Genomic DNA, 57,671 nt, shown 5'->3' with positions numbered 1-57,671 from the left:
TCAATTTGTTGCGCAGAATAAATGCCGGGCATCCGTGCATAACCCAATCCATTCGGTGAGGGCGACACCCCTTCTGAAATGATGAGGCCCGCAGAAGCGCGTTGCGCATAATAGGTGGCCATAAGCTGACTGGGAATATTATCGACTGCCCGCAGACGCGTCATGGGTGCCATCACGATTTTATTGGTGAGAAGGTGTTGACCGAGTGTATAGGATTGAAGGGCTGTGGAAGTATTCATGTGCATGTATGATTATATTAAAGAATGATATATTTAAATGTTTCGATGTATTTATTCAAAAAAATACCGTCAGTTTCTTATGCTATAAGCCGTCTCGTTCCCGAAAAGTTCATCGATACATTTAAATTTTTCGATGTATTTTCTCAAAAAAAAGGACTAGTTGGATTTCAGCAAGTTAACGGCCATTGTATAGTCTTTTACGAGCTGTTCGTTGAGGCTGTATTTATGGTTCCGTCCTTCTTTTTCGGCTTCTATCAAGCCGGCTTCCACTAAAATCTTGATGTGGTGGCTGATGGAGGGCTGTGTAAGGTCGATGACGTCCTGGATCTCAGAACATTGCCCACACCCTCCTCTTTTTGAGATATGCTGCAGGATCTTGAGGCGGTTTGAGTCGCCCAAAGCCTTCGAAATCTTCTCTACTTGTTTCCAGTTCAGTGCCATGATCGTGTATAGATCAATGTAAATATATTAATCTGAGCTAACTACGCAAAGGCTCTCGAAAAAGTTTCCCACAACCGTGTCGGCCCGGATCGCTCAGCGATTGCGGGATTTATCGCATTCGAAACAATGATTGCCGGCTCGTACAAAACGAAAGTGAAAATTTCGTCGTGGCTATTCTTACATGCGATTCGCGATGACCCAGCCGCTTTTGAAGCAGACCCGCAGAACGACATAAATCATTTGCTGACGCTGCATTTCAAGGTTAGGCCGGAACAGAAGCCAACTTCACAGCCTCAACGTGTGCGCTGCCCACTCTGCAATGTCTTGCGCGTCGTGGGTGATGAGAATTAGGGTGGTGTCGGCATGAAGCTGCGATTGCAAAAAGGATGTGATGCGCCCGCGTTGTTCCAGGTCGAGAAATTGGAAGGGCTCGTCCAACAGTATAAGTTCTTTCTCTGTGAGGAAGCAACTCATCATGAGCAGCATTTGCAGTTGGCCGGACGAAAACACGTTCACAGGTTTGTCAATGTAGTGACCGGCATCAAAATAGTCGACCAGCGTTTGCAGCTTTTCGCCGGGGGCATTCCTGTTCTGGTTGGTGATGTACCACCGGCCCGATTGCGGAATGGACTTTGGCGACAGGTAGTTGATCAGTTCAGGCCCCAGGTAGTTGATGCGCCGCTTAATGTCCCAGATAGATTCGCCACTGCCACGACGGCGACCAAACAGCGAGATGTTTTGCGTGTAGGCCATGGGGTGGTCGGCGAAGATCATGCTGAACAGCGTGGTCTTGCCCGCACCGTTCCGGCCAACAAGCGCCCAACGTTCTCCCCGATTGACATGCCAGTTAAAATGTTCGAGAATTACTTTCTCGCCATATTGAATTTTGAGATCACGAATGGCAATGACAGGCTCCCCATTGCTTTCTTCTATGATTGAAGTCGTTGTTGTCGCCAACGGCAATTCCATTTCGCTTTGTGCCGACACGATTTCCGTTTTCTTAACACCAAATTTCTCCAGCACAAGTCTCCGGTTGATCACCGTGGGCAGTTGGTGATAGTGATCCACCATGATGATTTGTATGCCGTAGGTGGTGGCGATGAAATCGAGGAACGCACAGAGATCGTTCCGGCTTTGCGGGTCCAGCCCTTCAAAGGGATAGTCGAGCAACAACACCTTTGGAATTTCGCTGAGTATGCTTTTGCAAAACAACACCTTCTTCAGTTGTCCGTTCGACAGTCGTGTCACCTCCACGTCGAGCAGGTGCGCGATGGAAAGGCTGGGGGGAATGTTGAGCGCTTCAAGTTGGTCTGCTTCCTTTCCCAATATGCTTCGCACCGTGGGCGTGGTCTCCGACTCGTTGAGGGTGTAGTAACGTTGTTGATAAAACAGATTGGGTGTGTTGGCGAGGAAGGCCTGCAGCGCGTGTGTGGGGATGTAGTGAATTTTGCGTTTGCGTTCGGCATGGCGTTCATCCCAGGTGTTGCCCGCGATAAAATCCATGTGCAGTTCGCCTTTTGGCAAGTGCACTTTCCCGGCCAGCAATTCCAGCAGAAGCGTCTTGCCACTTCCATTTGCACCGGTGATGACCCAGTGTTCTCCCGCGTTTATCGTCCAACTAAAATTATCAAACAGGCGTTCGCCCGATTTAATGATGTCTGCGTGCTTTATCTCTATCATCCTACCCTATCAAAAATTAAATCGGGCGTTGTGCAGCCAAGTGGATCTCACTTACCCGAATTGCTCACGAACGCAATATACTTACTATCGGGAGACCAGGAAGGAACATTTATGCTGCCTTGTCCACCATACAAGTAGGCGATCACGCGTGGTGCCCCACCGTTGACGCCCATCAGCCGAAGCATCACGCGCTTGTAGGACGGGTGGTCGTTCACGTTGATGTCGGGTGGAAAAGAAATGAAGACAATCCATTTTCCATCGGGCGAAATGTGCGGGAACCAATTGTTGTACTCGTCGAAGGTGAGTTGTTCTTTTGCTGTGCCGTCGGGCTTCATACGCCAGAGTTGCATAGTGCCCGATTGGTTTCCGTTGTAGTAGATGTATTTGCCATCGGGAGAATATTCGGGACCGTCAACGTGCGTGTCTTTGTTTTGCGTGAGTTGAATTTCTTCGCCACCGCCGATGGACTTTTTATAGATGTCATACACCTTGCCATCGCGTTGCCCCACGTACACCACGTCTTTTCCATTGGGTGACCAGCCGTGCCAGTAAGAAGGCGTTTTGTCGGTGATCTGTTTTGGTGTGCCTCCTTCCAGCGGCAACACATACACGGTGGAACCACCGCCGGGCAGGCCATCGCGATGATGACTGATGGCAAGCATTTTCCCATCGAATGAAATGCCGTGGTCGTTGTTGTTCCGGTTGGCAAAGTCGGTGTTGAGTTTCTCGGGTGTTCCGCCGTTCACGGGTATTTTATAAAGCGATCCGCCTTCGTTGAATAAAAGCTTCTGCCCTACGGGCATCCAGTTGGGAGCTTCGAAACGACCGGTCGACTCGCGAATCACTTTGCGTTTTCCATCCCACACGTTCATCACTTCCAGGCGACAACCGATGAAGCCTTCTTTGTAGGGGTTATAATTTTCGGCCACGGGCTGATCGATGCGAACATTCCACACGCGGGCTTCCTCCACCACATCGGGGTTGTGTGAGCAAATGAACAGTCCGGCCAGTAGTTCGTCTTTCAAATGATCGAGCGTTACGGAGCCGATCACTTGCAACGGCTCGCCACGGTGGGCAGCGCGCATGATGATCTTCTTTCCCACGCGTTCCACCTGAATGATCTGGTAATTTTTTTTCGTGGGAAAGATCTCGTCTTCGGGGTCGCGCATGAAGGCGCCTTTCAGCATGCGCCATTGCAACACCGTGAGGCCGTCGCCATGCGCCGTGGCGGTCACGTGTGCAGCGTTGTCGTCTTTCGATTCGCGGATCATCCAACCGATCTTTCTGTGGGGATCGGTGCCGGCGCCAACAAATTCAAAATCGGCTGTGAGAATAAAATCGCCTTTCAGTTTTTTGTAGGCATACTGAAACTCATCGCGTGCAAACCAGATGTTGTAGCCGGCACCTTTGAGTGTATAGGTCTGCGTGTCGTCGTTGAACTGGGTTGCGCCGGCAAACTTGGGCGAGCCCACGTCTGCATAGTCTTGAAAGATGCCGATGGGGCGTTCCTGCGCCAGCATTGCGTTCGCCAGCAGCGAGCAAAGGAGGAAGAAAAATGATTTCATGGGTTGGGGTGGTAGTTTGGGTTGTTCGAAAAGGTCTTGGAATCAATTTATCGAAAAACCGGTTTTGTATGCGTTGCCGATGTGTCAGACGGTTGGGATTGATGCTGAAACGACCCGGAAAGGTTCCGGATGGATGGGTTGGGATGGAGTGACGGTACTCTCGCTAAAGTTTTGTACCTTTGCACATCACTCCTCCAAAATCACGTAAAAAAGGCGTTTTCACGCCACGATTATTCAAGAGGCGTCATTTAAACAGCTAACAAAGTCCTCTTGTAGCACAAAACAAAAAACATGTCATTCGAAAAATTAAATCTCATTGAGCCCATTTTACGGGCCCTGAACTCAGAAGGCTATACGAAACCCACTCCTGTACAGGAGCAATCTATACCCATCTTGCTGGAGCGCAAAGACCTTTTGGCCTGCGCTCAAACCGGCACCGGAAAAACCGCTGCCTTTGCCTTGCCCATTTTGCACCTGCTTCACCAGGATGAACTTTTTGTGAAAGGTCCTGCGGGCATCAAAGCCCTGATCTTAACACCCACCCGAGAGCTAGCCATCCAAATCGGTGAAAGCTTCGCCGCCTATGGCAAACACCTTCGTCTTCGCCACACAGTGATTTTCGGTGGTGTGCCACAGCGTTCACAAACGGATGCGCTGCGCGCCGGTATAGACATTCTCATTGCCACACCCGGTCGTTTGCTCGACCTGATGGATCAGCGCTTTGTGAAACTTCAAAACCTGAAGATGCTGGTGTTGGATGAAGCCGACCGCATGCTGGACATGGGCTTTATTCACGATGTGAAAAAAGTGATCGCCCGCGTTCCCGAAAAACGGCAGACCATATTCTTCTCGGCAACCATGCCGCCCGAAATCGCCAAACTGGCCGACACCATTCTCACCCGCCCCGAGCGCGTGGAAGTGACGCCGGTTTCGTCTACGGCCAACACCATTCAACAATCGGTGTTTTTTGTGGAGAAGAAGGACAAGAAAAAACTGTTGTTGCATTTGTTGAAAGACCGCAGCATCGCTACGGCGCTGGTGTTTGCCCGTACGAAGCACGGTGCCGATCGCGTTGCCAAAGACCTCAACCAGGCGGGCGTGCGCGCAGAAGCCATTCACGGAAACAAATCGCAGGGTGCACGTCAGCGTGCCCTCAGCAACTTCAAGTCGCAACAAACGCGTGTGCTGGTAGCCACCGACATCGCCGCCCGCGGCATTGATGTGGAAGACCTTTCGCACGTGATCAACTACGAACTGCCCAACGTTCCCGAGACCTATGTTCACCGCATCGGCCGCACAGGTCGCGCGGGTGCAAACGGCATCTCGTTCTCGTTCTGCGACGAAGAAGAAAAAGAATACCTGAGCGACATTCACAAGCTCATCAAGAAAAACATTCCCGTGGTGGAGGATCATCCTTATCCGATGTTACACGTGGGTATGCCCAAAGCCAATGCGGCGCCGCGTCAACAACAGCAAGGCAATCGCGGTGGCAACCGGAGCAACGGCGGAAACCGTAATGGTGGCAACCGCAGTGGTGGCAACGGTGGCGGAAACCGAAACAGCAACGGCAATCGCCACGGCGGCAATCGTCGTAGCAGCAACGGAGCAACTACAGCATCGTCGCAGCCTTCGTCGGCACAGCCCAAGCGTTCGGAAGGTGGCAACACTTCGCGCCCACGTGAAAACAACAACGGCGACAAAAGCTGGGGTGGCGGCATTCATCGCTCAAGCCTCGACTAAGACGCGACCACGCCGACTGCCGACGCAGAACGCGTAGCCACGAATATTTTATCGCAGCATCATCCCAAACCTGCATTAACATCTATCTTTGATCGTTAATGCAGGTTTTATGTTTTTACGCGGTTCGCTGATTTTTATCTTCTTCTTTCTCTCCCTCGCCCTCCACGCACAAAAGACCCACGACATCATGGTGGGTGGCGCACTGGACATTGCGCGCACCGACTACGACAGCTTCCTGAAGAAAGCACAATTCGCCGCCGAAGGGCATTACTTTTTCACACCTCAATTCACAGGCTCTGCCGGCGTGGACTACTGGACTGATGGCGGTGCAAGTCTTGTGTTGGGCGGACGATGGTATCCATCCGAAACCTTCTTTACTCGCGTGCGCGGCCTGATCGGCCAAAATGATTTTGCTGTCGGCGCAGGCTGGCACGTTCAGATGGACGAAGCATGGCGCTTTGAAGCGATGGGCGATTTTTATTTCAAGGGCGAGTTCGCCATACGGATCGGTGTGATGCACGCCTTGAATTTCTAGAGAGGTAAGCACAATGCGCTTTACATCCGCGCATACCATCTGCAGCCTGATCTTTCCAACAAACTACATTGAGCCTTTTAACAAAACTGCCGCGCGATAGCACGCCTACCTTTGTCATTATAAAAAAACAGAATCATGACAAAAGTTTGGTTTATCACAGGCAGCTCCCGCGGATTGGGACGCAGCCTTGCAGAAGCAGTGTTGGCACATGGCGACAGGGTTGCCGCGACAGCACGAAACACGGAACCGTTGAACAACCTTCTCGACAAATATCCCGGACAGGTGCTTCCGCTGAAACTGGATGTGACGGTGCGCAACCAGGTTCACAAAGCCGTGGCCGATGCCATCGCACATTTCGGTCGCATCGATGTGCTGGTGAACAACGCCGGGGTGGGCATCACGGGAGCCGCGGAGGCATTCACCGACGAGCAGGTGCGCAGTCAGCTCGACACAAATCTTTATGGTCCCATTGAAGTGACACGCGCCGTGGTGCCCCACATGCGCCGACAGCAGTCGGGAAGAATTTTACAGATCAGTTCCATTGGCGGCCGTGTGGCCGGTGCGGGGTTGTCGATGTATCAGTCGGCCAAGTTTGGTTTGAGTGGTTTCAGCGAAGCGCTTTCGAAAGAGGTGGCACCGCTGGGCATCCGTGTGACGTGTGTGGAGCCGGGCGGATTCCGGACAGACTGGGCCGGTGCATCGATGACGTTTGCACCGAGCGTGGAAGGCTATGAAACAACCGTGGACTGGATGCGTGGATTTTTCTCCGGCGACTTTGTGCCCATGGGCGATCCTGCCAAAGCGGCAAAAGCCATGATCGGCCTGGTCGACCATCCTGAACCTCCCGTGCACCTGGTGCTGGGCAGCGAGGCCGCCGGTATTTTGAAACTCGCCGACGAAGCACGCAAAGCCGAATTCGAAAAATGGATGTCCGTAACGCTGTCTACCGACCACGATGATGCCGTGAATTTCCTGGATACAGCCGCCGGAAAAGCCCTGATGAACTTAAAGGCCATTGACAAGCGTTAATAGTCCAACCACGGTCAGCGGCTGTTTCTTCACGGGGCAGCCGGCCAACGGCCTGGCTTTTTTGAAAACACTTTAGGAAAATAACGTCAACAGGGTTGCGCGTTTTTGGCGGGCGATCCTGTTGATCTTTTTAAGTACAAAACGTATTGACGGCTATGGCCTCGAAAGAGAAAGACAACCGGCTGCCGCACATTCTCTACTCTTGCTATTCGCACAAGAGCAGTGAGGGCGAGCAATTTGTGCCGGACCATGTATTCGGATTCACCATAGAAGGAAGTTCCGACCTTCACATGAGTGGAAAAACGTATACGTTCAATCCCGGAGACTTCCGGTTTTTGCGAAAGAATCAACTCGCCAAGTTCACCAAGCGACCTCCTGCCGGTGGGGAGTATCGATCGGTGTCGGTCATGATTGATGAACAGACGTTGCGCAGCATCAGTGCGGAACACAATCTGAAAATGACGGCACCGTATACGGGCGAAAACGTGTTGACCTTAAAATCGAATCCGTTGTTTACCAACTTTATGGATTCACTCACGCCCTACCTCAACACCACCACGCCGTTGAACAACGCCGTCACCAACCTCAAGGTGAAGGAGGCGGTGATGCTGTTGCTCCAAACGCATCCCGAACTTCAAAACGTGTTGTTCGACTTCAGCGAGCCTGGCAAGGTGGATCTTGAAGCCTACATGAACGAGCACTACAAATTCAATGTGGACCTGACGCGTTTTGCGTATCTGACCGGCCGCAGCCTGGCCACATTCAAACGCGACTTCGAACGCATTTTTCATACGTCGCCCAACCGCTGGATTCAGCAACAGCGACTCAAGGATGCTTACTATCGCATTAAGGAAAAAGGCGACCGGGTTTCTGACGTTTATCTGGATGTGGGCTTCAAAGACTTGTCGCATTTCTCGTTTGCGTTCAAGAAAGCCTATGGCATCACGCCGTCGAAGGTGGCGGGATAAGTTTCGGTTGGCTGCGTGTTCTGAAATCTTCTTACCTCGCGTATTGCAGAACGCTTACGCCGCAGGAAAAACCCTGGCTGCTCAATAAGCGCAGGGGACGGCGTTCGGCGAAGATCGGAAGGCCTTTGCCCAGGGCGATAGGGTTCACAAAAAGATAATATTCGTCTACCAGGTTTGCTTTGATGAGCGACGACACAAAAGACGCGCCGCCATAGGCAATGAGATCTTTGCCCGGTTGTTGTTTCAGTTTGTTCACTTCCTGCGCCAAGTCTCCTTTGGCCAGCACAGCGTTGGGCCACGGCGCTTTCTTCAGTGTTTTTGTGAACACCACCTTGCTTGCATCAGTAATGTTTTTCGCGAAGCCATATTGCGGATCATCGGCGCGTTCGGCCACGGCGCCCCAGTGATTGATAAATCCTTCTTCGGCCATGTTCTTGCTGAGCAACACCGTGTCGATGGTGGCATGCAGTTGTTTGAAATAGGTTTGCAGTGCTTCATCCCAGGTCCACTCCGGACCCCAGTTCCAGATCATCCAGTTTCCGTTGCCGTCGACTGACGCAATGTAGCCGTCGATGGAGGTTTGTATTTGGAGTTTCAGTTTGCGCATGATGTGTGGCCTAAGGTTCTATCTGATCGTTTGTGAAAGGAAGTTACTGATTTATAGGCAGCGATTTCAGTTCCGTTTCAATTCCCGCGAGCGACCACGGTCTATTGTTGTTGCAGGTGTGTTGCTCCGTTGAGTACCCGATGCAGGTTTTGAAGTTGCCGCGTGTGTCGTTTGGCGTGACACACCACAAAAGTTGCCCACTCAATGCCGGTGAGTTCGCCGAACGTTGGAAAGGGGAAGTCGGGAAAGGTGAGCGTGAGATCGATCGTTTCGGCCAAGTGCCGGATGGCGAAGCGGTTTGTGCGGAGTTGGTTAATCAGTGTATCCTTGTCTTTGGGTGTGTTGGAAGGAAGAATGAATTCGGGCGATTCCATTTTGATGGTGTAGTCGAGGAAGATGGACTTGAGGGTGTCCGCTTTTTCGTCGGGCTTGCGCAGGGTTGGGATGACGCGTCCGGACCATAACTTGGGGATGCCGGCTTCCGATTTGTATACATGTTCGGCTACCTGCCCGGGTGTCCAGCTTCCTTCGAAGGGAACCGTGTTGAACTGTTGGGGCGTGAAGGACGCGAGCACGTGCAACAAGTCGTGCGTGGTGGTGTCGAGTAGAATCAGCAATTCGCGTTTCATAATGACATGAGGTGTTTCGTGTGCTGTGAACATATCACAAAGATAGAACCGACACCGGCCATGGTGTGTGTTGTGAACCTGACAAACTGAGGGGGTGATTCTGACAAAAAAAATTCACCAAATAGGTTAGCGCCTTCCCCCTTCCTGCGTTTGACCATCTGAGATTTTAAACCGAAATTTCACCAATAAATTTTTATTCATGAATGAACCCCGCATCGAAACGTTGCCACCCAAAAAACTTATTGGCCAGCGTGTCCGCATGAGTTTGACGAACAACAAAACAGCGATGCTCTTTCAGGGCTTTATGCCGCGACGCAAGGAGATTGCCAACACGGTGTCGAGCGACATTTTCTGTGTGCAGGTGTATGACACCGGTTTTAGCATTCATGGCTTCGGACCCGATACCGAACACACGAAATGGGCCGCGGTTGAAGTGACGCACTTTGATGACATCCCTCACGCGATGGAAACATTGACACTTTCGGGGGGACTATACGCTGTCTTTCTACACCAGGGCGCTGCCAGTGATTTTGAAAAGACATTTCATTTTATCTATGCGGACTGGTTTCCGCGGTCAGGGTATGCGCTGGATGCGAGAGCACATTTTGAAATTTTAGGTATTAAGTACAAGAATAATCAGCCGGATTCGGAAGAGGAAGTCTGGGTGCCGGTGCGGTTGAACCCTGCATAGCTATAGACGAACCACCTCAGCTTTGCCAGATTAATTTATATCTGAAAACTTTCCATTGCTCGTCCCTGAATTCAACAAACGCGAATAATCCCACACCGTTCTTTCCGCTGACGACACGTTCGCAATACAAAATGGCTTTGTCACCAGATGCATTAAAGACGGGCTTTGACAGACAGAGGGTTCCGCCATCTCCAAACCAATGTGTCGTTCGCTTATCCTCAACAACGTTCATGAAATGAACATTGAATTCGGACGCCTTCTTTCCACACGGGACAAACAATGAATCAAGCATGTGAAGAGTCGCTTTCGAAAAATCTCTTTGAAACAGAGTGTCCTTGGCAAGAATTGCCTTAGTTTCTTCTTTATCATCCCTCTTCATATTGCCGCGTTCATAAACACCGATCTTGTCATAGAAACTTATCGTGGCCTTGGGTAATAAATTCATTCTCAATTCGCGGTAATATTGCAAGCTCCGTTCAAATTCCTCCTCCGTAATTTCTCCTCTCCTGAATTTGCTGTAGGAACTATCAAGAGTCGCTTTAAACACTGACAAATTTTGGTCATAAAATTTGTCGTAGATTATTTGTCCCAGTACAACATCATAAAAATCGGCAACTTCCTTTTCTGGTATTAGTCTGAACTTATCGATAGGAAAGAAACATAGGATGCCCAGTAGTAGCATAAGCACCGCATAGACAGGCAAACCAAGACTTGTGACTCGTTTCAGTCTGGGCGACTTCATTATCTGCTTCGTCATAGTTCTTTAATTCGAAGGAATGAAAAAAGTCACAACACTCAAGCGCGTTGTCAACAAGACAAAAAAAACCGCCGCAGATCCTGCGGCGGTTTTGAGTTTTGGAGAAGCCTGTTGCCTCCTCCGTATTCATCCACTATCAACCAGTCAAATCAGTAATCACTTTCCAGTCCAAACACCGGCTTCCGGTTTTTCCAGGCGCCTTTGGTGAAGTCGGGGATGTCTTGCACTTGTCCTTTTTCGGCGATTGATTTTTCGCTGAGGGGGGTGATGGCATACCAGGTGGCGAGGTCATAGACATCGAGGGGGAAAGGGATGTCGCGCTTGATGCATTCGATGAAGGCATTGTCGACAAAGAAGTCCATGCCGCCGTGGCCGGAGTCGGCGGCGTTGGAGGCATATTTTTTCCAGAGGGGATGGTCGTATTCGTCCATGTATTTTGTGGGGCTCTCCCATTCGTGGTGCGGGCTTTTGTCTTCGAAGTGGATGAAGCCTGCTTCGGGTTGGCCGGCGCTATAGTCTTGCCAGATGCCGTTGGTGCCTTGCACGCGGAAGCCCAGGTTGTAGGGGCGCGGGCCGGAGGTGTCGTGGGTGAGCACGATGGTTTCTTCGTTGGCCGTTTGGATTTGGGTGGTCACGATGTCGCCAAGCTTGAACTCCGCCTTGGCATTGGGATGGTTGGGTCCGCCCTTGGGATGGTTCACGATGTAGCGATGCAGTCCGCGCGACTTGGTAGCGATAGACGACAGGCGTGTGAGCCGGTTGCCACGGTTGATGTCGATCATGTTGGCCACAGGGCCGAGACCGTGTGTGGGATACAGCTCGCCGTTTCGGCTCTGGTGTTGCAGGCTGCGCCACTTGGCTTCGCTAAAACCCTTCTCGCCAAACTCCACGCCTTCGGTGTGGGGTGCGCCTCCGTTGAAGAGCACTTCGCGGAGGTCATGTTCATAGCCGCCCTGCACGTGCAGGATCTCGCCGAACATTCCCTTCTTCACCATGTTGAACACGGCCATGATGTCGCGGCGGTAGCATACGTTCTCGAGGGCCATGAGGGGCACTTTTGTTTTTTCGTAGGCATTCACAAAGTCCCACGAGTCTTGCAGCTTCATGCCGCCGCACACTTCCATGGCCACGATCTTGCCGGCTTGCATGGCCTCCACGCCGTGTGGCAAGTGCCAGTCCCAGGGCGAGGCCACAAACACGGCGTCGATGTCGTCGCGCTTGAGCAGGTTTCGGTAGTCGTATGGGCCGGAGGTGTATTCCTTGGGGGCTTTTTTATTGTGTTTGGCGATGAGGGCCTGGGCCATGGCCATCATTTGTTTGTCGGGGTCGGCCAAGGCCACGATCTCCACATCGCTGCGTTTCAGCATTTCGCTGAGGTGTGTTTGGCCGCGCAAGCCCACGGCAATGAAGCCGAGACGCACTTTGGTCTTCTTTTCTTCGGCATAAGCTCTGAGGTCGGCTGCACTCAGTGTGAGGGCGGCGCCGGCCATGAGCGTTTGTTTAATGAATTTTCTGCGGTCTACGGTTAGCATAGTGGTAGTGAAAGGTGAATTTCTTTTCGATTTTCTGGCATTTTGGGTCCGATTCAAAATCGTGCAAACGTTTCGCTGGATTTTTGTTGATAAAATAATGGAATGGCGCCGTAACATTGTGTGGCTGTGGCGTCTTTTATTTTGAACATGCGCGCTTGGGTAGGCAGATGGGCAACGGAACTTGTGCGTGAAAAAATCATAATCGAGACCACGCGCTTCCGTTTTCCGAATTCTGCGTGAGGCGTTTTCACGATCGTTGACCACCACCGTTTTTTAACAGTATTGTCTGATCCGAATAACGTGGGTCTGTGTGTTAGATAGAAATTCGTCTGCGTACAAAACGTGATGACGGATTCGAACGCAAGGCTTGTCGTTTTCCGATGGGGTTTTCAAATTTATCGAGATGTGTTTTGTATTCTTCTGTCGTGGTTCGCTTCGGCGTGGCATGGCGACCGATGTGCCTCGGCGAGGTTTGGGTTGGTGCCGAACACCGGCTACCCCCCGAAGCCCGGCCAGGGATTGCAGTGGAAAGGCCGCAGGGTTGGGTTGAGCATTGGCGCGGCGTTGGAACGGAAAGCCCGGCCCCGACGCGTCGGGGGGACGCCAAAAAATCTGATTACGACTTCCGCCTATCGCGACCGACACGGTTCTTTGCTTTTGTGTTTGAACAAGGGTTGAACGGTGGGTGGCTGATGAGAATAGGATTGGGTCGGGCTCTTATGGGAAGGATTGGGCCGGACCTTCGGACATGCTGACCTGGGTTGGGTTGGCAGGAGAACACCGGCCCTGTTTCGACACCGTTGACACACACCCACACACTTCCTTTTTTTGCCAATAGTATTCACGATTCTTTATAGATTACACGCTTCAACCTCGTCTCATTATCGACCCCATCGCTTTATGAAGAAGGCCCCGACTATAAAAGAAATTGCACGGATGCTGAACCTGTCAATTTCCACGGTGTCGCGCGCGCTGCACAACAGCGAAGGGATCAGCGAAGGCACTACGCGTCGCGTGAAAGAGGTGGCCCATGAGTTGGGCTATGAACCCAATCAGACGGCGTTGTTTTTGAAGTCGGGCAAAACGCTTACCCTTGGCGTGATTTTGCCCCACTTGTCGGAGGCTTTTTTTTCGGAGGCCATCAGCGGCATCGAAGATTTTGCCAGCGAACATAACTACAACGTGTTGATGGGCCAATCGCACGACGACACCGAACGCGAAAAGAAAATTGTGGAAGCCATGAAGAACCATCGCGTGGATGGCATTCTGGTGTCGATCGCCAAAAACACAAAAGACTTTTCGCACTTCGACGCGCTGCAGAAATACGACATCCCTGTGGTGTTCTTCGACCGCGTGCCAGACCGCTATGAAGCCAACACGGTAACGTGCAAGATGGAAGCGGGCATGCTGGAGGCTATCGAATTTTTGGTGAAACGCGGGCACACACGCATCGCGTTCATTAACGGTCCCAAAGAACTGCTGGCCACCAGAGAACGGCTGGCGGGCTATGACTCAGCGCTTCGCTCGCTGCACGTGGAGGTGAAGCCGGAGTTTGTGGTGCATTCGGATCTGTCGCCCGAAGCCACGTGCCGTGCCATGCAAACGTTGCTCACGTTAAAGACCGGCCCCTCGGCCGTGATTGCATTCAACGACTATGTGGCGCTCGATGCCATGCAGTATGCGCGCAAGATGAACATCAGGATCAACCAGGACATCAGCTTTGTGAGCTTTGCCAACCTGCCGGTGTGGAGCTATATGGAAAATCCGCCGCTGGCTTCGGTTGAGCAGTTTCCCTATCGCCAGGGGCAGCGCGCCACGGAGATGATTCTCGAGATTTTGAACACGCCCAAACACAAGGTGACAGACAAGTTCAAGAAAATAATATTAGAGCCCAGATTGTTTATACACACCTGAGCACGTTAACCTTTTAGCAACCTTATCAATGATCGCATCCATTCTCCAATCCTACGGCCTCGACAGCAGCGCTTGTGTGGTCGACCCTTTGGTGAGCGGCCTCATCAACAAAACCTGGAAAGTGTCGTGTGGCCCGAAGCATTACATACTGCAACGCATCAATCACTTTGTGTTCAAGAATCCGTTTGAAGTAGCCAACAACATCAGCATGGTGGACCAATATCTGCACGAGCATCATCCTGACTATTTGTTTGTGGCACCCGTGAAGACGTTGAAGAACGAAGACATGGTGCACGACAAAGAAGAAGGTTATTTCCGCATGTTTCCGTTCATCAACGGCTCGCACACCATCGACGTGGTGTCGTCGCCGGACCAGGCGTTTGAGGCGTCGTTTCAGTTTGGCAAGTTCGCACGGCTGCTGTCGGACTTCGATGCCGAGAAACTGCACGACACCATTCCCGACTTTCACAACCTCACGCTGCGCTACTATCAATTTGACGACGCAGCCCGCTATGGCAACCCCGAGCGCATCAAGCGTGCGGCCGCCATCATTGCCGACTCGCGCAAACACCTGCACATTGTGGAGAAGTTTGAAGCCCTTCGCCTCAACGGCACCGTGAAGCGCCGCGTGATGCACCACGACACCAAGATCAGCAACGTGCTGTTCGACGCCCAGGGCAAAGGCCTCTGCATCATAGACCTCGACACGGTGATGCCCGGCTTCTTCATCAGCGACATGGGCGACATGATGCGCACCTACTTGTCGCCGGCCAGCGAAGAAGAAAAAGATTTTGACAAGATTGAAGTGCGCGACGAGTTTTTCCGCGCCATTGTTCACGGCTATGTGAGCAGCATGGGCGACGCGCTGACCGACGAAGAACAGAATCTCATTCTCTATTCCGGCTTGTTCCTCATCTACATGCAGGCCATCCGCTTCCTGGCCGACTATTGTAACAACGACGCCTACTATGGCGCGCGCTATGAAGACCACAATTTTGTGCGCGCCAGCAACCAGCTCATTCTGCTGAACCGGCTCGAAGAAAAAAGCGATGTGTTTCAAAAAATTATTGCCGACGAATTAAAAAACAAAAATCATTTTTTCCTTTCATGAATGCTTCCCCAGCGCAGCCTGCCGCTGCACAACACACGCTTGAAAAAACGTATTGGGGCCATGTGGGCGGCAAAGCCATCTGGCTCTATAAACTCTCACTCGCTGGCGGCCTTCAACTGCATGTAACCAACTATGGCGCCATCATCCAGTCGCTCTATGTGCCCCGCCCCGACGGCACTTCGGTTGACGTGGTGCTGGGCTACGACACGCTGCACGAGTATATCGACGATCCATTCTATATGGGCTGTGTGGTGGGCCGCGTGGCAAACCGCATCGACACCGGCAAAGTGAACATACAAGGCCGAACCTATCAGCTTGCCGTGACGCCCGGCGGGTTTCATCACCACGGGGGGCATATTGGTTTTGGAAAAAAAGTGTGGGATGCCGAAACGTTTGGCACGGCCAACACCGTGGGCATCACATTGCAATATGTGAGTGCTCACCTGGAAGAAGGATTCCCCGGAAACCTGACCACGCAAGTAACCTACACCTTGCATCGCGACAACCGCCTTACGGTGGAGTTTATGGCCACCACTGACCAACCTACACTCGTGAACCTGACACAGCACAGTTATTTCAATCTTGGCGGTCATGCGCATGGCAATATTGGTGGACACTTGTTGCAGACCCATGCGCCATGGTATTTGCCGGCCACAGCGCGGCTCATGCCCACAGGCGAGATTGCGTCGGTGAGGGGCACGCCATTTGATTTTCGGGAAGAGCGTTTTATTGATGAGCAGATTGATTCAGACTACAGTCAGCTGCGGGCAGCGGGTGGCTATGATCATTTTTTTGTGCTGGAGCGTGAGCATAGTAAAAAACTGAAGGCGGCGGCGAGTGTGATTGAGCCGCGGTCGCGGCTGCGAATGGACGTGAAGACAACCGAGCCGGGGTTTCATTTTTATGCAGGGAATTTTTTGGATGCCGATTTCAGGGGCAAGCACGGTGCGCGGTATCACTTCCGTGGCGGGCTTTGTTTGGAGACGCATCATTTTCCGGATGCCGTGAATCATGGGAATTTTCCGAGTACGGTTTTGATGCCTGGGGTGGAGTTTGGGAGTTTGAGTGAGTTTTTGTTTAGAGAGGGGTAGGCGTTGACTTGTGATTGTTTGTCTGAACGTTTTGTGAGATAGATTCTTTCTGTGCGTCATTTTCTTGTCGCATTTCATAGCTCCGCTCATGGCCGCGGGGGCCTCGCATGTTCCCATCTGGGCTATGCCCTACCCGCGCATGCCATGACCAGGCCAAAGGTAGGCCAAGGCCCAGATGGGAACATGCTGGGGGGATGGTGTGGGAGTGAGAGTGAATGAACGTGATTTGTTCTTCATCCCCGTGAAATCATTCTACGATTGCTGGATCCTGTCATTTCGCTAATCCAGTTTAATGAAGTCGCATTACCTTTTGAATCCTTGTGTTGATAATTTCAAGGTGACGATTTTATTGATTCTATGAACAATATCATAGAGAAAAGCCCACCCCGCTTGCCACGCACACCAACTCCCATCTCTCCCACTTTTTCACACCCACACTCCCGACACACACCTCCCGCACTACACACCCACCTTCCAGCATGTTGCCATCTGGGCCTTATCCTATCTTTGGCCTGGTAATGGCATGTGCGGATCGGATAAAGCCCAGATGGGAACATGCGAGGCCCCCGCGGCCATGAGCGGAGCTATGAAATGCGCGAAAAAAAATGACGCATAGAAAGAACCTATCTCTCAAAACGCTCAGACAAGTCTGTCGAATAAAAACACCCGACAAAAAAAATCCATCGCTCGATTGGAGCGACGGATTTCCCATTTATTGTTTCTTCGTTTTAAAAGAAGCTCTCTTCTACTTCGCGGCAGCAAAACGCTTCGCCACTTCAGCCCAATTCACAACATTCCAAAACGCAGTGATATAATCGGGGCGGCGGTTTTGGTAGTTGAGGTAGTAGGCGTGTTCCCACACATCAAGGCCGAGGATAGGGGTGCCTTTCACTTCGGCTACGTCCATGAGGGGGTTGTCCTGGTTGGGCGTGGAAGTGATCTGGAGTTTGCCTGCAGCGTCAACGATGAGCCAGGCCCAGCCTGAGCCAAAGCGGGTTGTTCCTGCTGCGGCGAATTTGGTTTTAAATTCGTCGAATGTTCCGAAGGCTGCTGTGATCGCCTCTGCCACGGCACCGGTAGGCGCACCGCCGGCGTTAGGGCCAAGCACGGTCCAGAACAGGCTGTGGTTGTAGTGTCCGCCGCCGTTGTTGCGAACGGCTGCAGGATACTTCGAAATATTTTTGCAGATCTCTTCGATGCTGAGGTTCTCTTCGGGTTTGCCGGCTACGGCTGCGTTGAGGTTGGTCACGTAAGCATTGTGGTGCTTGCCGTGGTGGATTTCCATGGTGCGTGCATCAATATGTGGTTCCAATGCATTGAAAGCATACGGGAGGGCCGGGAGTGTAAATGCCATGATGAATAATTTTTTTAGGGTTTAACAATTTATTTTGTTCCGATATCAAATATACAACCCAAACCCGCCGAAGAAAATTTCAATCGTCGAGGATTATATATACGGTTATTGCTTTGTGCTGTACCCCTTTACGGGGACGGCACTGTGATTCTGAGAATGCGTCCTAGAACGGCAGATCGTCGGTGGCCGAGTTAGGTGCCATGAAAGGTTCTTCGTCCGATGGCGGCGGGGTGTTGCCTCCGCTGGTCTTTTCGATCTTCCAGGCGCGGGCTTCGGTGTACCAGCGGCCGTTGTATTCGCGGCTCTCAAGGTCAACGGTAACACTGATCAGTTCGCCTACGGCCAGGTTGAATTGGTCCACCTTGTCGCCCCAGATAGACATACAAATCTTCTTGGGATACTGGCCCGGGGTTTCCATGATGAACTCCTGTTTTTTCCAAGGGCCTTTTTTGCCCATGCCGGTTTGCATTTGCAGCAATTGAACTACTCTTCCTTTTACTTCCATGTTTTGTCGTTTTTCTGTTTTTATAAATTCTTCTGTCCTCCCCGGTCCTACTTGCGTATGCGGGCAAAGAACGTGTCGATCAATTTTTTACACTCGTCGGCTTTGATGCCTTTCACCGTTGTGGTGCGCGGATGCAGCAACGGGGTTGACACCAGGCTGAAGCCGCGCTGCACATCAGATGCGCCATAGACCAGTTTCTGCAATTGCACCCAGGCTAAGGCTCCGGCACACATCACGCACGGTTCCAGCGTGACGTAGAGTGTACATTCGCTAAGATACTTGGAACCGAGGTAGTTTGCCGCGGCGGTCACAGCCAGCATTTCGGCGTGGGCGGTGGCGTCGGTGAGCTTCTCGGTTTGGTTGTGGGCCCGCGCAATAATGCGGTTCTTGCACACCACCACCGCGCCCACGGGCACTTCGCTGATGGCGAGGGCTTTGTCGGCCTCCTTCAACGCTTCGCGCATAAAGTACTCGTCGGTATACAGCTCCATAGGCGCCACAAAACTAACCGCCCTGCGGAGAATGACAAGCACGGCACCCTCCACTTTCTTTGGCCAGACGCGCCTATTTTTTTGCGGCCGCCTTTATTTTGATGCTGGTCATCATGAGCCGGGCCGTTTCCTGCCAATCGGCTTTGAGGCGCTTGGGGCAGTTGAACGAGAATACCAGGGTTTGTCCCGGCAAAAGCAGGTATTGAATGTAGGTATAGCGCATTACGGGGTCTTTGAGGCCCTCTTGCTTTTTGCTGCCGTTGATGCGCGAGTCGAACTCGAAGAAGATAAATTTCTTTCCGCCCACCTCGTGAATGCCTTCCTCGATCATCTCCACCCGGTCGAACATGTTCATGACGCCCGCGCGGAAGAATTTTTGCGCCAGGGGCAGGTCGGCATCGGGCCATTGGGTGGCCGAGATGTTCACGCTGAAGTCCACCTCGCGTTCGTTGTTGGTGTAGGCGGCCAACGGGGCACGTATGGAAGGATAACGCTCGTTGAAATCCATATCGTCCATGGGGCGCCATTCGTTGGGCACAGAAACCGTGATGGCGTCGTTCACCTTCACTTTCATGAGCTTGGGCTTGACGGCCGCCACCGCGACAAAAGCGACAAAAACTACCAGGGAAAGCCGCAGGAGAACACCACTTTTAATTTTTAGCATATAAGGCGCAGACACAAAGTATTGTTAAATTCGCGGCTAAATTAATTAAAACTCAGATGTTACGGACTCATACTTGCGGCGAATTGAGGTTATCAGACGCAAATAAACACGTTACGCTGGCGGGCTGGGTGCAGCGCACCCGCGACAAAGGCAGTGTTTTGTGGATCGACCTCCGCGACCGCTATGGTATCACGCAATTGATCTTTGAAGAAGGAAAATCGCCCGCCGAACTGGTGGCCAAAGGACGCACCCTCGGACGCGAGTTTGTGGTGCAGGTGGAAGGTGTTGTGACCGAGCGACTTTCCAAAAACGACAAGATCGCTACGGGCGACATCGAACTGAAAGTGACGGCCATCACCGTGCTGAACGCCGCCAAACTTCCCCCCTTCACCATCGAAGACGACACCGACGGCGGCGACGAGCTGCGCATGAAATACCGCTACCTCGACTTGCGTCGTAACCCCGTGCGCGAAAGCTTGCAACTGCGCCACAAGATGGCACAGCAGACCCGCACCTATCTCGACGCCCAGAACTTTATCGAGGTGGAAACACCCGTGCTCATCAAGTCTACACCCGAAGGCGCCCGCGACTTTGTCGTGCCCTCGCGCGTTCACCACGGCGAGTTCTATGCCTTGCCACAGTCGCCCCAAACCTTCAAGCAATTGCTGATGGTGTCGGGCTTTGACCGCTATTATCAAATTGTGAAATGTTTTCGCGACGAAGATCTGCGTGCCGACCGCCAGCCGGAATTCACACAGATCGACTGCGAGATGGCGTTCATCACACAGGAAGACATTCTCAACATGTTCGAAGGACTGGTGCGTCACCTCTTCAAGAACGTGAAAGGCATCGAACTTCCGTCTGTGCCCCGGATGAAATACGACGAGGCTATGCAACGCTATGGTTCCGACAAACCCGACACACGCTTCGGCATGGAGTTCGTAGAAATAACGGAGCTCACAAAAGGCAAAAACTTCCCGGTGTTCGAAAGTGCTGAACTGGTAGTGGGCATCAACGCCACGGGCTGTTCAGAATATACACGCAAACAAATTGACGAGCTCACCGAATTTGTGAAACGCCCGCAGGTGGGCGCTAAAGGATTGGTGTATGTGCAATACAGAACCGATGGCACCATCAAGTCGTCGGTCGATAAATTTTATACGCCCGAAGAACTGGGGGCATGGACGGCAAAGTTCAACGCAAAGCCTGGCGACCTCCTGCTGATCATGGCCGGCGAAACGTTCACCACCCGCAAACAACTGAACGAACTTCGTTTGCTGATGGGCGACAAACTTGGCCTGCGCGACAAGCAAAAATTTTCGGCACTCTGGGTAATGGACTTCCCGTTGCTCGAGTGGAACGAAGAAGCCAAGCGTTATCACGCCATGCACCATCCGTTCACGTCGCCCAAGCCGGAAGACATCAAGCTGCTGGACACCGCCCCCGGCGATGTGCGCGCAAATGCCTACGACATGGTGATCAACGGAACAGAAGTGGGCGGCGGATCGATTCGTATACACGATCGCGCCACGCAACAAATGATGTTCAGCCATTTAGGCTTCAGCGAAGAAGAAGCCAAGAAACAGTTTGGCTTCCTCATGGAAGCATTTGAGTTTGGCGCACCTCCACACGGCGGCATCGCCTTTGGCTTCGACCGCCTCTGTTCTATTTTTGGTGGCGCCGATTCTATCCGCGACTTCATCGCCTTCCCGAAAAATAACGCGGGCCGCGATGTGATGATTGATACACCTTCAACGATCTCGGATGAGCAATTGAAGGAGCTTGCGTTGATAACGAAGAAGTAGTTTTTAAAGATTAGTTTCTTATGCCTTCGTGTTGTCGAAAGATGATGCGGAGGTATTTTTTTGTCCTTACGTTTTTAGAAATGGTGTTGTCGAAGGGTTGGGATGATAGTATAAGTTGTTTTTATAGGTCATCTCACATTTCATAGCCCCGCTCCCGGGCCGCGGGGGCCCCGCATGTCCCCTCTGAGGCTTAACCGTACCCGCGCATGCCATGACCAGGCCAAAGTCCGCTTAGGCCTCAGAGGGGACATGCTGGAAGGAAGTGTGTGAGCGAGACTTGAGTGTGATGCACTGTTATTAAGAATTGACGATTTGGACATGTATTGAATTTTTGTCGCATCATCTCTTCCTCTTTGAATATTTATCACTCCAAAAAAGAAAAACGAATACTCGCTCAACACCGCAAGTCAGAAAGAGAAGAAAGAAAGAACAAAAAGAAGAAGGAAAAAAAACAAGAAAACGAATCACACTCAGGCGCCCACTCACACACCTCCCGCACAACACACCCGCACCACCTCCAGCATGTTCCCATCAGGGCCTTGGCCTACCTTTGGCCTGGTCATGGCATGCGCGGGTAGGGCATAGCCCTGATGGGAACATGCGGGGCCCCCGCGGCCCGGGAGCGGGGCTATGAAATACACGATGACCTAAAAGAAAATATTCCCTATCATTCCAAGCGCTCAACGCCACTGCCTATATCACTTCTCCAACTTCAAAACAACACTACACTGTCCACGCCGCCGATCAACTGACCCGTCCGTTGCCCCATGATCAGTATAACTTGCCCTTAAAACATAAACACCCTTTCCTGTATCCCCCTTCATTTTAAGTTTTGTTCTAAAACTCCCTTCCAACCCGGCAAGAAAAAAATGATCGGGGTTTCTGTTGCCTTTCAAAATCCAGCGAACAATTTCTTTGGCTGTTGCCGGATCGACATCCGGATTGGGAGGCATGGGAATTTCTCCCCATGTGCCGAGTGAACCCTTCATTATTTTGTTGACCAACGCATCCTCCGTCGAAGACGTGTGTGGATACCTGGCTGCAATGCGATCAAACGATGGTCCAATAAGCTTAGCGTTAGCCGTATGACAATTAAAGCACGGCAGTGTGGTAATCGACAACAAACCCTGCGGTTCGGGAGCCGCATTTGCTTTTTCGTTCACGTGAACACTCAGGGTCGACGAGTCGGCTACATAGAACACCTGCAGCAACACTTCGTGAGGCGCAATCTCATCATAGGCGGAGTTGCCGTCTTCCTTGTCGTCGACGCTGATTTTATAAGAGACGAGCGTGTTCCACGAAACCGTTGTGCCACGGGCAGGTACAACGATCTTCACTAAGGGAGTGGCATTTACCACAGGTCGTGCCTGAAACGACGTCATCACCAGATATACAACAACTGCCAACGACAACGTCATGCCTCCGATCAAAAGCTTGCGGAACATGTTCATTTTCCCTGTCAACATCAGGCTTTGTCTATGGCTTCGGCTACGCGGTTTCCGGTGCGTGTAGCCGCCTCGGTGCCCCAGTTGAGGTTGTCGGCATAGGCGCCGGCAAAGTGAATACGGCCGTGGGGTTTCATCACCTCGGGCCAGAATTTGCGCAGCGTGCCAATGGCAAACGGCAGGCGCTCGCAGGTGGACGCATAAGTTTCTTTTGTCCAGTCACGACTGGTCACATATTCGATGGTGTCGCGCTTGCCGGGATATACTGAACGGAATGCGGCCAGTGCGCGCTGTGGCGACACACCACCGGGACCAGTGCCCAACACGATGACGCGATGCGTATCTACTTCTTCGGCCGATTGCCACACCTGCTCCAGGTCGGGAAGGTTGAGGTCCATGTTGATGGTGAGGTTGTCTTCCTCCCAAAATTTGGATGATGCCTGAAACACAAAACGCTGGTAGGAATCGTATGTCACGTTGTCGAGCACGTATTGTTTCTCGGGAGGGAATGGTGGTGACACGGGGATGTTTTTGAATGCGGGCAGCGGAATGCAATTCACGTAGTAGTCGGCCTGCATTTCTTTTTCTTCATTAAACTGTTTGTACTTCACGGTCACACCCGTGTTGCCATGCTTGATAGAAAGAATGGGGCAGTTGAGCCACACGCGGGTGCCGAGTCGTTTCGCAAATGCATTCGGCAACATCTGGTTGCCACCCTTCAGCCGGAAAACTTCCGGGGGCGCAAGAGGGACGCCGCGCAAATGCAAAATGCCCGCGCGCCACAGTTCGAACTGCGCCGAATAACTTGTGCCACCGAGGAAACGCAAAGCCGTTTCGGACGCACCATCTTTTTTGTAGAGATCGGCCATGGGCACGGTGTCGAAGTGGTCGTAGCCAACACCAAACGGTTGATATTCATCTTTGAATTTATCGAGATAGGGTTTGGTATAGAGCGACTCCAAATCCCACCACGGATTTTGTGACAGGTATTTCACTTCGCGCTCGTTGAAGCCAAACTTTTTCAGCACGGCCGCATCGCGCAGCATTTCTTCTGTGTAGAATTTCTCATCGATTCTTCGCACCAGGTTTTTGCGTCGGGGATAGGGCAATGCCGTGAGGCCGAACTCCTGGATGTAGCCCCAGTATTTATCATAGCCGGGCTTGCAGATGTGTTCCATGCCGAAGTCGCCATAGAGACCGTCTGACAAACCATCGAGTACCGTGAACACGTGCCCGCCGTGCCGGCCCGCCGCTTCCATCACCACCACCTCGTGGCCGCGACGCACCAGTTCGTAGGCCGTGCACAAGCCAGCCAGTCCTGCTCCGCCCACAATCACTTTCTTGGGCGACGCCGACGGAGTGATCTTCACCGTGTCGGACGCGGTGTGCTTTTCCCAGGGTGTGGTGTCGAGCATGGAGGCGCTCACGCCGGCCATTACGCTGCTCTTGATAAAATCTCTGCGTTTGAAAGTGCTCATGGTGTTATAGGGTTAGGATGGGCTGCGGGGTCATTTAAATATCTGTGTTTCATCCCGTAAAAAAAAGATTTTATAAGGTAATTACACCAAAGGAAAAGCCTTCGAAGACAAGCACCGTCTTTTTTTCATTTCATACCCTTTTCATCTCCCGCACGTAAAAAAGAGCACAATCGTCTATTTTTACATTCTTTAAACCTCCAAAATCACACCCCATGGTTTCTATTCTTGGCATTCCGCTCGACGTCAATTCTTCTTTTCTCCGGGGTGCCGCGCAGGCGCCACAAAAAATCCGCGAAGCCTATCGCTCGGACTCGGCAAACTATTGCACCGAAAGCGGCGTAGACCTCAACCAAAACCTGCATTGGAATGACCTCGGCGACCTCACCCTCTCGTCCATGCCCGAAGCGTTTCGCGAAATTGAAGAAAACGTTTTTGCACAGGTCGACCGGAAACAACACGTGCTGAGCCTGGGTGGCGACCACTCCATCACCTACCCCATCATCAAAGCCTTTGCCCGAAAATATACCAACCTCAACATCCTGCACCTCGATGCGCACGGCGATCTCTACGACAACTTCGAAGGCAACCGCCATTCGCATGCCTGTCCCTTTGCACGCATCCTCGAAGAAGGGTTGATCAAGCGGCTGGTGCAAGTCGGCATTCGCACCTACAATCCGCATCAACGCGAACAAGCCAAACGGTTTGGTGTGGAAGCCATCGAGATGAAAGACTGGAAAGACGGCACAACCTTTTCGTTCGACGGCCCGCTCTACATTTCACTCGACCTCGACGCACTGGACCCGGCCTTTGTGCCCGGTGTTTCGCACCACGAACCCGGAGGATTTTCTACGCGGCAGGTGTTGTCGATCATCCAAAACCTGCAAGCCAACATCGTGGGCGCCGACATCGTGGAACTGAACCCCACCCGCGACATCAACGGCATGACGGCCATGGTGGCGGCCAAGTTTTTTAAAGAGATTCTGGTGAAGCTTTTGCCGGCGACATCCGTATAATCTTCTAAAAAAAATAATGAAAGACCTCTTCTCCACGCAAGCGAAACAATACGCCGCCTTCCGCCCGGTCTATCCCGAAGCGTTGTATACGTTCATTCTCCAGCACGTGAAAGAAAAAGGAGCCGCGTGGGATTGTGCCACCGGAAACGGGCAAGTGGCGCAGGTGCTGGCAACGCATTTTGAACGCGTGTGTGCCACCGACATCAGCCAACAGCAACTCGATCATGCGGCGCCGGCCCACAACATTGTCTACGCCATCAGCGCGGCCGAGCAAACCACTTTCGCCCCACATCAGTTCGACCTCATCACGGTGGGACAAGCGTTGCACTGGTTTGACCTCGATCGTTTTTATGCGGAAGCAAATCGCGTGGGAAAGCCCGGTGCCTTGCTGGCCATCTGGGGATATGCATTGCTCTACATCGCGCCCGGCATCGACGAAGCCATCACCGACTTTTATGAAAACACCGTGGGGCCCTATTGGGATCATGCGCGCAGGCTGGTAGAAAATCAATACGCCACACTCCCTTTCCCCTTCGAACGCATCGCTGCACCCCCGCTCAACATCGAAGTAACATGGACGCTTGAACACCTGTCGGGTTATTTCTCCAGTTGGTCGGCCACGCAGAAATTCATCAAAGACAAAGGCTATGATCCCGTGCCCGCCTTCATCGAACGGCTTGCGCCCCTGTGGGGCCAGGGTGAACACCTGGTGAAGTTTCCGGTTTTTATGCTGGCGGGAAAAATTTCCAACGCCGGTGCGCGGGCATAAACCGCGTATTCATGGAGAACCTTACATGTTCTTTCATTTGTGCCGAAACGTGGCTAACATGCCCATTCATATTTTTTCATCATGCGGTATTGTCTCGTGTTGGGTGTTGCCTTCTGGATCATTATAGCGTGCCGGCCCAGGCCCAAACAGGAATATGATGTCATCATCCGCCACGGAACAGTCTATGACGGCTCCGGCGGCGCACCGTTCACGGCCGACATCGCCCTGCAAGCCGACACCATTGCCGTGATCGGCAACCTCGACAATGCCATGGGCAAAAAAGAAATTGACGCCACCGGTCTGGCCGTTGCGCCGGGCTTCATCAACATGCTGAGCTGGGCCGACCGCAGCCTCCTGATGGACGGCAGCTCTATGAGCGACATCAAACAAGGTGTGACACTGGAAGTGTTTGGCGAAGGCTGGTCTGCCGGTCCCGTGAAGCGAAAGGCCACCGCCAAACCCGTCGACAGTTTGTGGACCACGTTGGGTGGCTATTTCAACTATGTGCAGAAGAAAGGCATCAGCCCGAACGTTGCGTCGTTTGTGGGGGCCACGTCCATACGCATCCATGAAGTGGGCCACGACAACCGCCCTCCCACGGCCGAAGAACTGAAGCGTATGAAAGCCCTGGTGAAGCAAGCCATGGAAGAAGGCGCCATGGGCCTTGGCTCGTCGCTCATCTACGCGCCGGCCGACTATGCTTCCACCGAAGAACTTATCGCCCTGGCCGAAGTGGCCGGGCAATACGGCGGCATGTACATTACTCACATGCGCAGCGAAAGCGACAACATTCTGTCGGCCATGAATGAAACCTTTCGCATCTCGAAAGAAGCGCACATTCCCGCAGAGATCTATCACCTCAAAATCAATCACGAACGCAACTGGAACAAAGTGGAAACCGTGATCGCCAAACTGGACAGCGCGCGCAAGGCCGGCCTGAAGATCACGGCCAACATGTATACCTACACCGCCAGCGCCACAGGCCTCACGGCCCGACTGCCCACCTGGGTGCAGGAAGGCGGCGCGGCCGCGATGCGCAAGCGACTGAAAAATCCGGCCACACGCGCCAGGGTACTGGACGAAATGCGCCGTGGCATCCCCACCAAAAATTCCGATCCCAAAGACGTGATGATGCTGGGCTTTCGCCTGGATTCACTGAACAAACTATACCTGGGCAAACGCCTCGACGAAGTGGCCCGCCATCACGGAAAAGACGCCGACGAAACGGTGATCGACCTGGTGGTACGCGACAAGTCGACCATTGCCGCGGTCTACTTCCTCATCTCCGAAGCCAACGTGAAGCGTATGCTCACGCTGCCGTATGTGAGCTTTGGCTCCGACGCCGCGTCTATGTCGGAAGCAAAAGACTTTAAAGATTGGGGCACGCATCCCCGGGCCTATGGCACGTTTGCGCGTTTCCTGGGAAAATATGTGCGCGACGAAAAAATAGTGCCGTTGCCGGAGGCCATCCGCAGGTTAACGGCGTTGCCAGCCGCCAATCTCAAAATACAAAAGCGTGGCAGCCTGAAGCCGGGTTATTATGCCGACCTTGCAGTGTTCGACGCCCGCACCATTGCCGACCACGCCACATTTGAATCACCGAAACAGTATGCCACCGGCGTGCAACATGTGTTTGTGAACGGCGTGCAGGTGCTGCGCAACGGCGAGCATACGGGAGCAAGACCCGGTGTGGTGGTGCATGGACCGGGATGGGTGAAACCAAAACCCGGCGCGAAAAAACTGAAGTAATGGCACGGCTGTGCAGGATTGGGATGGACGGGTGGCTTTTTTGCGGCCGTTATCTTTTCGATATTAGAAGTGATTTTTTAACTCATAAACCTGACCTATCCATGTGTAGGGGAAAATACGTTTTCATCGTGCTTGTATTGCTGTTGGGCAGTGCAACGTATGCGCAAGATCAAAAGGCCCTCATTGCGGCCGGCGACAAATACTACGGAAAGAAAGATTATAAGAATGCACTCGCCTCGTTTCTGGCCGCGCAGGAAATTAATCCCGACGACGCCTCGCTCAATTTCAAGATCGGCCTCTCCTATCTCTATTCCGAAACCAAGTCGAAAGCCGCGTCGTACATCGACAAGGCCTACCGTCTGAACCCCGCGGTGAATCCCGACATCGACTATCATTTGGGCATTGCGTTTCAAAACACCAACGATTTCCAGAAGGCCATCGAACACTTCGAACGGTTCAAGAAAAAGAAAGCCAACCTGTCGAGCATCGTAGACGAGAAAATTGCCGAGTGTCACATTGCCGACTCGCTCTCGCAAAACGAACTGAACGTGATCATCCAAAACCTGGGGCCGGTCGTGAACACGCCCTTCAGCGACTACTCCCCAATCATTTCGGCCGACGGCAACACGCTTATCTTCACCTCCAACCGCACCGACGACCCGGCACGAGCCAAAGCCGGACAGAACTTTGAAGACATCTATGTGACCTATAAGCAAGGCAGCGACTGGTCGGCGCCCAAGCTCATCAGCCCCAACGTCAACATCAAATACAACGACGCCGCCGCTTCGCTTTCGCCTGATGGAAAAACCTTGTTTCTCTACCTCGAAGAAGGTGAAGGCGACATCTATACCTCTACACGCACGGGCGACGAATGGTCGAAGCCCGAACCCCTGAACAAGAACATCAACACCGGCATGTTCTGGGAAACCTGCGCCAGCGTGACGGCCGATGGCAAAAAATTATACTTCGCCAGCAACCGCCCCGGCGGCATCGGCGAACTGGATCTATATGTGAGCGAGTTGGACGGCCGTGGCCAATGGGGCAAAGCCGTGAACCTCGGTCCCATCATCAACACACCCGAAAACGAAGACTCACCCTTCATCCATCACGACGGCGTGACGTTGTATTTCTCGTCTGATGGCCACCCGCGCCTCGGCAACAGCGACATCTTTATGGCGGAGTTTGTGAATGGCAAATGGAAGAAGCCCGAAAACATGGGCTACCCGTTGAACTCGTGGGAGTATGATGGATTCTTCACCCTGTCGCCCGACAAAAAGCAGGGCTATTTCTCCACCGCCAAAGAAGGCGGACTGGGCGACGCGGATATCTACTCCATTAAGTTTCTCGACCCCAAATACAAACCCAAGCCTAAACCTGCCGTAGTAGCTGCAGCAGAGAAAGCCGCCGCCGAAGAGAAAGCGGCAAAGACCGAAATTCCAAAGAGCGAAGAATTTATCGATCCGTCCATCGCCGCCAAGAAAGCCCAAAAGGTGGTGACGCTGTTGAAGGGTAAAGTAATTGACGAAAGTAACGCCTCTCCCCTCGGCGCCGTCATCTCGCTGGTGGACAACACGACCAACAAGGTGATCACAAAAATCAACACCAATCCCCTCACGGGCGAGTTTGAGCTGGTCATTCCACACGGGGGCAACTACGGGGTGGCTACTGAAAAATCGGGCTACCTCTTCAACTCCATCAACTTCGCGTTGCCCGAGTTTGCCGAGTACCAGGAAATTGACACTCACATCATCATGGTGAAAGCCGAAGTGGGTTCGAAAGTGGTTTTGAAAAACATCTTCTTCGACATTGGCAAATCCGACCTGAAAACCGAGTCGGTGGCCGAAGTGGAAAACATCCGCGAGCTCATGATCACCAACCCGAACCTGAAGGTGCAGATCAACGGCCACACCGACAACAGTGGCAACGCTGCCTCCAACAAAGCGCTGTCGCTGAAACGCGCCTCGTCGGTGGTGACCTACCTCGCCAGCCACGGCATTGACGCCAGCCGCGTATCGGCCAAAGGCTACGGCTCCGAACGCCCCATCGTTTCGAACGACGACGAACAAGGCGGCCGCGAGATCAACCGGAGAACAGAGATAGAAATTATCAAGTAAGAAAACATAAATCGCCAGGGTTCCACCTGGCGATTTTCAAAAACAATATTCCTTCACTCTGCGTTCGCAGGATGAACATAACATCATTTCTTAGAGGGAAATTAACAGCGCACCGAGAAATTTCTACTGCAACGCCCGCACCTGCTGCTTCAATATTTCCAGCGTCACAGGCTTTTGAAAATAGGCGCGTACTTCCGGGAAGGTGCCGGCTTTGCTAAGGTCTTTGGGGTGATTGGACGAACTGATGATATAGATTTCGGGCTGCTTGGTGAGCTGTGATTCTATTTTCTTTAAGGCTTCCAGGAAACCCCAGCCGTCCACTTCGGGCATGTAGATGTCGAGGAGAATAACATTGGGAAGATGTTCGACTGAGTTCTTGTGATGAAGGAGGTAGTCGATGGCCCCCTGGGCGCTGTTGTAGATGGTGATGATGTGGGCCAACTCCCCCAGCTCCGCGAGGCGCTTGATGTAGAACGACGACATGGGATCGTCGTCGATAATCCAAAGATTAGCGATTTTGGAGGACATGCAGAGGTCTGGTTCGGTTCATAACTTTCATCGTGACCACATAAATACAAATCATTCCGGCATTGTAACTGAACTGTCGCTATAAAGTTTACATTCCAGCCGCCTCCCCCCGCGCGAAACCCGCACCGTCCATCCCAGTCCTGCGACGACGGTGCGGTTTCCCGATTTCTTAGAATGTTTTGCGCAGTGTCACGCCATAATTCCGGGGGTCGCCCAGGTGGGTGGCACCAAAATCATAAGCATAGGCGATATATTTTGTATCCCCCAGGTTGCGTCCCCACAGCATGACGTCGAACCCATGGTACGACGCACCCACGCGGGCGTTGAGCACATTGTAGGCCTTTTGTTCGACGGTGTTGCCAAGGTCAAAATATTGCTTACCCAGCGCCATCCATTCGCCACGGACCAAAACTTTCACGGCGCCGATGCCCAATGTGTATTGTGCGGCTGTCATCGAGGTCATGCTTGGCGTGAAGATCTGATGATTGCCGTTCAGGTTCACTTCTTCTCCGTTTTGCGCGAGCTTCAGGGTTTTGTATTTGGCGTCGTTCAGACCCAGGTTGCAGTCTATTTGCAGGCCCTTCAGCGGTGTAGTCGACACGTTGAGGTCAATGCCCTGGCTGGTCAGCGTTCCGGCGTTGCGGGTCACGGTGATGGCATCGGGCAAGATAAGGGTCGGCACCTGTGCGTCGGTGATGCGAACGTAGAATGCCGAAACATTCACCTGAAGTCGGTTTTCAAAAAACAGGTTCTTAAATCCTACTTCGAGGTTGTTGCTGTATTCGGGATTGTACGCAAACAACGGAGGCTGTGAAGGATCGGACGACAATTGCGTGAGGCCACCGGCGCGATAGCCGCGGCTATAGGTTCCATAAACCGTGTTGTTGTCGGTGAGGTGGTAGGCCACGCTGGCTTTGGGTGAGAAGGCGTGATAGTTCACCGTGCCCGTGGTGTCGGATTGCGTCACCATGATGGGATCCGGATTGGGGTCCATTTGGAACTCGCCCATCACACTTTGCTTTTTGTGCTCATAGTCATAGCGCAAGCCCAGTGTGAAATCAAGTTTCTCGAAGAAGCTGTAGGTAGCCTGACCGTAGAACGCAATGCCCGTGCTTTTGCCCGTGCTGGTAATGATGCTCGAGGAGTTTTTCAGTTCGTCGGGAATTCCGAAAAGAGCGGCATCTTCACCATAGCGCGTTGCCTGCTTCACCGGGTTGTTCTGGTGGAACATGTAAGTGCCCGCTGTCCATTTGAAATCCGATGCCGTGGCAGGCGACGAGAATTTAAATTCCTGCGTCCACACTTTCACGTTGTTCCATTGGCTACCGTAGTTGTTTTTGATGCTCACGATATCGAGGGGAGAAAAGTCACCATCGATCGGATCTTTGTAGTAGCGGTAGTTGGATTGATAGGAAGTTTGCGACGAGAAGTTCAACCCGCGTCCGGCATAGTTTGCCACCAGCGAGCTGTTGAAGATATTATCCACCAATTGCGTCACAGCGTTTTGATTCACGCGGAAAGGGTTATCAAAGGCTTCATCTTTGCTGCCCGCCAGCGGGAAGGTTCCGTTGTTACGGTTGGCCGAATGCTTTGCATTGAGTGTGATCGACCAGGCGTTCGACACATTGTAGCGCAGGTAGTAGTTGCCCGACAGGCTGTGTTTTTTATCAAAGTCGTTTTGATCGAAATCGTTTTTGTAGAAACCGTTCATGCGATCATAGACAGCCGTGGCGCCAAAGTAAAGTTTGTTCTTCACCAGTGGTGTGCGCACGCCAAATGCATAACGCTGCTGGCCATAGTTGCCCACGTTCACTTCCCCAAAACCACTCACCGTGTTGGTGGGCTTCTTGGTAATGATGTTGATGACACCGCCCATGGCGTTGCGTCCATACAATGTTCCTTGTGGTCCGCTCAGCACTTCAATGCGTTCCACATCAAACAGCTGTGCCATGTAGGTGTCGAGGCTGAACTGGTTCACACCATCGATATAGGTGGCCACTGCCGGATCGTAGGATGTTGACGTCACGCCGCGGATGGACGTCACGTTGCGATTGTCGCCCGGGTTGGTAGAATACAGGTTGGGCACAATGGCCGTGATGTCTTTGCTGTTCCACAAACGATATTGCTCCACCTGACGCGCCGAGATGGCGTTGACGGTGAAGGGCACCTTCTGCAAATTTTGTTCTTGTTTTTCGGCCGTCACCACCACAGCGTCAAGTTGGGTTGAGGATTCCTGCAGGGAAACGGTGAGCGACGCGGCATTTTCGCTGCCCACAATCACATCCTGGTTTTGGGTGGCGTAGCCCACAGCCGAAACCTGCACAGTATACTTGCCATGGGGAACATCAGCAATGGAAAACTCACCGTTCGCATCTGTAGACGCGCCCGCGTTGGTGTTGAGCACATGAATCGAAACGCCCGGAAGCGCTTCCTGGTTGGGTCCGGTCACTTTGCCTGTCAGCGCAGCATTCTGGCCCCATGCCGTCGCACAGATCATGAGGGGCAACCATAAGAGACTAAATCTTGTCATGAGAAAAAATAAAAAAAGTAAGTAATGATTTCTAAAAAGCCTTTCCACACGTCAGTTCGCTGATTTTCAGGAACTGCCCGACTTGTAAGCGGGGCGAAATTTATTGAAGATTTTTGACTTTTCAGGCACCGCCTGTGAAAACTGCCCGACAGATTTGCAGGCGAAGACGTTACCAGGAACCCTTTTCGGGGGGCACGCTAAAGGAAAACACAGAACCTTTCCCCTCTTCGCTCTCTACCCAGATCTTGCCACCGTTCTTTTCAACGAACTCCCGGCAGAGAATCAACCCCAGGCCCGTGCCCTTTTCGTCGGCCGTTCCCTTGGTGGAATGTTTGGCTTCGATGCGGAAAAGTTTTTGCATCACCTCCGCACTCATGCCCACGCCGTTGTCGGCGATAGACACCACCACTTGTCCGTTGTCGCGTTTCAGGTGCGCGGTAATCTGTCCGCCGTCCGGTGTAAATTTTATCGCGTTCGAAATGAGGTTTCGCACCACGGTGTTGATGGAATTTTTATGGGCATGCACGGGCCATGTTCCAGCGCTGTCGTTCACCAGCGTAATGTGTTTGGCTTGCGCCTGTGCTTTCAACAACGCGCGGTTCTCTTCCACCACGGCACCCAGATCGAACGGCTCGGGTTTGAATTCGATGTTGCCGGTTTGTGAACGCGACCACTCCAGCAGATTTTCCAACAACGCAAAAAGGTTCTTGACAGACTTATCGAGATCCTGCGCCAGCATTTGAATTTCTTCTTTGCTGAGACTGTCGGTATGATTTAAGAGAAGTCCCGAAAACGACGTGAGCGAATTCAACGGCCCCTTCAAATCGTGACTGATGATGGAGAAGAATTTATCCTTGGTGGCATTCAGCTCCTGCAGTTTTTGATTTTGCTGATGCATCATCACATGCGCAGCTTCCAGCACCTTGTTGGAACGACGTTTCACCAGATACAGATAAAGCACCAACGCCGCCACCACCACACTAAGGCCCACCAGCAGGAAGAGAAAGTTTCTCAGCTTCTTCTGGGTTTGAAATTCTTTCTCCCGCTGCACCTTCAGCACTTCGAGCTGATCGATGCGCGATTCTTGTTTCTCGATCTCGTAGCGATTCTGCCGTTCCAGCAGCTGATGTTCGTTCCGGTCGTTCTCGATAAACTCGTGCAACAATTGTTGCTGGTCTTTATACTCCCACGCTTTCTTATAGTCGTCTAGTTCCTTATATGAAGCACTGAGGTATTCATAGCTTTTCAGAATCTGAGGTTGGTCTTGCGCATCGCGGGCCGATGCCAAGGCCAGTTGCAGGTTAGCGACAGCGCGCTGATAATTTTTCTGCTGATAATACATCGCCCCCACATGGTTATACGATTCGGCGATTCCCTTCTTGTCTTTCAAGGCCTGGCGCACTTCCAACGCGGCCACATGGTTGGCCAGCGCTTTTGTGTCGTTCTTCATGAGCCGATACAACTCGCCGATGTCGCGCAACGATTGTGCTTCTGTTTGGCGGTCGTGAATGGAGCGGCTGATGACGAGCGACTCTTTGTGTTTGGCCAGGGCTTCGGTGTATTTTGTTTCCTGCGTGTAGAGGTGCGCCATGTTGAACAACGCTTGCGCTTCGGCTTTGGGATCGTCTACTTCGTTCTTGAATTGCAGCACCTCCTCATAGTCACGCAACGCTTCATCGCGTTTGCCTTGTGCCGCGCGAATCCTTCCGAGCGTGTTGAGAATCATCACGTGCAGCCTCGTGTTGTTCAGCGGTCGATTCCTTTCCAGGGCTTTTGTTAAAAACTGTTCAGCCTTGTTGAAGTCTCCCACTTCCTCGAACACGCGCGCGATGGCGAGGTAGCTGAAGATCTGGTTGAGCTTCAGGTTCAACGAGTCTTCAATGGCCAGCGACCGTATGAAATAGTCCATGGCCTGTTCATAGTCCTGGGCGCGTGTGAGGTGGAGCAAGCCTATCTCTTTTAGTAAGGTGGCTTCCTTCGCCCTGTTCTGTTCGGCGATGGCCTGTTTCAACAACGCCTGTCGCGCCGCGAGCGGCTTTTCAATGCGGCCCTTCATGCCCTGAAAAAAACCTTCATACCACATCATGGCCTCCTGCTCTCCCTGCGCCATGGCCGGCAACATGGCCAGGAGCAAGAAGTTTGTGAACAGAAAGATTTTTAAGAGGCGGTACACAGAGAATTTTTTTTCAAAAGTGATAAAAAACCGAGAGGATATTCGGGTGAAGTTAGCCTTTATCTTACATACAACGCCAGGGCAAGATAAATCGTCGCCGAACGTTCGGCTCACGCACACAAGCTAAAAAAAATGCTTTCACGTCGCCTTGAATGGCAAGCGTGAAAGCATTCCTGGTAGTTCCTCTGCGGCTACTTCACGTACGCGTCGATGGTCTCTATGGTCCCATCGGCGTTGTGCTGAAGCTTCGTCATCTTCACACTACGCAAATGTGTTTTGCCTCCCGACAAGATGCTATCGTGATAGAAGAGATACCATTGTCCCTTGAACTCCACGATGGAATGGTGATTGGTCCACCCGACTACGGGTTTCAAAATCACGCCCTGATACGTGAACGGTCCATAGGGGCTGTCGCCGATGCCATAGGCAATGTTGTGCGTGTCGCCGGTGGAATATGAGAAGTAATACTTGCCGTTATACTTATGCACCCACGACGCTTCGAAGAAACGACGATCGTGGTCTTTGGCAGCCAGCGGCTTGCCGTCTTTGTCTACGATCTTGATCTCTTTCACGGGCTCGTCAAACTTCAGCAGGTCTTTGCTGAGGCGGGCCACGCGCGGGCCGATGGCAGGCACATCGCCTTCGGGCTCCTTGCCCAGGGTGTCATACTTTCCGGTAACCCAGCGTTGCAGTTGTCCACCCCAGATGCCGCCGAAGTACATGTAGAATTTTCCGTCGGCATCGGCAAACACCGAAGGGTCTATGCTGAAGCTGCCGGCAATTGGTTTCGGTTGGGCTGTGAAAGGTCCCGCAGGCGATTTGCTGGTGGCCACGCCGATGCGGAAGATGTCTTCCTTATCCTTGACGGGAAAGTAGAGATAATACGTACCCTTGTTGAAGGCGGCATCGGGTGCCCAAAGCTGTCGACCGGCCCAGGGGATGTTCTTGATGTCGAGTGCCACACCGTTGTCGGTCACGGGGCCGCCCACGCTGTCAAGACTAAGGATGTGATAGTCGCGCATGTCGAAGTGGTCGCCGTTGTCGTTTTCCGGAATGCCCGCTTCAATGTCGTGCGAGGGATAGATGTAGATTTTGTTGTCGAACACGTGCGCCGACGGATCGGCCGTGTAGATGTCGGTCACGAGCGGCTGCGACACGGGTGTAGGAAACGTGGGCACGGAATCCTTTTTGGGTGCTTCCACCGTTTCGGTTTGCGTTTCCGCTTTGCGCTGACAGGCGCTGGCCGCAAGGGCCACAATCATCATTACGGGTAAAGTGTGTTTAAAGAGTTGTTGCATGTTTAGAGTTTGGGTTGCTGTTTGAATTTCGAATCTACGGCCTTTGCCCGCACCATGTCAAGAACAATCTTTGTTGCATAGATTGTTGCATAAAAAAATTTGAGAAGAAGAATGTAGCTCAGTCGCGCTGAAAGAAGCTGAGGAAGGGATATTGCAAATAGAGTATCACCAGCGAAAGCAACAGGAACGGAAGTTCAACCATCACGCCTCTCAAATCCTGGTCGTTCAGGTGAAGCGCGATGATGAGCAGAATGCCCGCCGCTGTCAGGTAGTTTCCCCACACAAAAGTTTTGGGATGCAGCAGCAACACACCACCGGCCAGAGTCACGATGCCCATAAGCATGAGACCCGTTTTTCCAAAGTTCCATTTGCTGAACATGGCCACCATTTCGGGCTTACCGGAAAGCATCGCCCATCCCTGCTTCACACCCATAAACAAAGCGAAGAGAATGAAGAGCGTGTTCAGAATCTTTAACGCGTTCGCCATGGTCCGGAGAATTTAGATTGGATAGGAAAGATAGGAATTTTTCAGAACCGACAGAAGCATTCGGAAGACGAAGCCTGCATGCCACGAGAGAACGGCATTACAACACCTGGCTCCTGCCCAGCTGCAAGGTATGCAGGTTTTGGTTGACCCCATAGTTGATGGTGAGGTGATAGCTGTCGCAGATTTTTTTTACGATGGCCAGTCCCAGCCCGAGCGATGCCGAGGTCTGATTTTGTTTCTTGAAGCGTTCAAACAAACGCTCGGGGTTCGTGGTGAGCGACGCCCCCGTGTTGCTCAGCGCAACGCCCGCGGCAGACACCACGATGTTTATTTCGCCCCCCTGCACATTGTGCTTCACGGCGTTGTTGAGCAAATTTGTAATGAGCACGTCGGCCAGCACCGGGCTCATTTGCACCGTGAATGGTTCCGTTAGCGTGACGCTTACGCGGAGCGCCTTGTGGTTGAATATCTCTTCAAACTCCTCCAGCTTTTGTTCGATGAGGCGCCCCAGGTCCATAGTCTCCGATTCAAAAAACTGGCCATGCTCGATTTTGGAAAGCAGCAACAACGCCTGATGCAGCTTCGAGAGACGCAACGCAGATTGATAAATGTCCTGGATCCAGCGCATTTGTTCGTCTGAGAAATTTCTTTGCTGGATAAGTTCCTCCACGCGGCTATTGATGAGGGCTAGTGGTGTCTGAATTTCGTGTGAAGCATTTTCGGTGAATTCTTTCAGGCTGGTGTAGTCGCGGGCGATCTTGTCGGTCACTTTGTTGAGCACGGAGTTCAGCTCGTTAAATTCAAAGATCTGTTCTTTCGTCAGCGAAAGGCCTTTGCCTTCGTTCAGGTCAAACGACCGGGCGCGCGTGAGAGTGTCATAGAATGGTGCCCAGATGCGGCGTGCTATGCGGCGTTGAAATATGAACAGGATCAGCAGCCCCAGGCTCAGCACCACCATCATGATGCCGGTGATGGACTTCAACAGTTTTTTGGATTCGATGAGCGACTTGCGGATGCTCACTTTATGCGGGACACCGTTCACCGTGCGTGCAAAACTGTATTCGCGGAACGGCACATATTCGTTGTTGTAGCGATTGTAGAGCAACGTGTCTTTGAATGCAGCAAATTGCTGGAGTGTATCGTTGAGCGGGGTGAGCTCAATCTTGTTTTCCACAAAATAGCAGCTCTCGTCCCACACGCCGTGCACACCTATAAAATTCTCGAAGTCCCTGCGTTCCACCTTCAGGCGGTCTTCCACTTCCTGATAGATAACGCGTTCCACCACCAAATAGAATGAGACCCCTACCAGGATGTAGATGACCACCGAAAAAACGATGTAGTAGAAATTGGTTCTATCGAACAGCTTCAACTTTTTGCAAATTTATACCCGATGCCATAGATGGATTGAATATAGTCCTTACTTCCTTTATCCGTCAATTTTTTCCGCAGGTTCTTGATGTGCGAATACAGCATGTCGAACGAATCGGCCGAGTCGATGTTGTCGCCCCAGAGGTGTTCGGCCATGGCCGATTTGGTGAGGGCCACGTCGATGTTCGACATGAAGTAGAGCAACAGATCGTATTCTTTTTTGGAGAGGGCCACTTCGGTGTTGTTCACAAAAACTTTTCGTGCAATGTAGTTGACCTTGATTTCCTGAAAAGCGATTTCGTTGCTGCCCCCGAAATGACGACGACGCAACAGCGATTTCACCCGTGCATTCAGTTCCGACAGGTGAAACGGTTTTGTCAGGTAGTCGTCGGAGCCGATGTCGAGGCTTTTGATTTTGTCTTCGAGAGCGTTGCGGGCCGATATGATGATGATGCCCGATGAGGCCTTCAGGTTTTTTAACGTCTCCACAATGTCGAAGCCGATGCCGTCGGGCAGGTTGATGTCTACCACCACACAGTCGTAGGTATAGAGGTTGATCTTCTCCACCGCGGCCTCATAGCTAAAGACGGTCTCAGTGATGAACCCGTCTTTTGTGAGGTGCGCCGCAATGCTTTCCGCCAATCCTACTTCATCTTCTACAACCAGGACTTTCAAAGGATGCTTTTTTTTGTTAAAGATACGGCCCTGATTTTGGAGAAATTTAGGAATGCAGCCCTGTTTTCAACGAAAAACCTAATCCTGCAGCAAAGCGCAAAAAAATTCATGCCCCCTCACCTCGTTTTTCCCGGACGACCTTCAAATTCCCAAATATTTCCAGAATCGAAACATAGTATTGCTGAAAATTTTTCAAAAAGAAGCAGCACACTATGCAGATCACGCGGTTCATATATTCAGGGCTCACACTCCTCCTGGTGTTCATGGCGGGGTTGCCCGAGGCCCTGGCGCAGCAGGAGAATCTTCAAACCTTGCTCGACAAAAGTGTTAAAGAATATCCGTTGCTGAAAGCGCGCGCCGCCGACGTGAACAGCGCCGCGCAGGATGTGAAGACCAGCACCAGCGAATATATTCCGCGCCTTTCGGTGCAACACCAATACACCTACTCTACCAACAACAGTGTTGCAGGATCGTTCTATCCCAACGGCGGCACGGTGATTTCACCTTCAGGAGGCATACGCGCCACCAACATCTACGACGGCACCTTTGGCAGCTTTACCTCGGCCTTGCTGGAGTGGAACGTGATCAACTTTGGCAAAGTAGCCACCCAGGTAACGGCCGCACGCTTCAACCGCGAAGCCAACCAAGCCGCCTACGACAACGAGATTTTTCAACACCAGGTGCGCGTGGCCGATGCCTATCTGCTTTTATTGATCGGCGAAAAACTAAAAGACATTCAACAATCCAATCTCGACCGCGCCGCCGGCTTTCGCGATGTGGTTGATGCCGGTGTTCGCTCGGGCATGCGCCCTGGCGTGGACAGTGCACTGGCCTATGCAGAATACACAAAAGCAAAATTGCTGCTGCTGGAAAGTGACCGCAACGAGCAAGCACAACAATACCGGCTTATGGAGTTGACGGGAGCACTATCCGACAGCCTTAGCATCGACAGTCTGAATTTTTATACGGGTCTTCCTACCGCTGGCGATGCCGGTCCGTTTCATGTGTCGGCCAACCCAACCCTGCGTGTTTTTCAGACACGCATGCAAGCTTCACAGGCCCGCAGCACGGCGATAGGTCGTTCGTTCCTGCCGTCTATTTCGCTCGTGGCTGCCGGGTGGGCACGGGGTTCCGGCGTGTCGAACCAGGACGATTCGTATCGCACCGATTTTTCGAGCGGCACAAAATACCAGGTATATAACTACATGATCGGCATCTCCACCCGGTGGACACTGACAGACTATGTGCCGATCCGTCACCGCTACAAGAGCGAACAATACAAAGCAAAGCGCGACGAGGAATTGTATAACGAACAAGCGCTCCGTGTGAACCGTCAGGAAAAAGAAGCTGCGATGCAATATGGCGTGGCGCTGGAGCAGGCCCACACCGCGCCGGTTCAACTGGAAGCAGCACAACAAGCCTACAACCAGGCAAGCGCCCGCTATCGCAGCGGCCTCACCGATCTGCCCACCCTGCTGCAAAGCATGTTGACCTTGAATCGCGCCGAAGCCGATGTGGCCATTGCCTACAGCAATGCGTGGCGCTCGTGGCTGATGGTGGCCGCGGCCCGTGGAGATTTGTCATTGTTCTTAAGCGCTGTTAAAAACTAAAATCACCCGTGGCAACGGAGACGCTGCAACACGTGACGAAATAAAAACGATATCATGTATAAACTCATTCGATCTGCGCTGCGAAATCCCATCTCCGTGATGGTTGGCATTATCGCAATAGCGTTCTTCTCTGTGCTGTCGATGCGGAGCATTCCCGTCGATATCTTTCCCGACCTTGATCTGCCCACCATCTATGTGGTGCAGCCTTATGGTGGCATGGCGCCCGACCAGATGGACGGCTTCATCACCACGCGCTACCAGGATCACTTTCTCTATGTGTCGGGCATCCGCGATGTGGAAGTAAAAACCATTCAGGGCATGTCGCTCATCAAACTGCAGTTCTATCCCGGCACCGACATGGCGCAGGCCGCTGCGGAGGTGGCCAACAACGTTTCGCGCGCAAAGGCCTACATGCCCGAAGGCACGGTGCCGCCGCAGGTGATCCGTTTCGACGCCAGCTCTGTGCCCGTGGGACAGCTCGTGTTTTCGAGCGGCTCGCGTTCGCTGAACGAGATCCAGGATTTTGCGTCGTCGCGCATTCGCCCGATGTTTTCAAAAATTGAAGGCGTGTCGAGCCCGCCACCACTCGGTGGAAATCAGCGCACCATTGTTATTAAAGTAGATCCTCAACGGCTGCGCAGCTACAAACTCACACCCGAAGAAGTGATCCGCGCCATCGGTGTGAACAATCAGCCTTCGCCTGCCGGAAACATTCGCATCGGCAATAAAACGATGATGACACCCGTGAACTCGCTCATTGACCGGCCCGAAGATTTTCTGGACATCCCGGTGCGCGTGGGTTCAGGTCCAACGGTTTTCATTCACGACATCGGCACGGTGGAAGATGCGGCCGACATCACCGTAGGGTTTGCCCTGGTGCAAGGCCGTCGTGCCGTATACATTCCGGTGGTAAAAAAGTCTGACGCGTCCACCCTGTCCGTTGTAAACAACATCCGCGCAGCGCTGCCGGTGTTGCAGAACGCGGTGCCCGAAGATGTCAAGATCTCTTATGAATTTGATCAGTCGTCGTATGTAACGAACTCCCTGAAAAGTTTGGTGACGGAAGGAGCGCTGGGGGCGTTACTTACGGGACTGATGGTATTGCTTTTTCTTCGCGACTGGCGCAGCGTGATCATTGTGGTGGTGACCATTCCCATCTCGGTGCTGAGCGCCGTCATTCTGCTGCACCTGGTAGGACAAACCATCAACATTATGACGTTGAGTGGGCTGGCCCTGGCCGTGGGGATTCTGGTAGACCAGGCCACGGTGACCATCGAGAACATTCACCAGCACCTGGAAATGAACAAGCCAAAGGCGCAGGCCATCTGGGACGCGTGTAAGGAAATTGCATTTCCCGAACTGCTCATCCTGCTCTCTATCCTCGCCGTGTTTGCCCCTGCGTTTGTGATGAGTGGTGTGCCACGATCGATGTTTCTCCCGTTGTCGCTGGCCGTGGGGTTTGCCATGACGGCGTCGTTCCTTTTGTCGCAGACTTTTGTGCCGGTGCTTTCCAACTGGTTGCTGAAAGCGCACACCAAGTATCCGGAAGAACCGACACTGGCATTGGATCATACAGAATCGGAAAGCATTATCGAAGAGACGCGTCATCCGCATGAGGTCTCCGGTTTCGACAAGTTCAAGCTTCGCTATCTCGGTGTGCTGGAGAAAATTATTGAACGCAAGAAATTCTGGACCACGGTGTATCTCATCGGCGCGTTTGTTCTCATCGTGGGCGCGTTCTCGCTGATCGGAACAGACATTCTGCCCAAGGCCAACAGCCACCAGTTTCAGTTGCGCTTGCGGGCTTTGGATGGAACACGGGTGGAGCGCACCGAAGAGATCACGCTGAAAGTATTAGACATCATCAAAACCGAAGTGGGTGCCGAGAACATCGCCATCACATCGGCCTATGTGGGCAACGTGCCCACCAGCTATGGCACGTCACAGATCTTTGTGTTCAACAGCGGCCCGCACGAAGCCGTGTTGCAGGTGTCGCTGTCGGAGGAATTTCCCGTGCGCATGGACGCGCTGAAAGAAAACCTGCGCGCCAGCATTGCCAAAAACATTCCGGGGTTGCGCGTTTCGTTCGAGCCCATCGAGCTTGTGGACAAGATCATGAGTCAGGGGGCTGCCACACCTATTGAAGTGAACGTGGCCGCCAAAGACATTCGCGAAGCACAAAAGTTTGCGTTAAAAATCATGGCCAACATGCAGCAGATACCGTTCCTCCGCGACGTTCAGATCGCCCAACCCATGGCCTACCCGATTCTTCGCATCGCCATGGACCGCGAGCGCGCCGGGCAGCTGGGAGTTACGCCCACACAAGTGGCGCGGTCGTTGGTGGCGGCCACTTCGTCGAGCCGCTTCACCGACAAAAACCTGTGGCTCGACAACACAAAAGGCCTTGCCTACCAGGTGCAGGTGCAAGTGCCCGAATACAAAATGAATTCTGTGAACGACATCGCCAACATCCCGCTGCAAAGTGGCAACCTCCATCCTACACTGAGTGATGTGGCCACGTTCTCAGAAGAGATCGCCCCCGGGCAATACGACCGGTCGGGTCCTAACCGACTGGTGACCATCACGGCAAACCTTCATCGCACAGATCTTGGTGCAGCCAGCAAAGCCGTAGCCAAGGCCATCGACGATGCGGGGCAGGCGCCACGCGGCATGGCCATCGAATTTAAAGGACAGGTGAAGTTGCTGGCCGAAACGCTCAGCAGCTTGCAGGGTGGTTTGGTGGTGGCCATTGTCATCATCTTCTTGTTGCTGGCCGCAAACTTTCAATCGTTCAAACTGTCGCTGGCCATTCTCTCGTCGGTACCAGCGGTGCTGGCCGGATCGTTGCTCATGCTGTTGCTGTTCGGGGCCACCCTAAACCTGCAGTCCTATATGGGCATGATCATGTCCGTGGGAGTTTCGGTGGCCAATGCCATCCTCATGATCACCAACGCCGAGAATCTGAGACTCGAAGTAAAAGATGCACGCAAGGCCGGGCTGATGGCGGCAGGCAGCCGTATACGTCCCATCCTCATGACCAGCATCGCCATGATTGCGGGCATGATTCCCATGGCCAGTGGCCTGGGCGAAGGTGGCGACCAGGTGGCTCCACTGGGGCAGGCCGTTATTGGCGGCCTCATTGCCTCCACGCTGGCATCGTTGCTGATCTTGCCTGGCGTGTTCACGCTGGTGCAGCAAAAAGCATCGCTCGTTTCGGTGTCGCTCGATCCGGAAGACAGCAACAGTAAATACTACAACAAAAATTCGATCACGAAATAGTTTATCACTCCGTATGAAAATAACAACACGTTCCTTCGCGCTGCTCGCCTCCACTGTGGTGGTGATGGCCTCCTGTCATTCTGAAAAAAAGGAAGCACACACTGCCGCCGCCCTGCCCGAAGTGGAAGCCACGACCGTGAAGAGTTTGCAGCCACAACTTCAAACCGTGCTGCCCGGCGAACTAAAACCCTGGAACAAAACACACATCTTTCCCCGCGTGAAAGGGTATGTGGGCAGTGTGAAAGCCGACAGGGGAACCGTTGTGAAACACGGCGACGTGCTGGCCGTGCTGGAAGCTCCTGAAATTGTATCGGCCCTGAACCACGCACAAGCGCAAGTGGCTTCTGCCCAGGCAACACTCATTGAACAGCGGGCCAGGATGCGTGCCAGCACACTCACCTATAAACGCATGGTGGAGACCAGCCGCACCAAAGGCGCTGTTTCGGCCAATGAAATGGACGTGGCTTTGTCGCGCATGTCGGCCGACAGTGCGTTGACCAACGCGGCGCAAAGCAACCTGCTGGCGGCAAAGGCACAACATGCATCGCAGTCGCAGCTGGTGAGCTACCTCACGGTGCGCGCACCTTTCGATGGCACCGTGACCGAGCGGAACATCAGCCCCGGCGAGCTGGTGGGGCCTGAGGGAAACACAAAGCCCTTGTTTGTGCTGGAAGATCATTCGAAACTTCGGCTCACCGTGGCCGTGCCCGAAAACCTGTCAAACTCCATCACCAACAATAGCGCCGTAACGTTTACGGTGCAGGCCGACCCGCAGAAAGAATACCGCGCTGTCTTTGCCCGCAGTGCCAACAGCCTGTCGGAAAACAATCGCACCATGATGGCCGAGTTCGACCTCGAGAACCCGGGTGGGGCATTGAAAGCAGGGATGTATGCCGAAGTGAAATTGCCCGTAACGCGCAACAAGGCCACGCTCTTTGTGCCGCGCACCGCCTTGCTGCAATCTACCGAAGGTGTGTTTGTGATCCGCCTCAAAGAACATGTGGCCGAGTGGCTGGGCGTTCAGAAGGGCAACACCATGGATTCGCTTGTCGAAGTTTTTGGACCGCTCCAGGCCGGCGAAAGCATTGTGCTGCGCGCCAGCGAAGAGCTTCGAAACGGGCAGGCCGTGACCGTGAAAGCAGAGAAATTATCGCAGAAAAAATAGCGTTTTCAGCGTGATTTGAAGGAAAATAGCCAATGTTACGTTAATGTTAAGTCAATGTTAAAAAGTTAAAATTGGGGTAATTTTAGACTCGCTTCTTTTGTCATAAATAACAAAAGCATAGCGAGGTGGTAAAACTAATTTCACGCTGGATTTGCGCCCTTCTATTGGTGGCAACCACCCAAATGTGTTTCGCACAACCTGCCGGACGCGAGGTTGTGAATCAATCTACGGAATGGTTTTCCGTCACCACGAACCTGAAAGTTAGCAAACGCACATCGTTTATGCTGGAAGGTCAGTTCCGCCAGGTGCAGAACCTGCAGCCGATGCAATACCAGTTTCGCACCGGCGTGGAGATCGCCCTCAACAAACATTTCTCCATTTTGCCGATTGGCTACGTCTACACCTGGAACTATCTCTACGGCAAGCAGCCCGCGGCCTTTCAAAACAACGAGCACCGTTTGTTTGAGCAGGTGTCCTACAAACATGCCATCGGTCGTTTCAACTTCAGTCATCGCGTGCGTCTGGAACAGCGTTTCATTCAATCGCATACCGATCAGGGTGAAGGCATTGTTGTGAATGAAGGCTACAATATTCATGTGAGCCGGGCACGCTATCGCTTCATGACCACCGTGCCCCTCAATCATAAAAAGATAGAAGCCAATACCTACTTTGCCAGTGCCTACGACGAAGCTTTTCTCAGTTGGGGTGGCCCGGTAACGTTTCACGAGCCCGACCAAAACCGGATCTTTGCCGGCCTGGGCTATCAGTTCAAAGCTCCGCTTTCAATTCAGGCTGGGTTCCTTTACCAAATGCTGATCAAAGCAAACGGCGCCAAGCAGGAAAACAACTTAGGCATGCAGGTGATGCTTACCTACAACGTGAGTTTAATGAAAGCGCAATAACCATTCAGAAACTTTTTGACGATCATAAAAAAAGCTCCCTCCACGGGAGCTTTTTTGTTTTCGTCACACCAAAGAAGGTGAGCTCATCATTGCCTTGTTATCTTAAAGCTTGTTGATATCGATTTTCCGCAAGCCAGTCATTTCTTTTATATGGTCCACATCGTAGCCGCGCAGTTTCATTTTTCGGGCGAGGGTCAGCATGGTTTCTGTGCCGGATTGTATGTCGAGCAGTTGACTGCGGTGTTCGTCGGGTAAAACATATTTTGTGTTTCGCTTCGCTTGCGATATCGCATTCTTCGCGGCCAGGCTGAGCCATTCCGATTCTGTGATCAACAGGTGATCGGCTACCTCCACATTCACTACCTCACCCGCTTTGACCAGGAGCGTTGTCACGTCTTTGTCTTCCTGCGAAATGACCAGCGGCCCTTCGTTGCGGCTGCTCACCACAATGATCTTCGCCGCCATTTTATAAAGCGCCATGCGAAAAACTTCGCGGGGCGCTATGTTGAGGCGCACGGCCGAACCCATGCCCACCAGTTCGATATACAACACATGATGAACGCTGTTGAGGCCAATAACCCAGAAGTGTCCTTTGCTTTTTCGAATGGCATTCTCGCGTAGCAACAGGGGCTGCATCACGGCAAACACATCGCGCGAGTTGATCAGTTTTTGTTTCTGGGCTTCGGTAAGGGACGTTTCCATGCGGTAATATAAAAAGTTTAGGGCGTTCGAAAACGCATCGCCCATCCTTTTGCGCAGCACAGCGTCACCTCCAAAATAGCTTATTCCCACTTGAACAATTCTATGCACACATGCCCGCCGCACAAGCCGAACGAATCATGCTGCGAACGGAATCACGTCGTCAAACAATTGACCTCACCAGGCCACCGTCTACCCGAAGGGATGCACCGTTGGTGGCAGAGGCCAGCGGACTTGCCACATACGTGACCATGCTGGCTACTTCGTCGACGGAAGCAAAGCGTTGGATCAGCGATGTGGGTCGGGCTGTCTTAAAGAAATTTGATTCCACGTTTGCCGTTGACGTGTTGCCGGCTTTTGCGAGATCGTTGATAAAACCTTCCACGCCTTCCGATCGTGTAGGACCGGGCAGAACGGAGTTCACCGTCACGTTGGTGCCCTTGGTGAGTTCGGCGAGGCCGCGACTCACGGCGAGCTGCGCCGTCTTGGTCATGCCGTAGTGAATCATTTCTTCGGGAATGAAAACGGCCGATTCGCTGGAGATAAAAATGATGCGTCCCCAATTTTTCTTCAGCATGGCGGGGAAGTAGTGGCGCGACAAACGGATACCGCTCATCACGTTCACTTCAAAAAAGCGAAACCAGTCTTCATCCGGAATTTCGACAAACGGTTTCGGTTCAAAGATGCCCGCGTTGTTCACCAGAATGTCCACCTCGGGAAGTTGCTTCACGAGTTTGGTCACATCGTCTGCCTTCGAGAAATCGGCGGCGATGCCCGACACACTGGCCCCGGCCACCTGCTTTTTCAATTCCTGCACGGCTTTGTCCACCCCACTCTGGGAGCGGCCGTTAATGACGACCGTAGCGCCTTCCTGTAAAAGTTTTTTTGCTATGGCAAAGCCTATGCCCGCCGTGGAGCCGCTGATGAAGGCGGTCTTTCCATTGAGTTGAAGATCCATATGAAGTAGATTTTTTTAGTCGCGTACGCGATAACAACCCACAGCAGCCAGAGAAGGTTCGGCCTAGCGGTCCAGTTTTTTCAGGAGGTGAAGTCCTTGTTCCCACGGTCCGAAGCCCGAGGCAACGTTGATGTGCCCCGCGTCGCCGATGTTCACCAGCTCGCTGCCCCAATGGCTGGCAAAGTGTTGGGCGCGATTCAAGGTCACATAAAAGTCGTTCGTGCTGGCCACAACAAGAGAGGGAAATGCCAGCGGTTGCTCAGGCATGGGTTTGAAACCCGTGGTGCCCGGGGGATAACTCTCGGCTTCCGTGTCGCTGGGAGCAACCAGCAATGCCCCTTTGATTTTCCGTTGGTAACGATTGCTCCAAAACACAACGGTGCTGCATGCGAGGCTATGCCCCACCACAATCACGTTGGCCAGGTCGTGTTGCGTCAGCTCCTTGTCGATGGTGTCGATCCATTCGCTGCACACGGGCGTGTCCCAATCACGTTGCCGGATGCGGGTGAAGTTGTGTTCTTTTTCCCAAAGCGTTTGCCAGTGCGCGTCGCCCGAATTGCCGAGGCCGGGCAGGATGAATACAGAAGACGTAAAGGTCATTGTCGATCAGTTTAAAATAACAACGGCCCAGCCACACCTGTGCTGAACCGTTTGTTGTTTATGTTGCCCGCGCAACCTGCGCGTTTAGTTCTTTGCTGTGGCCAGCACCATTTTAAACTTGTGCTTGGCGCCGATCTGCATCACGTCAACCAGATCCTGCACCGACAAGGAATGGGGCATGCGGATCACGACCGTGGGTTCTTCCTTTCCTTCGCAGGCTTTCACCAGGCTTTGCTCCAGCTGGCCGTGGGGCACTTCTGTTTTGTTGATGTAGAAGCGTTTTTCTTCCGTTACGGTGAGCGAGATCTGTTGTTTGTTCAGGGCCTGGCTGGAATTCGATTTTGGCAACAGCACCTTGATCACGTTCGGGTTGGCGACCGTGGAGATGATGAGAAAAAACAAAAGCAGGAAGAACATGATGTCGTTGAGCGACGACGTGGCCACTTCTGCCTGAAAATGATTTTGCCGTTTTAATTTCATTTGGCCGGGCTTAGGATGGAACGCATGAATTCAAAAACATCTTTCTGCATCTGCAACGTGTAGCGCGCAATGCGCTGTTGCAGCAAGTGATAGGCCGAATAGGCCAACACACCCACAATGAGGCCCGAGCCGCTGGTGATCATTTTTTCATACAACCCCCCGGCGATGATGCCGATGCTGATGTTGTCGGACAACGAGATGCTATAGAAAATGTTGATGATACCCGAGATGGTTCCGATGAAGCCCAGCATGGGGGCCACGCCGGCGATGATGCCAAGATAGCCCATGTTTTTTTCCATTTCGGCCAGCTCGATGTTGGCGGCCGATTCCATCATGGACTCAATATCTTTCAGGGGCTTGCCCACATAGTCGAGGCCGCTCTTGATGATGGCTCCCGTAGCCGATTGTTCCTGTTCGGCAAACAAACGTGCTGCACTGATGTCGCCGGCTTGCAGTCGACGGGTGACCTGCACCACAAAATCTTTTTTCACTTTGGCCGCGGTGCGGAGGTAGAGGAAACGTTCGATAAAAATGTAGGTAGCGATAAACCACAGCAGCAAAATCGGGATCATGATGAAACCCCCTTTCAACAAAAGTGTTGCAATGGACAACCCTTCTGCCGGCACTTCTTCGGGTGTTACCGGAACTGTTTCGGTAGTGATCTGCAGCAATAAAGCGAGTATGAAATTCATGACTTAAAAAATTGTGTTTGTGTTGGGCACTGTTGCTATACTATTTTAAAAAATGAAGTCGCGTGGTCGGCAGCTGCGAAACACAGCCGCTTCAGCAATGGCAAGAGAACAACAAATTTCGATCCATGCGTCACAAAATCCGTGGTGATGTTCCGATCGTCCTGCAAAAAAATGATGGCGTCGCCAGATTGACAAACGCTATCGCACCGAAAAAAATATACTTCTCTCATTTTGTTTTAACCCGGGTCTTCGAGCCTCTTCTAAAAATGAAAGCTCCAAGTGGCTCTTTGTCATCGTAATCCACGCAAGGTAATCAATTATTGGAAAGCATGGGCCATTTGCGCGGCCGAACTTTGCCGCCCAACCTGACCCAGCGCCAGCCTTGCCTTTTCCCCGTCATTCTTTGAAGGCCTGATAGACCAGCACCTTGAATTTGCCTTCGATTTCGTTCATGTGGTCTCCCCACATCTGCCGGTAGAGCAGCACTACCATTTTGGAAGCCGGGTCAACAAAATAGGTAGTCGAAAAGGCACCGCCCCAGGCATAGGTGCCCGCCCGCATCGGGCCAAGATGGCTGCCCGCTTCGGTAACAATGCCAAACCCCAGCCCAAACTTTTCACCGCCCAGCGACAGGTCACCGATCTGGTTCATAGTCATCAGGCGAACGGAACTGGGACTAAGCAAACGCGCGCCGTCGTAGACGCCACCGTTCAGCAGCATTTGCAAAAACACACCGTAGTCGTAGATGGTAGACGACAGTCCACCGCCACCGGAGAAATAGTTTTTCTTTGTCAGCGGATAGCTCATGTCCAACGCGCCAAAAGCAAGGGGTGTTTTAACGATGTGATCGAGCGAATCGCCCACAAAGAAATTCACTAACCGGGAAGCTTTCTCGGCCGGCACGTTGAAGTAGGTGTCGTTCATGCCCAGCGGTCCGAAGATGCGTGTCCTGAAAAAATCGTCGAGCGACATGCCCGACCAGACCTCCACGAGGTAGCCCAGCAAATCGGAGTTGAGTCCGTAGGTCCATTTTTCGCCGGGCTGATGCATGAGCGGCAACGCGCCGAGGCGTGTCATGGCGGCCGATAGTTTGTCGTTGGTCACCAGCAGGCCTGCCGTGATATTTTGTTTGTGATAGATGGCCCTGGCTTCCTTGCTTCCGATCTGCGCATAGCCCAGGCCCGACGTGTGCGTGAGCAGGTCGCGCACGGTGATGTCGCGCTTGGCAGGCACGGTGGTATAGGTCGAATCTTTGTCATTGAATTTGTCCAGCACTTTGGCGTGGGCAAACGACGGGATGAATTTGGAAATGGGATCATCAAGTAAAAATTTTCCCTCCTCAAAAAGCATCATGGCGGCCACACTGGTGATGGCTTTGGTTTGGGAGGCAATGCGGAAGATGCCGTCTTTGGCGAGGGGTGTTTTGGTGGCCGGGTCGTTGAATCCAAACCCTTTGTAATAAACCGTTTTGCCATCACGGATCACAAGCGCCACAGCACCGTTAATCCAACCTTTGTTCACCCACTCGTTGAAACCAGCATCAAGGCGTTTGAGTCGTTCCGTCGAAAAGCCCGCGGCTTCGGGAGTAGCAGCGGGAACAATCTTTTGTGCATACACCGACGGCACCAGCAACGCTATGGCCAACAGGTGAAGGAGAAATCTTTTCATGAGAGGCGGTTAAAAGGTTGAAGTACCGAAGATAACGGTATTCACGAATTGCCGCGAAAAATTTTTATCCCTAAATCCGGCGCCGACGCGTGGGTCAAGGCAGGATTAGGATGGGCGTGCCGATGGGCACGTGGCTATACAACTCGTCCACCTCGGCATCGGTGAGGGCGATGCAACCCAACGTCCAGTCGGCGAGGCGGTGAAACTTGCCGATGATGCCCGTGCCGTTTCGAAGGCCGTGGATCTTCACGTCGCCGCCCGGCTTCACACCCTTGCGTTTTGCCTCCGCGCGGTCGGCCGCGTTGGGATAGGATATGCCCAGGTTTTTATGATAGCCGCTGTGGGGATTCTTTGCATCGATGATGTAGGCTCCTTCCGGTGTGCGGCCATCGCCTTCCTCCTGCTTGTCGCCCTTCGGATGGGGGCCGATCGACACTGTGTAGGTCTTGATGCGTTTCCCGTTGGCAAACCCTTCGAGGGTGTGTTTGCTTTTGTGCACCACCAGTTTGTCTATCACCACACCTTCCGGCAAACGTTTCTCCGGCCAAACATTATAAATCAGGGCGCAAATCAGAAGAGCGACAAAAACCAGAATCCATTTTTTCATATACGGCTGCATGATACCCTCTGGAACATTAACATGCAAAATGCCCCCGGGGCAGCCGTTCCCGGATTGGGTTTTCGCCGGACCAAACCGGGCTTGCCTACCTGCCATCACGGTGCCTCTTTAACCATAAAGGAGTCAAGATCCGGAAGGGCAACCAACTTCGTATGTTTATTTTAAGGCCACCGTTTACCCCCCATGGCCTTGGCACTATATATGGGTGTTTACTGGGCCACACATGCCCATGCGTTTTTTTGCCGGCCAAACCGTAAATATGATGCTACGCTTTTGTTCCTTATTTGTCCTTGTCGCTTTTCACTATACTTCGGCTGATTTTGTCTCATGAGAAACCTGCAGCGATTAAAAGAAGCCATCCTCATTTCGCAAGTTCCCCATGCCTCGTGGAGCCTTGAACTGGAGAAGTCGTCGAAAAAATATCACACGGTGGCGGCATGGGCGGCCATTATTTTTGATCCCATCTTTGCCATCACCGACTACTACAACATTCCGGAAAGCTGGCAATATTTGTTTGCCATACGGCTCTGTGTGGCGGCCATCACCTTCAGCACGCTCATCCTGAGCCGACGCTACTACCTTCCCTCCTACATCATTGTGGTGGTGCCCTTTGTGTTGATCTCCCTGCAAAACGCCTATACCTACAGCCTCATTGGCGACGAAGATCTGTTGGGCCACAACCTGAACTACATCGCCCTGCTCATTGGCGCCGGCATGTTTGTGGCGTGGGCCTGGCCCTACTCGGTGTTTATGACGGTGCTGTCGCTGGTCGCCACCTTCTATTTTGTGAACACCAACCCAGCCCTGGAGTTCAACCAGTTTTTTGTGAAGGGCGGCCTCATCCTCATCTCGTCGTTCATCTTCATGACCATCCTCATCCGGACGCGCCACCACCTCACCATCAAAGAAATCAAAGCCCGGCTCGCGTTGCAGACCAGCAACGAAGAAATTCAAAATCAGAACGAAGAGATCAAAGCACAGAATGCCGAGATCCAGGCACAGGGCGAAGAGATTAAAGGCATCAACGAGAACCTGGAGAACCTGGTGCAGGAACGCACCGCCGAACTGGAAAAGAAAAACAAAGCGCTGGAAGAATATGCCTTCATCAACGCACACAAATTGCGCGCGCCCGTGGCCAGCATTCTGGGCCTCACCAATCTCCTCCGCAAACTTCCCGCCTCACCCGAAAGCAAAGACGTGCTGGAGCATTTACAAATCTCGGCCGACAAGCTGGACGACATTGTGAGCACCATCACCAAGACAATTGAACGCGGGGAGCGGAAATAGCAGTCTGCATTATGTTTACGCCAGATTCTCTGGCAATGTCGAGATTTCGCCAGGCACTGCGTAGGCGGCAGCATATCCTTGCATGTAATCGTCGTCGTTGTCGGGAGAACGCTCTACAAACGTTTCTTTCACCCGTGTCGAAACCAGAAAGTAAGGGATCCATATAGCGCAGACAAACACCTGACGAATAAGATCTTTTAGTAACGCCGAACGCTCGGCGCTTTCTTCCAAATATATCCATCCCACCGTTGTGTCTATAAATGAAGCTGCCAGCGACGCCGCATAAAAGATAATCGCCAGGCGGGGAAATGACGAACGACGTTGATAGAACAATGCAATCATCAGCACAGAGAACACAGTGGCCACCACGTTGTAGATCATTTCAAAGAAAATAACAGCGGCCAGAGCATATTTTTCAATGCGCCACAGTCCCAAGTAGGTCGCACTCTCGAAAGATGAGAGCTGCTGCGAAAAATCATACAGCATCCGCAGCGGCGTGATGCTAACACCAATCCCAACCAGAACAAGCCATCCACCAATGGGCTGACCGGGTTCATTGGCCCATTCGGGCACAGGGTCGTAGCGACGGTAGAGCCGGATACAAAACCACGCCGAGAGCCCGAGCGTCATAATGGCGGCCCCAATTGCCCAAACGCTTATGCCCGTCTCGCTCACCAGGCTTTTATTGTAGAGCAGATTATACGACAAGTTGCCGCGCATCTTCTCATGATCCGCTATATAGGTGGCGGAGGTCGCTGCGGGAACGTAGTCTGAATTGGTCTTATAGTGAGTTTGAATGACCAGAATTCTATCCTTCACAAGCACATTGTATCTGTATTCATAATACTTTGATGTGATCTCCTCCGTTTGTGGGGAGATGTTCAAGGGCTCCGGCAAATTCACGTGTATGCTGTGGTGGTAGTTAACCGGATACGACAACAAATATGGCGCTGACCGCTTGGTCGTTTTTGGCACGGTGAAAAAATCTTCGAGCGTGAGCGCATAGAACTCACAATACATTTTGTCTTTTTCGTTCTCCATGGGTTTCCAGAACGAAGCAATGGTATATTTTTCCTGCACCACAAGCTTGTTCTCTTTCCGGTCGTCGGTAATAGTTAGAGAATCCTTCACCGCGATGTCGGGATACAGGTTGGCATAGTAGGCGAGGTAATTTTTTTGAATGGCACTTAGGCTGTTGCTGGCAAAATTGCCACGTTGCACATCAGCGTCGGCGCCATTGTAGGTGGTGCGCACGGTCAACTCCACCTCGCCGCCAATCGTCTTAACATCAAATTGATGTTCTTCAGAAGTTTCGGACCACCAGATGGTGGGCGTGGACATCTTGACAATGTTGGAAGATGATTCGCGGATCACGAGACCTTCGCCATAGGTGGGAAAGTAAATGGCCTTGAAATCTCCTCCCTGATTGTTTATGGTCGGGTCGATATAGTGCGCTTCGCCATTGTCGACTACCTGCACCACACAGTGATCAAACACATTTGAAGCCGGCAGCAACTCGGATGTGTGACTTCGCAAAGATGTATTCACCAACACCGGGTTCGCGTCAATGTCATAAGCACGCAAAATGCTGCACAGCAATAGCGACTTGTCTTTGCAGTCGCCAAAGCGTTGCTCGAACACCTGCAGTGGAGAATGGGGCTTGTGCGAATTTTTTCCAGCCTCAAAACCCAGGTAACGCACTTCGTCCTGAACAAAGCGCGTAGCTTGCAACAACAGTTCGTCGTGCTCCAGGTCTTTAAAAAGCGGATCAACAAGCGCCTTCAATTTCGCCTGCTCTGCATCTGCCACCTTAAAATGATCGACTGCCCATTGCGATACTTCGCTCCAATATTCAAAGTCCGACAAGGCCACACTGCGTGAAGATTCGTGCCACGCTGGCACATCGGCCTCGAACGATGGCTCTTTCGTATTTTCTATTTGCCACACATAGGTTGTCAGTCCATCTTTTTTCTGCACCTCGGGGACAACCTGACCATTGGTATATTTCGAATAAAGTTGTGTACTGGAAGGAATTACCAGACGCTGATACAGTTTGTGGAAGGGAATGGCATAATCAAAATAAATTCTATCACAAAAGTGTCCGTCGAAAACCGGATTGAAACCTTTGCGCGTGAAAGCATATTCCACTACATCGCCCACGCGCACATCGGCCAGGTTAATAACCACCGTCAGTGCGTTGTCGTAGAGAAAACGATCCATGCTTTGTTCTCGCTGAATTGTTTTGAGGTCGCGGACCTGCAGTTTGTTGATGACCTGACTTCCCCGATGAATGACCATTTTGTGGAACGCGAGTGTTTGATACGACGGATCAAAATCCGTTTGCAGGTCAGACATCGCCTGCACTCCCTCATTCGTGAGAATCTGGTAGGCATAGTGCACAAAATATTCCTGTGTGGCCACGTTCTGCTGCAGGTCTATCAATTGATAATAGAAGCTGCTGGTCTCCTGATCGGAGGGTTTTGCCTTCACGTCGGGAGTGTGCCCAACAACCCAGGAGGGCACATTCTGAATCTTAACATTTTGAGCAAAAAGTGAGGTGACAGCACAAAGCATCACAACAACGGACATCCGGGTACGGAACATGACAGGAAATAGGTTTACAGGTTAAAACGCTCCAAGCATTCTGTCTGAAAGATAGCAGGTTGCCAAAAAAAGGAAAATTCAATCGGCAAAAGAAACATACATTACTTGAATCAGGCGTTGCCGTCCCCTCGGCCCCACCCGTTAAACTTTACGCCGACATGAGGCCGGAACGAAATTCCCCTTATATTTGTCTCCCCTTTGCGGGGAACGTTCATCGACTTGCACATTCGTTGAACAACCGGGGCCGACCGGTTTTGACAGGATGTTTAATGACGTATAGAAGCATGCAGGCTCATGGGATGAGAGCCTTGAAAGATAGTTCCAAACCATACTTGGCGAGTCTAACTACGCCATGGCTGCTTAATTTATCCGATAGGATAAATTAGCCTCGTCCCGATAAGATCGGGAAAGCCATCATCGCTCAGCACTCCCGTTTTGCAGGTGCTGGTTAGCGGTGTCGTCATGCAAAACTGCTCCGTGCGATGTTGCTAAGCCCGGCTAAGACACAGTAACTAAGGTGTTGTTTGGCTGTTGCCTGCCTTGCACCTCCCGACAATTAAAGTCAACTAAGCATGTAGAAGGTACGGCGTTATCTTCTCTGGACGAGAGTTCGATTCTCTCCGGCTCCACTGATACCAATCAAAGCAAAAGGAAAAGCCCAAATTCGTATGAATTTGGGCTTTTCCTTTTTCAACCTTATCAAAATCAAGTCATTTTATAGCAATTCCCTGGGTGGAAATTCGGTGCACTTTAAAAATCGGCATTTAGTAATTGTTTATTCGAAATGATTGACTGTTCTAAATAGAATTTGCCTTACCACCACTTCATTTTACGAGCGACCGCTGTGTCTTTCGGCATTTCGACATAAAGAAGCTCTCCCTTCTTTACATCAATACCGTTTTCGTGTTAGGGATTGTGGCTTACCAACTTGTCGATGCTCGCATGAAATTTCTTCGATATCGAGAAGAGCGTTTCTCCTTTTGCAACCTTGTATTCCGAAATTACAAACGAGGCGATTGCTTGCAGAGGTTGTCGCCTTTGCCGTTCACTGCGGTTTTATTTTTTTCCAGATCAACTCTTGGTGATCCTCTGGTAGCTTGGGGCTTATTTAGTTTGCAGTCGGCTGTGCTGCATTGTTTATTAATAGCATTTGTATGTTACTCAACAAAACCTGGTTTCGTGTAGTTGTTAGTCTTTTTGTAGGCGGCGGTGTTTCTGAATTCATTCATGTTTTCACAGGCGATCCTAATCGCCCGCAAACAACAAACCTCTCACTGCTCTACGCCATCGCCATCTGTATATTCCTGACGTTGTGGGCGAAGAACCATGCGCGGAAAGAGCAGTAGACGCTTAGGTTACTCGTTAGAATCACGTTGATGGTAGCGATTTTTTCGGTTAACATAAAAGCTTACAAAAATGAAATTCTATTGTTAATCCAAAAATATCCCTGCAAAAGTTTTTAGTATCTTCCAAAATGGAAACCTCTCCCCGCTCCTTTCTTCTATTTCTCCTGGTGGCCATTCTCACCACGGGCTGTCGGCACCCCGCCGAAAATCGCATCACCTTTAGTTCCCTTGGAGACGAACAGAACACGGCGTTGCAAGCTTACATCGCCTCCATCACGTTCGACTCGCTGCAAGGCATTAAACCTACGGTGCAGGTGACCCGCGAAGACAGCAACACCGTCCACATTGAGCTCATCTACCAACTCACGGACTCCATACACCAGAACGACTGGCAGCTAAAGATCAAGCCCGCATTCGAGGCAACACGTCACTGGTCACCTCACCTCACGCCTACCTCTAAAAACATCATCGCCCAGCACGTCTTCCGTGCGCCTGCGATGATCCTGACCGACAGTCTGCGACAGTTGGCCGTGGTGCCAGACCTGGCGCTGCTCAACCGGTCGCCCGTGCAATGGTATATGGATCTCGACGCACCTTCCGGCATCCTCACCCTGGGTGTGAGCAAAAGCAAAATTACCGAGCACGTCATCTACGAACGCGCCACCGGCAACGTCTACCCGCCCGGCGAGTTCCGCTTCGGGTTCTACCTCATCACCAGCCGCGACAGTCTCGGTCACACCGACCCGTGGCGACGGCCGCTGGCCCTGCTCTGGAAAAAATATGGCGA

At 52.2% G+C, this 57,671-nt stretch carries 49 protein-coding genes and 1 other RNA gene (2 of these 50 running past the window's edge); 21 read left to right on the top strand and 29 right to left on the bottom strand.

Translation table 11 applies throughout. The annotated features are described in order from the left end of the window. From JI741_RS08260 to JI741_RS08245, 4 genes are all read right to left on the bottom strand, one after another. Positions 1 to 239, bottom strand: partial view of an alkene reductase gene (locus JI741_RS08260; protein WP_202008569.1) — the beginning only. It extends 865 nt beyond the left edge of the window; 239 of the gene's 1,104 nt are visible here — the first part of the coding sequence; it begins with the start codon at positions 237 to 239; its stop codon lies off the left edge, out of view. A gap of 156 nt (positions 240 to 395) precedes the next feature. Then, positions 396 to 680 carry an ArsR/SmtB family transcription factor gene (locus JI741_RS08255; RefSeq protein ID WP_202008568.1) on the bottom strand — a complete coding sequence of 95 codons (285 nt, stop codon included), beginning with the start codon at positions 678 to 680 and terminating at the stop codon, positions 396 to 398. Between the two features lie 285 nt (positions 681 to 965). Further along, positions 966 to 2,360 (bottom strand): ATP-binding cassette domain-containing protein, encoded by a 1,395-nt coding sequence (locus tag JI741_RS08250; RefSeq protein WP_202008567.1) that lies wholly within the window; start codon positions 2,358 to 2,360, stop codon positions 966 to 968. Between the two features lie 47 nt (positions 2,361 to 2,407). Next, positions 2,408 to 3,925, bottom strand: coding sequence for a TolB family protein (locus JI741_RS08245; protein ID WP_202008566.1), 1,518 nt, complete (start codon positions 3,923 to 3,925; stop codon positions 2,408 to 2,410). Between the two features lie 291 nt (positions 3,926 to 4,216). Here JI741_RS08245 and JI741_RS08240 point away from each other — a divergent pair, with 291 nt between their 5' ends. The 4 genes from JI741_RS08240 to JI741_RS08225 all read left to right on the top strand — a co-directional run bounded on the left by JI741_RS08240 (position 4,217) and on the right by JI741_RS08225 (position 8,197). After that, complete coding sequence (locus JI741_RS08240; RefSeq protein WP_202008565.1) at positions 4,217 to 5,665, top strand: DEAD/DEAH box helicase; 1,449 nt, start codon at positions 4,217 to 4,219, stop codon at positions 5,663 to 5,665. A gap of 109 nt (positions 5,666 to 5,774) precedes the next feature. Beyond that, positions 5,775 to 6,200, top strand: coding sequence for a hypothetical protein (locus JI741_RS08235; protein WP_202008564.1), 426 nt, complete (start codon positions 5,775 to 5,777; stop codon positions 6,198 to 6,200). A gap of 135 nt (positions 6,201 to 6,335) precedes the next feature. Next, positions 6,336 to 7,229, top strand: a complete 894-nt coding sequence (locus JI741_RS08230) for an oxidoreductase (RefSeq protein WP_202008563.1) — start codon at positions 6,336 to 6,338, stop codon at positions 7,227 to 7,229. Positions 7,230 to 7,384: 155 nt separating this feature from the next. Further along, positions 7,385 to 8,197, top strand: coding sequence for a helix-turn-helix domain-containing protein (locus JI741_RS08225; RefSeq protein ID WP_202008562.1), 813 nt, complete (start codon positions 7,385 to 7,387; stop codon positions 8,195 to 8,197). 31 nt (positions 8,198 to 8,228) lie between these two features. Here the strand turns inward: JI741_RS08225 and JI741_RS08220 are convergent, their stop codons facing one another. Together JI741_RS08220 and JI741_RS08215 are read right to left on the bottom strand one after the other, a co-directional pair. After that, complete coding sequence (locus JI741_RS08220) at positions 8,229 to 8,804, bottom strand: dihydrofolate reductase family protein (RefSeq protein ID WP_202008561.1); 576 nt, start codon at positions 8,802 to 8,804, stop codon at positions 8,229 to 8,231. Between the two features lie 101 nt (positions 8,805 to 8,905). Next, the gene (locus JI741_RS08215; protein WP_202008560.1) at positions 8,906 to 9,433 is read right to left on the bottom strand and encodes a DinB family protein; all 528 of its coding nucleotides are present in this window, start codon (positions 9,431 to 9,433) and stop codon (positions 8,906 to 8,908) included. Between the two features lie 199 nt (positions 9,434 to 9,632). Here JI741_RS08215 and JI741_RS08210 point away from each other — a divergent pair, with 199 nt between their 5' ends. Beyond that, the gene (locus JI741_RS08210) at positions 9,633 to 10,124 is read left to right on the top strand and encodes a GyrI-like domain-containing protein (RefSeq protein WP_202008559.1); all 492 of its coding nucleotides are present in this window, start codon (positions 9,633 to 9,635) and stop codon (positions 10,122 to 10,124) included. 16 nt (positions 10,125 to 10,140) lie between these two features. Here JI741_RS08210 and JI741_RS08205 read toward each other — a convergent pair whose 3' ends face one another. Continuing rightward, positions 10,141 to 10,881: a hypothetical protein gene (locus JI741_RS08205; protein ID WP_202008558.1), complete on the bottom strand. Its 741-nt coding sequence runs from the start codon at positions 10,879 to 10,881 to the stop codon at positions 10,141 to 10,143. Positions 10,882 to 11,030: 149 nt separating this feature from the next. Continuing rightward, on the bottom strand, positions 11,031 to 12,413 hold the full coding sequence (locus JI741_RS08200) for a Gfo/Idh/MocA family protein (protein WP_202008557.1): 1,383 nt from the start codon (positions 12,411 to 12,413) through the stop codon (positions 11,031 to 11,033). Positions 12,414 to 13,313: 900 nt separating this feature from the next. On the opposite strand from JI741_RS08200, the gene JI741_RS08195 reads away from it, so the two are divergent. From JI741_RS08195 to JI741_RS08185, 3 genes are read left to right on the top strand one after another with little or no spacing between them, the layout of a single operon-like run. Continuing rightward, complete coding sequence (locus JI741_RS08195) at positions 13,314 to 14,327, top strand: LacI family DNA-binding transcriptional regulator (RefSeq protein ID WP_202008556.1); 1,014 nt, start codon at positions 13,314 to 13,316, stop codon at positions 14,325 to 14,327. Positions 14,328 to 14,355: 28 nt separating this feature from the next. After that, a complete protein-coding gene (locus JI741_RS08190; RefSeq protein ID WP_202008555.1) occupies positions 14,356 to 15,438 on the top strand; it encodes a phosphotransferase enzyme family protein in 1,083 nt (360 codons plus the stop codon). Further along, on the top strand, positions 15,435 to 16,529 hold the full coding sequence (locus tag JI741_RS08185) for an aldose epimerase family protein (protein WP_202008554.1): 1,095 nt from the start codon (positions 15,435 to 15,437) through the stop codon (positions 16,527 to 16,529). Before JI741_RS08190 ends, JI741_RS08185 begins: the two co-directional genes overlap by 4 nt. Positions 16,530 to 17,274: 745 nt before the next feature. Here the strand turns inward: JI741_RS08185 and JI741_RS08180 are convergent. The 4 genes from JI741_RS08180 to JI741_RS08165 all read right to left on the bottom strand — a co-directional run bounded on the left by JI741_RS08180 (position 17,275) and on the right by JI741_RS08165 (position 19,543). Continuing rightward, positions 17,275 to 17,883: a superoxide dismutase gene (locus JI741_RS08180; protein ID WP_202008553.1), complete on the bottom strand. Its 609-nt coding sequence runs from the start codon at positions 17,881 to 17,883 to the stop codon at positions 17,275 to 17,277. Between the two features lie 163 nt (positions 17,884 to 18,046). Next, a complete protein-coding gene (locus tag JI741_RS08175; protein WP_202008552.1) occupies positions 18,047 to 18,388 on the bottom strand; it encodes a DUF3127 domain-containing protein in 342 nt (113 codons plus the stop codon). Between the two features lie 47 nt (positions 18,389 to 18,435). Then, on the bottom strand, positions 18,436 to 18,879 hold the full coding sequence (locus JI741_RS08170; protein ID WP_202008760.1) for a nucleoside deaminase: 444 nt from the start codon (positions 18,877 to 18,879) through the stop codon (positions 18,436 to 18,438). Between the two features lie 73 nt (positions 18,880 to 18,952). Continuing rightward, entirely contained in the window at positions 18,953 to 19,543 is a 591-nt protein-coding gene (locus tag JI741_RS08165) for a hypothetical protein (RefSeq protein ID WP_202008551.1), read from the bottom strand. 56 nt (positions 19,544 to 19,599) lie between these two features. On the opposite strand from JI741_RS08165, the gene aspS reads away from it, so the two are divergent. Next, a complete protein-coding gene (aspS, locus tag JI741_RS08160; protein ID WP_202008550.1) occupies positions 19,600 to 21,348 on the top strand; it encodes an aspartate--tRNA ligase in 1,749 nt (582 codons plus the stop codon). Between the two features lie 698 nt (positions 21,349 to 22,046). Here aspS and JI741_RS08155 read toward each other — a convergent pair. Next, positions 22,047 to 22,793, bottom strand: a complete 747-nt coding sequence (locus tag JI741_RS08155; protein WP_202008549.1) for a c-type cytochrome — start codon at positions 22,791 to 22,793, stop codon at positions 22,047 to 22,049. A gap of 20 nt (positions 22,794 to 22,813) precedes the next feature. Continuing rightward, positions 22,814 to 24,271 (bottom strand): flavin monoamine oxidase family protein, encoded by a 1,458-nt coding sequence (locus JI741_RS08150; RefSeq protein WP_202008548.1) that lies wholly within the window; start codon positions 24,269 to 24,271, stop codon positions 22,814 to 22,816. 176 nt (positions 24,272 to 24,447) lie between these two features. On the opposite strand from JI741_RS08150, the gene speB reads away from it, so the two are divergent. The 4 genes from speB to JI741_RS08130 all read left to right on the top strand — a co-directional run bounded on the left by speB (position 24,448) and on the right by JI741_RS08130 (position 29,916). Beyond that, positions 24,448 to 25,284, top strand: coding sequence for an agmatinase (gene speB / locus JI741_RS08145; RefSeq protein WP_369411742.1), 837 nt, complete (start codon positions 24,448 to 24,450; stop codon positions 25,282 to 25,284). Between the two features lie 16 nt (positions 25,285 to 25,300). After that, positions 25,301 to 26,053: a class I SAM-dependent methyltransferase gene (locus JI741_RS08140; RefSeq protein WP_202008546.1), complete on the top strand. Its 753-nt coding sequence runs from the start codon at positions 25,301 to 25,303 to the stop codon at positions 26,051 to 26,053. An 81-nt stretch (positions 26,054 to 26,134) separates the two neighbouring features. After that, the gene (locus tag JI741_RS08135; RefSeq protein WP_202008545.1) at positions 26,135 to 27,802 is read left to right on the top strand and encodes an N-acyl-D-amino-acid deacylase family protein; all 1,668 of its coding nucleotides are present in this window, start codon (positions 26,135 to 26,137) and stop codon (positions 27,800 to 27,802) included. 101 nt (positions 27,803 to 27,903) lie between these two features. After that, positions 27,904 to 29,916, top strand: a complete 2,013-nt coding sequence (locus tag JI741_RS08130) for an OmpA family protein (RefSeq protein ID WP_202008544.1) — start codon at positions 27,904 to 27,906, stop codon at positions 29,914 to 29,916. A 123-nt stretch (positions 29,917 to 30,039) separates the two neighbouring features. Here JI741_RS08130 and JI741_RS08125 read toward each other — a convergent pair whose 3' ends face one another. The 7 genes from JI741_RS08125 to JI741_RS08095 form a co-directional block, all read right to left on the bottom strand. Further along, positions 30,040 to 30,444, bottom strand: a complete 405-nt coding sequence (locus tag JI741_RS08125) for a response regulator (RefSeq protein WP_202008543.1) — start codon at positions 30,442 to 30,444, stop codon at positions 30,040 to 30,042. A 169-nt stretch (positions 30,445 to 30,613) separates the two neighbouring features. Further along, complete coding sequence (locus JI741_RS08120; protein ID WP_202008542.1) at positions 30,614 to 32,974, bottom strand: TonB-dependent receptor; 2,361 nt, start codon at positions 32,972 to 32,974, stop codon at positions 30,614 to 30,616. Between the two features lie 169 nt (positions 32,975 to 33,143). Beyond that, the gene (locus JI741_RS08115) at positions 33,144 to 35,147 is read right to left on the bottom strand and encodes an ATP-binding protein (protein ID WP_202008541.1); all 2,004 of its coding nucleotides are present in this window, start codon (positions 35,145 to 35,147) and stop codon (positions 33,144 to 33,146) included. Between the two features lie 191 nt (positions 35,148 to 35,338). Beyond that, positions 35,339 to 36,445: a glycoside hydrolase family 43 protein gene (locus tag JI741_RS08110; protein ID WP_202008540.1), complete on the bottom strand. Its 1,107-nt coding sequence runs from the start codon at positions 36,443 to 36,445 to the stop codon at positions 35,339 to 35,341. A gap of 118 nt (positions 36,446 to 36,563) precedes the next feature. Beyond that, a complete protein-coding gene (locus JI741_RS08105; RefSeq protein ID WP_202008539.1) occupies positions 36,564 to 36,932 on the bottom strand; it encodes a DoxX family protein in 369 nt (122 codons plus the stop codon). A 97-nt stretch (positions 36,933 to 37,029) separates the two neighbouring features. After that, a complete protein-coding gene (locus JI741_RS08100) occupies positions 37,030 to 38,301 on the bottom strand; it encodes a sensor histidine kinase (RefSeq protein ID WP_202008538.1) in 1,272 nt (423 codons plus the stop codon). Next, positions 38,298 to 38,975: a response regulator transcription factor gene (locus tag JI741_RS08095; protein ID WP_202008537.1), complete on the bottom strand. Its 678-nt coding sequence runs from the start codon at positions 38,973 to 38,975 to the stop codon at positions 38,298 to 38,300. Before JI741_RS08095 ends, JI741_RS08100 begins: the two co-directional genes overlap by 4 nt. Before the next feature lie 212 nt (positions 38,976 to 39,187). On the opposite strand from JI741_RS08095, the gene JI741_RS08090 reads away from it, so the two are divergent. From JI741_RS08090 to JI741_RS08075, 4 genes are all read left to right on the top strand, one after another. Continuing rightward, the gene (locus tag JI741_RS08090; RefSeq protein ID WP_202008536.1) at positions 39,188 to 40,585 is read left to right on the top strand and encodes a TolC family protein; all 1,398 of its coding nucleotides are present in this window, start codon (positions 39,188 to 39,190) and stop codon (positions 40,583 to 40,585) included. A 54-nt stretch (positions 40,586 to 40,639) separates the two neighbouring features. Beyond that, positions 40,640 to 43,864 (top strand): efflux RND transporter permease subunit, encoded by a 3,225-nt coding sequence (locus JI741_RS08085; RefSeq protein WP_202008535.1) that lies wholly within the window; start codon positions 40,640 to 40,642, stop codon positions 43,862 to 43,864. A 13-nt stretch (positions 43,865 to 43,877) separates the two neighbouring features. Beyond that, a complete protein-coding gene (locus tag JI741_RS08080) occupies positions 43,878 to 45,029 on the top strand; it encodes an efflux RND transporter periplasmic adaptor subunit (protein WP_202008534.1) in 1,152 nt (383 codons plus the stop codon). A gap of 125 nt (positions 45,030 to 45,154) precedes the next feature. Then, entirely contained in the window at positions 45,155 to 45,931 is a 777-nt protein-coding gene (locus JI741_RS08075; protein ID WP_369411736.1) for a DUF2490 domain-containing protein, read from the top strand. A gap of 102 nt (positions 45,932 to 46,033) precedes the next feature. On the opposite strand, the gene JI741_RS08070 is transcribed toward JI741_RS08075, so the two are convergent. From JI741_RS08070 to JI741_RS08040, 7 genes are all read right to left on the bottom strand, one after another. Continuing rightward, positions 46,034 to 46,633, bottom strand: a complete 600-nt coding sequence (locus JI741_RS08070) for a JAB domain-containing protein (protein ID WP_202008532.1) — start codon at positions 46,631 to 46,633, stop codon at positions 46,034 to 46,036. Between the two features lie 160 nt (positions 46,634 to 46,793). Then, on the bottom strand, positions 46,794 to 47,588 hold the full coding sequence (locus JI741_RS08065; RefSeq protein ID WP_202008531.1) for an SDR family NAD(P)-dependent oxidoreductase: 795 nt from the start codon (positions 47,586 to 47,588) through the stop codon (positions 46,794 to 46,796). Between the two features lie 63 nt (positions 47,589 to 47,651). Then, positions 47,652 to 48,188, bottom strand: coding sequence for an RBBP9/YdeN family alpha/beta hydrolase (locus tag JI741_RS08060; RefSeq protein ID WP_202008530.1), 537 nt, complete (start codon positions 48,186 to 48,188; stop codon positions 47,652 to 47,654). Positions 48,189 to 48,272: 84 nt separating this feature from the next. Then, positions 48,273 to 48,668 carry an ExbD/TolR family protein gene (locus tag JI741_RS08055; RefSeq protein ID WP_202008529.1) on the bottom strand — a complete coding sequence of 132 codons (396 nt, stop codon included), beginning with the start codon at positions 48,666 to 48,668 and terminating at the stop codon, positions 48,273 to 48,275. Beyond that, the gene (locus tag JI741_RS08050; protein ID WP_202008528.1) at positions 48,665 to 49,360 is read right to left on the bottom strand and encodes a MotA/TolQ/ExbB proton channel family protein; all 696 of its coding nucleotides are present in this window, start codon (positions 49,358 to 49,360) and stop codon (positions 48,665 to 48,667) included. Before JI741_RS08050 ends, JI741_RS08055 begins: the two co-directional genes overlap by 4 nt. A gap of 396 nt (positions 49,361 to 49,756) precedes the next feature. Then, positions 49,757 to 51,028: a serine hydrolase domain-containing protein gene (locus tag JI741_RS08045; RefSeq protein WP_202008527.1), complete on the bottom strand. Its 1,272-nt coding sequence runs from the start codon at positions 51,026 to 51,028 to the stop codon at positions 49,757 to 49,759. Between the two features lie 94 nt (positions 51,029 to 51,122). Then, positions 51,123 to 51,635: a L,D-transpeptidase family protein gene (locus tag JI741_RS08040; RefSeq protein ID WP_236675949.1), complete on the bottom strand. Its 513-nt coding sequence runs from the start codon at positions 51,633 to 51,635 to the stop codon at positions 51,123 to 51,125. Between the two features lie 339 nt (positions 51,636 to 51,974). Here JI741_RS08040 and JI741_RS08035 point away from each other — a divergent pair, with 339 nt between their 5' ends. Further along, positions 51,975 to 52,934: a histidine kinase dimerization/phospho-acceptor domain-containing protein gene (locus JI741_RS08035; protein WP_202008525.1), complete on the top strand. Its 960-nt coding sequence runs from the start codon at positions 51,975 to 51,977 to the stop codon at positions 52,932 to 52,934. 15 nt (positions 52,935 to 52,949) lie between these two features. Here the strand turns inward: JI741_RS08035 and JI741_RS08030 are convergent, their stop codons facing one another. Further along, on the bottom strand, positions 52,950 to 55,538 hold the full coding sequence (locus JI741_RS08030) for a DUF3857 domain-containing protein (RefSeq protein WP_202008524.1): 2,589 nt from the start codon (positions 55,536 to 55,538) through the stop codon (positions 52,950 to 52,952). Positions 55,539 to 55,778: 240 nt separating this feature from the next. Between JI741_RS08030 and ssrA the strand changes: the two genes are divergently transcribed. The 3 genes from ssrA to JI741_RS08010 form a co-directional block, all read left to right on the top strand. Next, positions 55,779 to 56,170: a transfer-messenger RNA gene (ssrA, locus tag JI741_RS08025) on the top strand. 522 nt (positions 56,171 to 56,692) lie between these two features. After that, entirely contained in the window at positions 56,693 to 56,884 is a 192-nt protein-coding gene (locus tag JI741_RS08015) for a hypothetical protein (RefSeq protein WP_202008523.1), read from the top strand. Positions 56,885 to 57,012: 128 nt separating this feature from the next. Then, positions 57,013 to 57,671: the 5' end (the start) of a hypothetical protein gene (locus tag JI741_RS08010; protein WP_202008522.1), read on the top strand. It continues 1,444 nt past the right edge of the window; 659 of the gene's 2,103 nt are visible here — the first part of the coding sequence; its start codon is at positions 57,013 to 57,015; the stop codon falls past the right edge of the window.

The organism is Chryseolinea lacunae (genome assembly GCF_016735595.1).
GTDB lineage: Bacteria > Bacteroidota > Bacteroidia > Cytophagales > Cyclobacteriaceae > Chryseolinea > Chryseolinea lacunae.
Note: the sequence above shows the minus strand (reverse complement) of the source record. Positions and strands in the feature narration are given on the sequence as shown.

Excerpts from the sequence above, each read along its gene's own strand:
- JI741_RS08175 (WP_202008552.1), bottom strand. The coding sequence starts at position 18,388 with ATGGAAGTAAAAGGAAGAGTAGTTCAATTGCTGCAAATGCAAACCGGC.
- JI741_RS08055 (WP_202008529.1), bottom strand. The coding sequence starts at position 48,668 with ATGAAATTAAAACGGCAAAATCATTTTCAGGCAGAAGTGGCCACGTCG.
- JI741_RS08130 (WP_202008544.1), top strand. The coding sequence starts at position 27,904 with ATGTGTAGGGGAAAATACGTTTTCATCGTGCTTGTATTGCTGTTGGGC.
- JI741_RS08180 (WP_202008553.1), bottom strand. The coding sequence starts at position 17,883 with ATGGCATTTACACTCCCGGCCCTCCCGTATGCTTTCAATGCATTGGAA.
- JI741_RS08185 (WP_202008554.1), top strand. The coding sequence starts at position 15,435 with ATGAATGCTTCCCCAGCGCAGCCTGCCGCTGCACAACACACGCTTGAA.
- JI741_RS08170 (WP_202008760.1), bottom strand. The coding sequence starts at position 18,879 with ATGGAGCTGTATACCGACGAGTACTTTATGCGCGAAGCGTTGAAGGAG.
- JI741_RS08110 (WP_202008540.1), bottom strand. The coding sequence starts at position 36,445 with ATGCAACAACTCTTTAAACACACTTTACCCGTAATGATGATTGTGGCC.
- JI741_RS08030 (WP_202008524.1), bottom strand. The coding sequence starts at position 55,538 with ATGTTCCGTACCCGGATGTCCGTTGTTGTGATGCTTTGTGCTGTCACC.
- JI741_RS08125 (WP_202008543.1), bottom strand. The coding sequence starts at position 30,444 with ATGTCCTCCAAAATCGCTAATCTTTGGATTATCGACGACGATCCCATG.
- JI741_RS08035 (WP_202008525.1), top strand. The coding sequence starts at position 51,975 with ATGAGAAACCTGCAGCGATTAAAAGAAGCCATCCTCATTTCGCAAGTT.
- JI741_RS08215 (WP_202008560.1), bottom strand. The coding sequence starts at position 9,433 with ATGAAACGCGAATTGCTGATTCTACTCGACACCACCACGCACGACTTG.
- JI741_RS08210 (WP_202008559.1), top strand. The coding sequence starts at position 9,633 with ATGAATGAACCCCGCATCGAAACGTTGCCACCCAAAAAACTTATTGGC.
- JI741_RS08050 (WP_202008528.1), bottom strand. The coding sequence starts at position 49,360 with ATGAATTTCATACTCGCTTTATTGCTGCAGATCACTACCGAAACAGTT.
- JI741_RS08120 (WP_202008542.1), bottom strand. The coding sequence starts at position 32,974 with ATGACAAGATTTAGTCTCTTATGGTTGCCCCTCATGATCTGTGCGACG.
- JI741_RS08105 (WP_202008539.1), bottom strand. The coding sequence starts at position 36,932 with ATGGCGAACGCGTTAAAGATTCTGAACACGCTCTTCATTCTCTTCGCT.
- JI741_RS08245 (WP_202008566.1), bottom strand. The coding sequence starts at position 3,925 with ATGAAATCATTTTTCTTCCTCCTTTGCTCGCTGCTGGCGAACGCAATG.
- JI741_RS08250 (WP_202008567.1), bottom strand. The coding sequence starts at position 2,360 with ATGATAGAGATAAAGCACGCAGACATCATTAAATCGGGCGAACGCCTG.
- JI741_RS08150 (WP_202008548.1), bottom strand. The coding sequence starts at position 24,271 with ATGAGCACTTTCAAACGCAGAGATTTTATCAAGAGCAGCGTAATGGCC.
- JI741_RS08080 (WP_202008534.1), top strand. The coding sequence starts at position 43,878 with ATGAAAATAACAACACGTTCCTTCGCGCTGCTCGCCTCCACTGTGGTG.
- JI741_RS08205 (WP_202008558.1), bottom strand. The coding sequence starts at position 10,881 with ATGACGAAGCAGATAATGAAGTCGCCCAGACTGAAACGAGTCACAAGT.
- JI741_RS08165 (WP_202008551.1), bottom strand. The coding sequence starts at position 19,543 with ATGCTAAAAATTAAAAGTGGTGTTCTCCTGCGGCTTTCCCTGGTAGTT.
- JI741_RS08225 (WP_202008562.1), top strand. The coding sequence starts at position 7,385 with ATGGCCTCGAAAGAGAAAGACAACCGGCTGCCGCACATTCTCTACTCT.
- JI741_RS08155 (WP_202008549.1), bottom strand. The coding sequence starts at position 22,793 with ATGTTCCGCAAGCTTTTGATCGGAGGCATGACGTTGTCGTTGGCAGTT.
- JI741_RS08240 (WP_202008565.1), top strand. The coding sequence starts at position 4,217 with ATGTCATTCGAAAAATTAAATCTCATTGAGCCCATTTTACGGGCCCTG.
- JI741_RS08220 (WP_202008561.1), bottom strand. The coding sequence starts at position 8,804 with ATGCGCAAACTGAAACTCCAAATACAAACCTCCATCGACGGCTACATT.
- JI741_RS08045 (WP_202008527.1), bottom strand. The coding sequence starts at position 51,028 with ATGAAAAGATTTCTCCTTCACCTGTTGGCCATAGCGTTGCTGGTGCCG.
- JI741_RS08070 (WP_202008532.1), bottom strand. The coding sequence starts at position 46,633 with ATGGAAACGTCCCTTACCGAAGCCCAGAAACAAAAACTGATCAACTCG.
- JI741_RS08085 (WP_202008535.1), top strand. The coding sequence starts at position 40,640 with ATGTATAAACTCATTCGATCTGCGCTGCGAAATCCCATCTCCGTGATG.
- JI741_RS08065 (WP_202008531.1), bottom strand. The coding sequence starts at position 47,588 with ATGGATCTTCAACTCAATGGAAAGACCGCCTTCATCAGCGGCTCCACG.
- JI741_RS08230 (WP_202008563.1), top strand. The coding sequence starts at position 6,336 with ATGACAAAAGTTTGGTTTATCACAGGCAGCTCCCGCGGATTGGGACGC.
- JI741_RS08235 (WP_202008564.1), top strand. The coding sequence starts at position 5,775 with ATGTTTTTACGCGGTTCGCTGATTTTTATCTTCTTCTTTCTCTCCCTC.
- JI741_RS08015 (WP_202008523.1), top strand. The coding sequence starts at position 56,693 with ATGTTACTCAACAAAACCTGGTTTCGTGTAGTTGTTAGTCTTTTTGTA.
- aspS (WP_202008550.1), top strand. The coding sequence starts at position 19,600 with ATGTTACGGACTCATACTTGCGGCGAATTGAGGTTATCAGACGCAAAT.
- JI741_RS08190 (WP_202008555.1), top strand. The coding sequence starts at position 14,356 with ATGATCGCATCCATTCTCCAATCCTACGGCCTCGACAGCAGCGCTTGT.
- JI741_RS08040 (WP_236675949.1), bottom strand. The coding sequence starts at position 51,635 with ATGAAAAAATGGATTCTGGTTTTTGTCGCTCTTCTGATTTGCGCCCTG.
- JI741_RS08255 (WP_202008568.1), bottom strand. The coding sequence starts at position 680 with ATGGCACTGAACTGGAAACAAGTAGAGAAGATTTCGAAGGCTTTGGGC.
- JI741_RS08200 (WP_202008557.1), bottom strand. The coding sequence starts at position 12,413 with ATGCTAACCGTAGACCGCAGAAAATTCATTAAACAAACGCTCATGGCC.
- JI741_RS08140 (WP_202008546.1), top strand. The coding sequence starts at position 25,301 with ATGAAAGACCTCTTCTCCACGCAAGCGAAACAATACGCCGCCTTCCGC.
- JI741_RS08195 (WP_202008556.1), top strand. The coding sequence starts at position 13,314 with ATGAAGAAGGCCCCGACTATAAAAGAAATTGCACGGATGCTGAACCTG.
- JI741_RS08135 (WP_202008545.1), top strand. The coding sequence starts at position 26,135 with ATGCGGTATTGTCTCGTGTTGGGTGTTGCCTTCTGGATCATTATAGCG.
- JI741_RS08090 (WP_202008536.1), top strand. The coding sequence starts at position 39,188 with ATGCAGATCACGCGGTTCATATATTCAGGGCTCACACTCCTCCTGGTG.
- JI741_RS08060 (WP_202008530.1), bottom strand. The coding sequence starts at position 48,188 with ATGACCTTTACGTCTTCTGTATTCATCCTGCCCGGCCTCGGCAATTCG.